Raw genomic sequence first — 57,671 nt, 5'->3', positions numbered from 1 at the left:
AATGGATAGGTCGGTCCATGCTCGTCTCGCTCCTACTTAGAAAGTTCTTTTGCATAACGGGCGCGCGCAGATTCTTGTCGCAAAAATCCGGGAATTTGTCGGTTGAAGGCAACAATTCTGCATGACTCCCAAAGCGGATTGAGATAAGTCAATCATGTCGTGTGATGGAGCGTTGTGTTTTACGAGATCGTTCTGTCACTGTTTGTCTGCGGGAGAGAGCTGATGCAAGTTGGCCACCGAAGGGGAAATCGCCCGAAATCTCTCAGGTACAAGGAACCGCAGGCGGGTAAGGCAACTCTGGAAAGTCGGGGGAAACCCTGCGCCGAAGGTGTAAGTGTAGCTTTATAGCTATGCGAGTCTCTCAGGCTTGAGACAGAGGGGCACGAAGCAACCGCATTTCGCGGAGGCATACGTGCGACTCTGGAGTTGTTATGGGCGATACCGCACACTTGAATACCCTGCCTTTGCAGGATCTGCATGAGGAAGCTGGCGCACGCTTTGGCGGTTTTGCTGGCTGGAATATGCCGATCACTTATCCGCTTGGCGTTATGAAGGAACATCTTCACACGCGTGAGCATGTCGGCCTTTTCGATATTTCTCATATGAAGCTGATTGAAGTTTCGGGCGCAGACGCAATTGCGCTTATTGCGCAAACTTGTCCGCTTGATCCTTCGGTTTTGAAAACCGGCCAGTCGAAATATACGTTCTTCCTCAATGAAAAGGGCGGCGTTCTTGACGATCTTATTGTCACGCGTCTGGGTGAGGACCGGTTCATGGTTGTTGCCAATGCCGGCAATGCGAGCGCTGATATTGAACACCTCAATGAAGCGGCATCTGGCAAGGATGTAACGGTCAATCCGCTGGATCGCGTTTTTCTGGCCATTCAGGGGCCGGAAGCCGAAAGCGTGATTAATGATGCCGGTCTTAAAGGCGCAGAACTCGGTTTTATGAGCGGCTTTGAACCCAATCCTAACTGGTTCATGACCCGTTCGGGCTATACCGGCGAAGACGGTTTTGAAATTGGCTTGCCTGCCGATGAGGCGCGTGCGCTTGCAACCAAGCTTCTGGCTGACGAACGCGTCGAATGGATTGGCCTTGCCGCTCGCGACAGTTTGCGTCTTGAAGCCGGCCTTTGCCTGCATGGTCAGGATATTACCCCAGAAACCGATCCAGTTTCGGCTGGTCTCACATGGGCGATTAGCAAGCCTGTGCGTGACAAGGCTGCCTTCCATGGTGCCAAAGCCGTGCTTGACGCGATTGCCAAGGGTGCAACCGCCAAGCGCGTTGGCCTTAAGCCGGAAGGCCGCCAGCCAGTACGTGGCGGCGCAGAACTTTTTGACGAATCCGGCTTTCAGATCGGTACTGTTACATCGGGTGGCTTCGGCCCATCCGTAGGTTTTCCGGTTGCCATGGGTTATGTCGAGGCAAGCCTCGCAGTGCCTGGTACCCGCATTTTTGCTGATGTCCGCGGTAACAAGGTTCCCGTTGATGTTCATGCACTTCCCTTCACACCGCATCGCTATCGCAAAGGATGATTTCCATGGCCAATATCCTGTTCACCGAAGATCATGAGTGGATCAGCGTCGAAGGTGGCGTTGCCACTGTCGGCATCACGATCCACGCACAGGAGCAGCTGGGCGACCTCGTATTCGTCGATCTGCCGGAAATCGGTCGCACTGTTTCCAAGGGCGAGAGCATCGTCGTTGTTGAATCGGTCAAGGCCGCTTCCGACGTCTATGCACCGGTCGATGGTGAAGTCGTTGAAGTGAACGAAGCCGTTTCAAGTGACCCGGCTCTCGTTAATCAAGCTGCAGAAGGCGATGGCTGGCTGTTCAAACTTAAGCTTTCCGATGAAGGCCAGCTTTCGGGGCTTCTCGACAAGGCCGGTTATGACAAACTCGTAGGATAAAAAAATGACGGTAACTGTTCTACCCTTTGTTGCCCGTCATATCGGGCCACGTGTGGAAGACGAGCGTGCAATGCTTGCAGCGCTCGGCCTTCCTTCCATGGAAACACTGATTACGCAGGCTGTTCCGGCATCCATCCGCCTGAACCGTGCGCTTGATCTGCCGGCAGCTTTGAGCGAACACGCAGCCCTTGCGGAGCTTAATGAAATCATGGGCCGCAATGTGGTGAAGAAAAGCTTCATCGGTGCGGGCTATCATGGTGTGCAGACACCACCTGTCATTCAGCGCAACCTGTTTGAAAATCCAGCCTGGTACACGGCTTACACGCCTTATCAGTCGGAAATCAGCCAGGGCCGTCTGGAGCTTCTGTTTCACTTTCAGACGCTTGTTGCCGAGTTAACCGGTCTTCCGGTTGCCTGCGCTTCGCTCTTGGATGAAGCGACAGCCATTGCTGAAGCTGTGGGCGTTGCCATTCGTCATCATCGCGACAAGCGTGAGCGGGTTCTGCTTGCAGGCGATCTGCATCCGCAGAGCGTGGATGTGATCAACACCCGCGCGGAGCCACTTGGCTGGCAGGTTGAAGCCGGAAGTGTTGTCGATGATAACACCGCTGCGGTCGTCATCCCATGGCCGGATACGCGCGGTGTTTATGGCGACTTCACTGCTGTCATTGCCGATGCCAAGGCCAAGGGCGCTTTGGTCATCGCTGTTGCTGATCCGTTGGCGTTGACCATTCTGGAAGCCCCTGCCAAGTGGGGCGCTGACATGGCTGTCGGCTCCATGCAGCGCTTTGGCGTTCCAATGGGCTTTGGTGGTCCACATGCTGCATATCTCGCAGTATCCGAGCCGCTGACGCGTATCATTCCGGGCCGTATTGTCGGCCAGTCGGTCGATGCGCATGGCCGTGCCGCTTATCGTCTGGCACTCCAGACCCGCGAGCAGCATATCCGCCGCGACAAGGCGACTTCCAACATCTGCACCGCGCAGGCGCTGCTCGCCAATATGGCAGCAGCCTTTGCCATCTGGCACGGCCCGACAGGTCTTCAAGCCATTGCAACGCGCGTTGCTACTCTTGCGTCGCGTTTTGCAACGGGCCTCAAGGCTGCGGGTGTCGAAATTGCAGGCGACAGCCTGTTCGACACGGTTACGATCAAAGTTCCGGGCAAAGCCGCAAACATTGCCGAAGAAGCCGATAAAGGTGGTCGTCTGATCCGCATCATCGATACGGATACGGTTGGTGTGACCTTTGATGAAACCTCGACCGAAGACGATCTTGCAGCACTCGCCATTTTGTTTGGTGCAAAGCCAGTTGGCAACGACGATCTGCTGGTTCCGGGTAAAGGACGCGGTGACGGCTTCCTGACGCAGGACGTGTTCCATTCGCACCGCTCCGAAACCGAGATGATGCGCTTCCTGCGTCGTCTGGCCGATAAGGATCTGGCGCTTGATCGTGCGATGATCCCGCTTGGCTCCTGCACCATGAAGCTCAATGCGGCAGCAGAAATGATGCCGGTGAGCTGGAACACGGTTGCCAATCTGCATCCGTTCGCACCTGCCGCGCAGACGACCGGCTATGCCAAGATGACCTCGGATGTCGAAGCATGGCTTTGCGAAGTCACCGGCTTTGCAGGCGTATCGCTACAACCAAATGCTGGCAGTCAGGGCGAATATGCGGGTCTTCTCGCAATCCGCCACTATCACCAGGCACGCGGCGAAGGTCATCGCAACATCTGCCTTATTCCATCCTCTGCACATGGCACCAATCCTGCCAGCGCATCGATGGCTGGCATGAGCGTTGTGGTCGTCAATTGCCGTCCGGATGGCGATATCGACATTGATGATCTGAAAGCCAAGGCTGAGAAGCATCGCGATAATCTCGCGGCCTTCATGATCACCTATCCGTCGACCTATGGCGTGTTCGAAGAAGGCATCAAGGCTTTCTGCGAGATTGTCCATGACAATGGCGGTCAGGTCTATTTCGACGGTGCAAACCTCAATGCACTCGTTGGCCTTGCGCGTCCTTGCGACATTGGCGCAGACGTCTGCCACATGAACCTGCACAAGACCTTCTGCATTCCACATGGCGGCGGTGGTCCGGGTGTCGGTCCAATTGGTGTGGCCAAGCATCTGGTGCCTTATCTGCCAGGGCATGTTGATCTGGGTTCCAAGCACGCTGTTTCCGCAGCACCGTTTGGCAGTGCATCCATTCTGGTCATTACGTGGATGTATATCCGCATGATGGGCGGTAACGGTCTCAAGAAGGCAACCGAGGCTGCAATCCTCAACGCCAACTACATCGCGCATCGTCTGAAGGACGCTTATCCGATCCTTTATACTGGCGCGCATGATCGTGTGGCGCATGAGTGCATCGTGGATACGCGCGTGCTCAAAGACAGTGCAGGCGTCACCGTGGAAGATGTTGCCAAGCGCCTCATCGACTATGGTTTCCACGCACCGACCATGTCATGGCCGGTTGCCGGAACGCTGATGATTGAACCGACCGAGTCTGAGCCAAAGTCGGAAATCGACCGTCTTTGCGATGCGATGATTGCCATTGCAGGTGAGGCGAAAAAAGTTGCCGATGGTGTCTGGCCGAAGGATGATAATCCACTAGTCAACGCACCGCACACGGCACGCGATACACTGGCGTCAGATTGGACACATCCCTACACGCGTGAGGAAGCCGTGTTCCCGGCAAGTGCGCTGGGTGGCGACTTTGACACGACAGCAAAATATTGGCCGCCGGTCAGTCGCGTTGACAATGTGGGGGGTGACAGAAATCTTATCTGTTCTTGCCCACCCGTTGCGTCTTACGGCTAGTAACACTTTGTTAAGCGAGGGAACGGAGCGGTACTCTATCGCTCCGTTTGAGATAAAATTTCCGGTTCTTCCTGTTGGAATTGTTTATAAGCAAAAGAACAGGAAATGGCTTTTGAGTGCCGGAATGATGATGAGAACTCCGTTCCCATTCAATCATTTTTCAAGAACACTATGCATGATCATAAAAAGCGCTGCGGGAACGTGGCGCTTTTTATTTTTGTTCTAACTTACTGAAATTTAGGCAAAAAAAGAGCCGGACTAAAAAGTCCGGCTAAGTTATGAAGGTGCCATAAAGGCAAACCTCCAGAGGGGAACACTTACCGCGCGCAATGGGAGGAGGCGCAAGCGGTAAGCACCTGTCATATGGACCCGTTGACACTATTCTTCAAGCCCTAAATGACGAAATTTTTGACCATTTCGGAAAATTCTGAAACTTTTTGATTGTTCAACAATTTTTAGGCGATGATTGGTCAATATTAGTGGCCATTTCTGCCACGAGAGTGCTCCAAATCGAAACAATCACCTGTTCCGTCGCCGGTACGTTGCGACTCAGAAATTGCGCCCAAAAGTTCTGGCAAGGATTTTCAGCACTTCATGTCTGCAAGATATATCGTAAGCACATTGGCATCAATGCGAATGAAGAATCCGGATCACACTCAAGTCATGAACAGAGGCCGTGTAGAGATCATCTGGCGCGCTGGCTGCGTTTTTATCGATCATTTCGCATCTGTAAAAGCCATAGTTTTTAGTCTTTTCAAGAGCTTATTCAGGCTCCCTCAAACTAGGCAGAATGTGATCATTCTCTTATTATTAACTCTATAAGCTTTTGAAATGGTTAGAATAATTCTAAAACATTCCTATGTGGGTCAAGTTCATTTTGCTTGCAGTACTGATGGCATGGATATAAAAAGATGACAAATAAAGGAAGGCTTCTGCCGGTTTTAAGAGAGTTAATTGAGGGGCAGGTTGACAACTCTGTCTTTTGGATAAATTTGAATGCTCGTACCATTTCTCATTATGTTCCGTGAAGGCGTGGAAGCAGCGCTGATCGTTGGTATCATCGCAAGCTACCTGCATCAGACAGGGCGCAGCGCATGGATGCCCGTTGTCTGGATCGGTGTCCTGCTGGCAATCGCTTTATCGCTGGCTGTCGGCGCAATTCTCCAGCTTATCAGCGCAGAATTCCCGCAAAAGGCACAGGAGCTTTTTGAGGCTATCATTGGGCTTATTGCTGTTTTCGTGCTGACTTCCATGGTTTTCTGGATGCGCAAGGCTGCCCGTTCCATCAAGGCTGAGCTGCATCATTCTATCGATGCAGCTTTTGAAACGCCGACACATAAGGGCTTCGGTCTTATTCTGATGGTGTTTTTTGCTGTGGCGCGCGAAGGGCTTGAATCTGTCTTCTTTCTGCTTGCTGCATTCCAGCAGAGCGAAGGCGGCGAAGCGCCGCTTGGTGCGCTGTTGGGTGTGGTTCTGGCAGCGTTTGTTGGCTACGGCATTTACCGTGGTGGCCTCAAACTCAATTTGCGGCGCTTTTTCCGCTGGACCGGTGTTTTCATCCTGGTCATTGCAGCGGGCATTCTGGCTAACTCCGTCATGGCGCTTCATGAAGCCGGCATCTGGAACCACTTCCAGACGGTCGTATTCGATATGAGCGAAATCCTGCCACTTGATAGCACCCTTGGCTCGGTTCTGGCCGGTATCTTTGGCTATATCGCGACACCGACGATCAGCGAAGTGGTTGCCTATGTCGGGTTCCTTGTGCCTGCGCTCATAATTTTCCTGATGCCGCCTTCCGCACCTGCGCAAAGTGCTGCCGCCAAGAACGCAGCTTAATCGAAGAGATTTTTTATGACCCAGCCGAAAAGCCCGAAATCTACTGCACCATTCTCGCGCAACCTTGCGCGCGTGGTGCTGGTGCTGGCCATTGTTCTGGTGTTGGCGGCGGGTGCTGCTTTCTATTACGCCTCGCGCGTTTCAGATAAATCGCGCCATGCAGATGGCGATGGCAAAGTGCAGATCGTGGTCAATGCGAAAAGCTGCGATCCAAATGAGTTGACAGTTCCTGCAGGGCGTACGGTTTTTGAAATCGTCAACAAGTCGGACCGCTCGGTTGAGTGGGAAATTCTTGATGGTGTCATGGTGCTCGAAGAGCGGGAGAATATCGCGCCGGGCTTCAAACAAACACTGTCAGCGAAGCTTTCGCCGGGCGAATATCAGATTACTTGTGGCCTTCTTTCCAACCCGCGCGGCAAGCTGATCGTAACGCCATCGGCAAGCAGCGAAGCTGAAAAAGGCAAGTTGCCGTTGACGGCATTCCTCGGTGCACTGGCTGAGTATCAGATTTATCTTGCAACCGAAGTTGTCGAATTCCAGAAGGCCGTTGCAACGCTTTCCGATGCCATTTCTAACGGCAATATCGAAGCTGCACAGGCCGCTTATGCACCAGCACGCGAGGCTTACGCACGTATCGCTCCAGTTTCAGAAGCTTTCTCTGATCTTGATACAGCAATCAATGCGCGCGCTGATTTCTTTGAAAAGCGTGAGCAGGACCCTGCCTTTGGTGGCCTGCATCGTATCGAATATGGACTGTTTGAACAAAAATCGCTGGAAGGTTTGCAGCCCGTTGCCAATAAATTGGTAGAAGACGCGGCTGGCCTGAAGGATCGCATTCGTGCGTTGCGTATTTCGCCTGACCGAATGCTGGCGGGCACGTCATCGGCGCTCAATCGCTTTGCGTCCACCGCTGCGGATGCAGGCGATGATCGTTACGCACATACAGATTTGCAGGTATTTGCAGGTCTTGTTGAAGGCGCAGCCAAGACAGCGGACGTGTTGCGTCCGATCGTCGTCAAAGTCGATCCCAAGGCATTTGAAGGGATTGATGCTCAGGTGTCTGTCGTGAAGGCGCTGCTTAGCGCTCAGAATGGCAAGGCATATAACACGCTTTCCAGTGATGAGAAGGCGAAAATCAAGGACGGCGCGATGGCTCTCGCCGACCAGTTTTCAAAACTCCGCGATCAACTTGGAGTGGATTAATGTCCAAGAAATTTTTCAAGAACGAGAATGTTAAAAAAGACAGCGTAGCATCGCCAGAACGCCGTGCAATTTTACTCGGTGCCGGTGCTACGGGGGTTGCAAGCGTGCTTGCATCGCAAGTGGCTCATGCACGCTCTTCCAACAATTCACTTTCTTCAGAGAGCGTAACCAACGCGCCTGAAAGCGACAAGTTGCAGGAGAGCCAGCCGTTTTATGGTATGCATCAGCCCGGCATTGTGACGCCGCGTCCGGCAACAGGCCTCGTAGCTGCGTTCGATGTTCTGGCGCGTGACCGCGCAGACCTTGAACGCATGTTCAAGCTCTTAACAGAGCGCGCAGCCTTTCTCATGAAGGGGGGCAAGCCACCAGTGCTTGATCCGAAATTCCCGCCTGCTGATTCCGGCATTCTCGGGCCAACGGTTACACCAGATAACCTCACGATCACCGTGGGCTTGGGGAATTCGCTCTTTGATGATCGTTTTGGGCTGAAGCCGTTCAAGCCAAAGCACTTGCAGCGCATGACGGGCTTTCCCAATGACGCCTTGCAAAAAGATCTCTGCCATGGCGATCTGGTAATCCAGTTCTGCTCGAACACCGCAGACACCAACATCCATGCGCTGCGCGATATCATGAAGAACATGCCTGATCTTCTGATGGTTCGCTGGAAACAGGAAGGCTCTGTTCCTGTGCAGCCGCCGCATTCTCCAAAAGCCAAGGAAAGCGCGCGCAATTTCCTCGGTTTCCGCGATGGTTCTGCCAATCCCGATGCCGCTGACAAAACGCTTATGGATCGCATTGTCTGGATACAACCCGATAAAGGTGAGCCGGAATGGGCGGCAAATGGCAGCTATATGGCGGTGCGTATCATTCGCAACTTTGTCGAGCGCTGGGATCGCACTCCGTTGCAGGAGCAACAGACTATTTTCGGGCGCGAAAAAGATAGCGGTGCACCGTTTGATGGTAAAACCGAAGCTGATGTGCCTGATTATTCAAAAGACCCAGAGGGCAAGGTTACGCCGATGGATGCGCATATTCGGCTGGCCAATCCACGCGATGCCAATGCCGAACAACATCTTATTTTGCGCCGTCCGTTCAACTATTCCAATGGTGTTACGAAGTCTGGCCAGCTTGATATGGGGCTGCTGTTCATTGCTTATCAGGCTGATTTGGAAAAGGGCTTTATCACTGTCCAGAAGCGCCTCGATGGCGAGCCTCTGGAAGAGTATATCAAGCCGATCGGCGGCGGTTATTTCTTCACGCTACCCGGCGTGAAAAATCAGGATGACTTTTACGCACGCGCACTCCTGCAGGCGAGTGGGCCGCAGAATGCGCGCGGGTGAAGGTCTTATCACCACGGAGAGGTAAATATGAAATATCGTCTGCCATTGCTCGCGTCGGCTTGTGTCGTCGCTCTGTCTCTCAGCTTTGGTGCTGCAAAGGCCGAAGTTTCCCCACTCGATCTCGTTCAGCCAATCGCTGACTATAAGATTTATGTTCAGGATAATCTTGATGTGCTCGTGAAGGACACAAAGGCTTTCACCGACGCAATCAAGGCTGGCGATCTTGCAAAGGCGAAAGAGCTTTATCCATCCTCGCGCGTTTCCTATGAAAAGATCGAACCGATTGCAGAGCTTTTTGCCGATCTTGATGCGTCAATTGACAGCCGCGCTGATGATCATGAAGATGCGGAAAAGTCGGACGATTTTACCGGTTTCCATCGTCTGGAATATGGCTTGTTCGCGCAAAACTCAACCGAAGGCTTGGCGCCAATCGCGGATAAGCTCTACGCAGATGTTGTTGAGCTTCAGAAGCGCATCAAGGACATGACCTTCCCTCCTGAAAAGGTTGTCGGTGGCGCTGCAGCCTTGATGGAAGAAGTCGCTGCAACCAAGATTTCAGGTGAAGAAGACCGTTATAGCCATACGGACATCTGGGATTTCCAGGCCAATGTTGATGGTTCCCAGAAAATCGTTGAACTGTTCCGTCCGTTGATCGAAAAAGAAAATCCTGAGCTTTTGAAAAAGTCGGACGCAAACTTCAAAACTGTCAACGACATTCTTGCGAAATACAAGAAGGGCGATGGCTACGAATTATACGACAAGCTGACTGAGGAAGACCGCAAAGTTATGGCTGGCGCCATTACCACGCTTGCAGAAGACCTTTCGACCTTGCGCGGGACGCTTGGCCTGAACTAAGGCTTCCGTGCTGCTCGGAAAATGGCGGGCATTGCCCGCCATTTTTAATAAAAAAATCAGATCGTGAAAAAAGTATTGTTTTACAATGCGCCCGGATAGACTCTAACCGGGCGATTGTCTTTGACCGACTCCATAACCACAAAAGTGGACGTGCTTGCCACATTCGGCAGGCTGGAAATCTTTTCGCCCAGCACCTCGCGATAACGCCGGATGTTGGGCGTTCGCACTTTCAACAGATAGTCGAATGAACTTGCAATCATGTGGCATTCTTCAACTTCACGTATTTTGCGCACGGCAACATTGAAGGCGGTAAGTGCGCTCTCGCGTGTGTCCGATAGTTTGACCGTCGTGAAAGCAATATGATCAAGGCCAAGTTTTTCGGGATCAATGGCTGCGCGAAACCCGATAATATAGCCTTCATCGACCAGCCGTTTGACACGTGCCTGACATGGTGTCTTTGACAGGCCGACTTTTTTTGACAACTCGGTCATGGCAATGCGACCATCGTCGCTCAAGACCTCAAGAATGCGCCGATCGAACTGATCCAGATCGTCTACAGAATCTATTTTTCGCATTCATTTTGCCTCTTTTCGTTATAATAATAAGACTGAATTTCCTTCATATGGATCAAATGAAGACAGAATGCAATTTGCGCCGATGATAGTGTGCGATCACATAAAAGCATAGTTAAACTGGGCGAGAGCCTGTTGTTGCGAGCATTGCACCATGACTGATAAACTATCCGCTCATACCACTCCTGTTTTCCAGAGCTTCGCGCCGCCAATCCGCGAGCAGACACCTTTGCGCAAGGTCATCACCGATGCCTATCGCCGGCCTGAGGCTGAATGCGTGTCTGCGCTGGTTCAGCAGGCGGCCCTGCCTGAGGAAACGGTTAAGCAGGTTCGCGAAACAGCGCGCAAGCTTATCGAAGCGCTTCGTGCCAAGCACAAGGGCACAGGCGTTGAGGGGCTGGTGCATGAATATTCACTGTCGAGCCAGGAAGGCGTGGCGCTGATGTGCCTTGCTGAAGCGCTGCTGCGTATTCCGGATATGGCAACGCGTGATGCGCTGATCCGCGACAAGATTTCAAACGGCGATTGGAAGTCGCATGTTGGCGGTGGTCGTTCGCTGTTCGTCAATGCTGCGACATGGGGCCTTGTTGTCACCGGAAAGCTTACCAACACCGTCAATGATAGCGGTCTTTCGGCAGCTCTCACACGCCTGATCGCCCGTTGTGGCGAGCCAGTCATCCGTCGCGGCGTGGATATGGCCATGCGCATGATGGGCGAACAGTTTGTGACTGGTGAAACTATTGATGAGGCACTGAAGCGCGCAAAAACGCTGGAAGAACGCGGGTTCCGTTATTCCTACGACATGCTCGGTGAAGCAGCCACGACTGCTGCCGACGCAGAACGTTATTACAAGGATTACGAGACTGCGATCCACGCGATCGGTCGCGCTTCCGCAGGTCGCGGCATTTATGATGGTCCCGGCATTTCGATCAAGCTTTCAGCACTGCACCCGCGTTATGCGCGCGCGCAGAGCGAACGCGTCATGGATGAGTTACTTCCAAAGGTGAAGGCGCTCGCAGCCCTTTCCAAGAAGTACAATATCGGCCTCAACATCGATGCTGAAGAAGCAGACCGTCTGGAGCTTTCGCTCGATCTTCTGCAGAGCCTGATTGAAGATCCTGATCTGGCTGATTGGGAAGGCATCGGCTTCGTGGTGCAGGCCTATGGCAAGCGCTGCCCGTTTGTGCTTGATTTCATTATCGATCTTGCCCGTCGCAACAATCGTCGCGTCATGGTTCGTCTCGTCAAGGGCGCTTACTGGGATGCCGAAATCAAGCGCGCGCAGGTTGATGGCCTTGAAGATTTCCCGGTTTACACCCGCAAGGTTCATACCGACGTTTCCTACATTGCTTGCGCCCGCAAATTGCTTGGCGCCCGTGATGTGATCTTCCCGCAGTTTGCAACACATAATGCGCAGACGCTTGCCACGATCTATCATCTGGCAGGCCCGGATTTCCAAACCGGCTCTTATGAATTCCAGTGCCTGCATGGCATGGGCGAGCCGCTTTATGACGAAGTTGTCGGTGCATCGAAGCTGGGGCGTCCAGCTCGCATTTATGCGCCGGTTGGTACGCATGAAACGCTGCTGGCCTATCTGGTCCGTCGTTTGCTCGAAAACGGTGCGAACTCTTCCTTCGTCAATCGCATTGGCGACAAGAGCGTGTCGGTTGATGAATTGATTGCCGATCCTGCGGAAGTCGTTCGTTCGATGGCCGTGGTCGGTGCGCATCACGACCAGATTAACCTGCCACAAGACCTTTATGGCATTCGCAAAAACTCGGCAGGTTTCGACCTTTCCAATGAAGAGCAGCTGGCGGAACTGAGCGAAACGCTCAAAGCCAATGCTACGCGCGTCTGGACTGCGGAACCGCAGGTTGCGGGTGCCAAGGTCAAAGGTGAATGCCGTCCGGTTCTTAATCCCGGCGATCATGCGGATGTCGTGGGTACGGTTACGGAAATCGCCGCCGACGATGTTGCGCAAGCAATGAAGGCGGCTGAGAAGGCAGTTGCAAGCTGGTCCAAAGTTTCGCCCGCTGATCGTGCGGCCTGTCTTGATCGCGCGAGCGACATCATGCAGCGTGAAATGCCGGAACTGCTTGGTTTGATTATGCGTGAAGCTGGCAAGTCCATGCCAAACGCGATTGCAGAAGTACGCGAAGCCATCGACTTCCTGCGTTATTATGCCGAACAGACCCGCCGCACACTGGGCGTTGCGCACAAGCCGCTTGGCCCGATTGTCTGTATCAGCCCGTGGAACTTCCCGCTGGCAATCTTTACCGGACAGATTGCGGCAGCCCTTGTTGCCGGCAATCCGGTTCTGGCAAAGCCTGCTGAAGAAACTCCGCTGATCGCAGCGCAGGGCGTTCGCATTCTGCACGAAGCTGGCATTCCAGTTGATGCTTTGCAACTTTTGCCGGGTGATGGTCGCATTGGTGCAGCCCTTGTTGCAGCACAGGAAACCTGTGGCGTGATGTTCACCGGCTCCACCGAAGTTGCTCGTCTCATTCAGGCGCAACTTGCCTCGCGCCTGCTGCCAAATGGCAAGCCGATCCCGCTGATTGCGGAAACAGGCGGCCAGAATGCCATGATCGTGGATTCGTCCGCTCTTGCCGAGCAGGTTGTGTTCGACGTGATCGCTTCAGCTTTCGACAGCGCCGGTCAGCGTTGTTCGGCTCTGCGCGTTCTTTGCCTGCAGGAAGATGTTGCGGACCGCATCCTGACCATGCTCAAGGGCGCGCTCAAAGAACTGTCCATCGGCCGCACTGACAAGCTGAAAGTGGATATTGGCGCTGTTATCACGGCGGAAGCCAAGGACATCATCGAAAAGCACGTTCAGACGATGCGCGATATGGGCCGCAAGGTGGAGCAGCTGCCGCTTGGGCCGGAAACGGACAAGGGCACCTTCGTTGCCCCGACCATCGTCGAGATCGACAGTCTGCGCGATCTGAAGCGTGAAGTGTTTGGCCCGGTTCTTCATGTGGTGCGCTACAAGCGTGATGACATGGATCGTTTGATCGATGACATCAACGCAACCGGCTATGGTCTTACCTTCGGTCTGCATACGCGTCTTGATGAAACTATCGCTCACGTTTCTGATCGCATCCGCGTCGGCAATGTTTATATCAATCGCAACGTTATCGGTGCGATTGTAGGCGTCCAGCCTTTCGGTGGCCGTGGTCTGTCCGGCACGGGCCCGAAGGCTGGCGGTCCTCTCTATCTCGGTCGCCTTGTTGAAACAGCGCCAATCCCGCCGCGCATGGCTTCGGTTCACAGCGATGCAGCACTCAACGATTTCGCAAAGTGGCTTGGCAATCGCGGCATGAACGAACTGGCGCAGGCCGCTCGTGAAACCGGCAGTGCTTCCGCACTGGGTCTGAATATCGAGCTTCCGGGGCCGGTCGGTGAACGTAACCTCTATGCGTTGCATCCACGTGGACGCATTCTTCTGGCTCCGCGGACCGAATCCGGCCTTTATCGTCAGCTGACCGCAGCACTGGCTACAGGCAATGAGGCTGTCATCGATGAGACTTCGGGCCTGCGCAATGTTCTGAAAGACTTGCCTGCAAGTGTCGCTGCGCGTGTTGTCTGGACAAAGGACTGGCAGGCAGATGCACCTTTTGCAGGAGCGCTTGTTGAAGGAGAGGGCGAACGCCTGATCGACATTAACAAAAAGCTGGCAGCATTGCCCGGACCATTGGTTTTGACACAGGCAGCAAACACTGCACAGCTTGCGCAAAATGCAGACTGCTACTGCCTGAACTGGCTGCTTGAAGAGGTTTCGACCTCCATTAACACAACAGCCGCAGGCGGCAATGCGAGCCTGATGGCGATTGGTTGACAGCATATTTTGATCACGCGCAAGAGGCGGCCTTCGGGCCGCCTTTTTGTTTAAAATAACAGTAGATGGCTTGTTAGAATGGAATTATTGGATTGTTTTTATAATTTTCAGAATAAAATTTACAAACGACATTGACACAGTGGTTTAAAAGGCAAAGACTGTGCACAGGCTTGCAAAAAGCTACAGCGTGGAGGCGCTGCATAACAAGTGGAGTTAGAGCGCAGATCTGATGCAATCATATCGAACGCGCTCTAAAGGGAGGAATATGATGCGTTCGGCACTTATGGTTGCGGCGTTTGCCGCTGGCGTTTCTTCATTTGCATTTCCGGCTCTTGCTTCGGGCAATCTTAACCTCATCTGTTCGGCAGATGTGGTCATCTGTGAGCTGATGAAGAACACATTTGAAAAAGACACCGGTATCAAGGTGAATATGGTTCGCCTGTCTTCCGGGGAAACCTATGCCAAGGTGCGTGCTGAGGCGCGCAATCCGAAGACCGATATCTGGTGGGCCGGCACCGGTGATCCGCATTTACAGGCTGCTTCTGAAGGTCTGACGCTTGAATATAAATCGCCAAAGCTCGACGAATTACAGGATTGGGCAAAGAAACAGGCGGAAAGCTCTGGTTTTCGTACCGTTGGCGTTTATGCCGGTGCGCTCGGCTGGGGCTATAATACCGAACTTCTGAGCAAGAAGGGCCTGAAAGAGCCACTTTGCTGGGCCGACCTGCTTGATCCGTCCTATAAGGGCGAAATCCAGATGGCCAATCCGAACTCTTCCGGCACGGCCTATACTGCGCTGGCCACGCTTGTTCAGTTGATGGGCGAGGATAAAGCTTTTGATTATATGGCAAAGCTCAATGCCAATGTTTCGCAATACACCAAGTCGGGTTCAGCGCCCGTAAAGTCGGCTGCGCGTGGTGAAAATGGGATCGGCATTGTGTTCATGCATGATGCGGTTGCGATGACTGCCGAAGGCTTCCCGATCAAGTCCATCGCGCCGTGTGAAGGCACTGGCTATGAAATCGGCTCCATGTCGATCATCAAAGGTGCCAGAAATCTCGACAATGCCAAGAAATGGTATGACTGGGCGCTGAGCGCCGAAGTGCAGTCGAAGATGAAGGATGCAAAATCCTTCCAGCTTCCATCGAACAAGAACGCCGAAGTTCCAAAAGAGTCGCCGCGCTTCGAGGATATCAAGCTCATCGACTATGATTTCAAAACCTATGGTGAGCCAGCCAAGCGTAAGGAAATTCTGGACCGCTGGGACAAGGAAATTGGTGCAAAGGCCAATTAAGGCATAGCCCCACTCTCCGTTATAGCGCTCTCGCCATTATGCTGGCGGGAGGCGGATAATTGCATCCACTTTGCGGCAATGCCCGAAGCAGGAAAGCGGATAAATCATGAAACAGCATAATCGCAGGCTTGATGTGGTTCTGGCGCTGGCTTTGGTCGCGTTCCTCATTCTGCCATGGTATCGCGTCGAACAAGGCTTTTTTTCCTTTAGTTGGGTAGAAGGATTATTCAGCGAAGCTGATCTCGCTCCAGCTATTCTCCAGATTTTTGCATATAATCGGTTGTGGCTCGCTGTTCTTGCAGTGCTGATGCTGGTGTGTGCTTTTGCGCGTTTTGCAGTGCCTGCTGAAAGGCGCACAATGGTTTTGATCGTTGCCAGTCTGCTTGGCGTCGGTTTTCTGGCCATTCAGGGATTGGCAATCGGCTTTACTGGCTGGAACTGGGCCATAAGTGAAAACCTGTTGGGCCAGCTTGCTGAAGGACAACCAGCTTTTGGCGCGGGTGCCGTGCTGACTGGCCTATGCTTTCTTCTGATTTTTTCGTTCAGTCTTGCTGAACGTGGGGTGATGAAAGGGGACGCATTTGTTGTCTCCTCCATCACCTTGCTGGTCGCACTTGTCAGCGTCTTCGTGTTTTATCCGATTTTCAGCATGTTCAGCGCGTCCGTGCAGGATTTTGACGGGTCATTCAATCCGGATGGCTTCATTGCCAATATTCAGGATTCTTCAATTTGGAGCCTTGCCTGTGTGATTGGTGAAGGCCGTTGTGGTGTTGCATGGCGCACGCTCTGGCTGGCATTGATGACCGCGTCCGGGGCAACTCTTCTGGGGCTGGCTTTCGCGCTTGTTGCAACGCGCACGGGCTTTCCGTTCAAGAAAGGGCTGCGTATTCTCACGGTACTGCCGATCATTACGCCACCCTTTGTTATTGGTCTGGCGTTGATCCTGCTTTTCGGTCGCGCTGGCGTGGTGACGGAACAGATTTCCAACCTGTTTGGTGTTGAGCCTGGCCGCTGGCTTTATGGTCTTACAGGGATATGGATCGCGCAGGTGCTATCCTTCACGCCGATCACCTTTCTGGTTCTGATTGGTGTGGTCGAAGGCGTGTCACCTTCCATGGAAGAGGCATCGCAAACCTTGCGTGCTGATCGCTGGCGCACCTTTAACAGAGTGTCGTTGCCATTGATGGCGCCGGGGCTTGCCAATGCGTTTCTGATTTCCTTCATCGAAAGCATGGCCGATTTCGGCAATCCGATGGTTCTGGGTGGCAGCCACGGCGTGCTTTCGACCGAGATATTCTTTGCCGTAGTGGGTGCGCAAAACGATCCATCGCGTGCTGCCGTTCTGGCGATTGTGCTGCTCTGCTTCACGCTGTCTGCCTTCCTCATTCAGCGTCTGTGGCTGTCCGGCAAAAACTTTGCAACCGTTACCGGCAAGGGCGATTCCGGCATGCATGCGGGCTTGCCACATGGGTTGAAGGTCGGTGTCTATGCCCTTGTTATTCCATGGATGGTCTTCACCGTCGTTGTGTACCTGATGATCCTGATTGGCGGGTTCGTGCGCACGTGGGGTCTCGATAATTCGTTGACATTCGATCATTATCGTCGTGCTTTTTCGGTTGCATGGACGGATAGCGGATTTGCATGGACGGGTGTTGCCTGGAACTCGTTCTGGACGACGATGGAAATATCGCTGATCTCGGCACCGCTTACCGCCGCAGTCGGTCTGCTCACTGCCTATCTGATCGTGCGACAACGCTTCTTTGGGCGCAACGTGTTTGAGTTTGCACTGATGCTGAGTTTTGCCATTCCGGGTACGGTCATTGGTGTCAGCTACATCATGGCCTTCAACCTGCCGCCGCTTGAAATGACCGGCACGGCGCTGATCCTGATTGCCTGCTTCGTGTTCCGCAATATGCCGGTTGGCGTGCGCGGTGGTATCGCGGCCATGAGCCAGCTCGACAAAAGCCTTGATGAAGCATCGCTCACGCTGCGTGCAGGCAGTTTCCGCACCATCCGCAAGGTGATCCTGCCGCTTCTGCGTCCGGCGATTACTGCGGCTCTGGTCTATTCCTTCGTGCGTGCGATCACATCAATCAGTGCCGTGATCTTCCTTGTTTCGGCGGAATACAACATGGCGACCTCTTATATCGTCGGTCTCGTCGAAAATGGCGAATTCGGTGTGGCGATCGCTTATTCATCAGCCTTGATCGTCGTGATGGTTGTGGTCATCGCAACCTTCCAGCTTCTTGTCGGCGAGCGCCGGTTGCGGCGTGAAAACCGTGTTGCCACGCTTAAGCTGATCAAAACCGTTCAACAGGAGAAAGCCGTATGACCACGATCCGTCCCGGCTCCGTGACCTTTCAAAACATAACCAAGAAGTTCGGCAACTTTACCGCTTTACCCGATCTGTCGCTGACGGTTGAACCCGGTACGCTTGTCACGCTGCTTGGCCCTTCGGGTTGCGGTAAAACCACGACCCTGCGCCTTCTGGCAGGGCTGGAGCATCCGACATCGGGCCGCATTCTGATCGGTGGCAAGGATGTAACCATGCTACCCGCCAATGAGCGGGATGTGTCCATGGTGTTTCAGTCCTATGCGCTGTTTCCACACATGAGTTCGCTCGATAACGTCGCTTACGGACTTGAATCTTCCGGATTAAAGAAGAAGGAGGCGCGTGAGCGGGCCGAGGAAGGGCTGAAGCTCGTTGGCCTTGCCGGTATGGGGCATCGCCTTCCGGCCGAGCTTTCTGGCGGGCAACAACAGCGTGTAGCCGTGGCCCGCGCGCTGGTGCTGGAGCCGCAGGTGCTGCTGCTTGATGAGCCGCTTTCCAATCTTGATGCGCGTCTGCGCCGCCGCGTGAGAACTGAAATCAGGGAACTCCAGCAACGGCTTGGTTTTACAGCAGTTTATGTCACCCATGATCAGGACGAAGCTTTGGCTGTGTCCGATACAATTATTGTCATGAAAGACGGCGATATAGCGCAGCAAGGCAGTCCGCGGGATCTTTATGAGTCTCCCGCATCTGCCTTCATCGCAGACTTCATGGGCGAGGCCAACGTCGTGCCCTGTGAAGTCGTCAGCGCAGAAAATGGAGAAGCTGTCATTCGTATCGGAAAGCTCAGTCATCGTCTTGCGTCATCACATGCAAGGCTGGGACCAGCACAGCTGGCGGTTCGCCCAAATGCGGTGAGCCTGCAGGCTCAGAGCGGCGGAGATTTCCCGGGACGCGTCGCGCATTCCGCCTATCTCGGTGATCATATCGAATATGAAATCGAGACCGAACACGGCAAGCTTTTCATCGTCGATCCGGCTGTGGAAGAAGCGCTTCCGCCACAAACGGAGGTGGCGATCCATTTCAAGCCGCGCGGCCTTGCCATCATCAATCAGTAGGCGCATGAACCATGCGCCTTTATTCCCTCGGACTGGAAACCAAGCATGACATCAGACATTTCAAAAGAGCTTGAAGCACGGTTTAAGCTTGCGCAGGACATTGCGCGCGAGGCAGGTGCACTGGCACTTGATTACTTCAATCGTCGCGAGACGCTGGTGATTGAAACCAAGCGTGATCCGCAGGATGTGGTGTCCATCGCTGACCGCAATGTCGAGCAGTTGATCAATGAACGTGTATCGGCAGCTTTCAGCGACGATGGCTTTTTGGGCGAGGAGTATGGGCTGCATGTGGGCAGCTCAGGCTATACATGGGTGGTTGATCCCATTGATGGCACCAGCCCTTTTGTCAACGGAATGCCGAACTGGTGCGTTTCCATTGCCGTGCTGAAAGATGGCGAGCCGGTGATCGGTGTTATTCAGGCGCCATGCTTTGACGAGCTTTACGCATCCGCCAAGGGGCAGGGTGCAACGCTTAATGGCAAAAAGCTTGTGCTTGATGAAACGCGTACAATTCGCAACGCGGTGACGGGCATTGGCGCCAATAATTACGTAACGCCGCAGGTTGTTGCGAAAATTGTGGAAGATCTGCTTGAAGCAGGCGGTACATTCATCCGTAATGGCTCTGGTGCACTGATGATTGCCTATGTGGCAGCAGGCCGCTTGGTGGGTTATTACGAGCCATACATGCACGCTTGGGATTGTATGGCGGGTTTTTGCCTCGTCCGCGAAGCAGGCGGCTATGCGCATCCATTCCCAACGGAAGGGGAGCAACTGACCAAGGGTAGCAAGGTTTTTGTTGCAGCACCGGGTGCTGTGAATGATCTTAAAAAGGTTGCACAGCTTTAAAAAAAACAAGCCCCGGAAATCCGGGGCTTATCTTTATGTTGATGGGTTATCGCGCTTATAAATCCAGTCGTGATCAGGGTGGTTTTTAAATCGCCATTTGCGGATGGGACCGGCCATGACGTTGAGATAATACATCTCATAACCATAGGGCGCGCCGCATGGGTGATGCCCCTTTGGCACCAGAACGACATCGCCGTCAGAAACGGCCATGGTTTCATCGAGACTGCCATCTTCGGTGAAGACCCGCTGAATACCATAACCCTGCGATGGGTTGAGGCGATGATAATAGGTTTCTTCCAGATAGGTCATATCCGGGAAGTTATCTTCATCATGTCGATGCGGTGGGTAGGATGACCAGTTGCCCTGTGGTGTGAAGACTTCCGTTACCAGAAGGCTGTCGGCGACATCCCGGCCTTCCATGGCAATGTTGAAGATGTTGCGGGTATTCGCACCGTGTCCACGCGTATCGAATGTCAGCCCTTCCGGTCCGAGTTTTTGCGCCTTGCGGCCCGGTTTGCCGGGTGCGGTGCAAACAGCAAGCACGCAATCGGTTGTTGCTAACGCATCCCAGTCGCTTTCAGCGGGCACATAAAGACAATGCGGAGCGAGTTTTTCAAACACGCTCATCCGCTCGCCCATTTCGCCGAAATCTTCTCCAGATGCTTTGAGCCTTGCCTTGCCTTCGACCAGCACCAGAATGACTTCCCGGTCGCCGGTTTTCTCGCTTGCGGTTTCACCTGCTTTCAGACGATAGAGGCCAAAACCGACATAGCCCCAATGGGCGCTTTCCGGCGTGATGTCGTGTACTTTACCATGCTTGCCATTGGGTTTGCGTAACAGATTGGCCATAGCTCAGTCTCCTTTGTCTAACCCTGCTTCGCGCGCAAATGCTTTGAGCGATTTCAGCCCTAGCGACTGATATTCAAATGGATTGCGCACATCTGGGTCCTGCTCGGCTTCGATCACAAGCCAGCCGTCATATCCATGTTCGGCCGCAATCTTGAGCACTGGAACGAAATCAACGCCGCCTTCAGGATCACCGGGAACCGTGAATACGCCGCGGCGCACACCTTCCAGAAAGGACAGGCTCTGGTCGCGTACCTGTGCCGCAACCGTAGGGCGCACATTCTTGGCATGGATATGCCGGACACGTTTCATATGGTTCTTTGCAACGCGTTCAGGATCAGCGCCGCCAAACAGGCAGTGGCCGGTATCGAGCAGCAATTTGGCATGTGGGCCGGTATGTTTCATCAGAAGGTCAATCTCGTCTTCGCTCTGAACAATCGTGCCCATATGATGGTGATAGACGAGTGCAATACCCTGTGCGCTCGCATATTCGGCCAGTGCTTCTACACCTGCACCAAACTCTGCCCAGCGTGCTTCTTCCAGCACTGGACGTTCTAAGAGCGATTTGCTCTCGTCGCCATGAATGGCGTTCGACGTTTCGCAAACGATGATGACCTTGCAGCCCATGCCGTTCAGAAGATCAAGCGTCGGCTGCATGGCAGCCTTCTCATCCTCAACGGAATTGGTCAGAAGATTGAGTGAATGCCAGCCAGAAACGTAACGCAGATTGCGTGGTTCGAGTACTGCTTTAAGTTCCGCTGCAACCTGCGGAAATTTATGACCTTTTTCGATTCCGTCGAAGCCGATTTTTGAAGCCTCATCAAGGCATTGATCAAGGCTTATATGCGCGCCAAGGCTGCGATCATCATCGTTTGACCAGGCAATCGGGTTGGTGCCATAGAGGATCATCGGTCAGTTTCTTTCTTTGATCTGAGCTTCATAATTTTCACGCGCGGCGCGTACTTCGCCGCGGTCCGAGACTTCCGGCACAGCCACGTCCCACCACCAGCCGCCGGTTTCAGGCGTCGGGTAAGGATCGGTATCGATGACGATAACTGTGGTGCGCGGGCTGTTGCGCGCTTCCGCCAGCGCATCTTCCAGTTCACGGATAGAGCCGACTTTTTGACTCACGGCACCCATCGCAGCCGCATGGGCTGCGAAGTCGATGTTGAATGCATTCACATGGGTTGTGTGGTCGAGCAGATTGTTGAACTCGGCACCGCCGGTCGCCATTTGCAAACGGTTGATGCAGCCATAACCGCGATTATCGGTCAGCACGACAGTGATCTTGATGCCCATCATGACCGCGGTAGCCAGCTCCGAATTGGCCATCATATAGGAACCGTCGCCGACCATCACGATGATGTCGCGATCTGGTTCAGCCATCTTGATGCCAAGTCCGCCAGCAATCTCATAGCCCATGCAGGAGAAGCCATATTCCATGTGATAGGACATCGGGCGACCGGCTTTCCAGAGCTGGTGTAATTCACCCGGCATGGTGCCAGCCGCGCACATGACGACGGTATTTTCTTTTGACTGACGCTGCACTGCGCCGATCACCTGCATGTCTGTGGGAAGCTGGTTGGCATCACCGGGGGTCGCCGTGAAACGGTCCGCTGCTTCAAACCATTTATCTTTTAGACTGCGGTCGAGGGAGGGGCGTTTATAGCCCTTCAAAGAGTGCGACAGTGCCTCCAGCCCGATCTTCGCATCTGCAACAAGCGAGATCGAACCTTGTTTGTGACTGTCATAAGGTTGAACATTGAGCGAGAGCAGCTTTCGGCCCGGATGTTTGAACAATGCCCACGAGCCAGTGGTGAAATCCTGAAAGCGTGTTCCCACCCCAATGACCAGATCGGCGCTTGCTGCAACTGCGTTGGCACTGTCTGCACCAGTAACGCCGACCGGACCGAAATTGAGCGGATGATCCCAAGGCAAAGCCGATTTGCCTGCCTGTGTTTCGATAACCGGAATATTGTGGGTTTCTGCAAAGCTTTTCAGTGCTTCATGGGCACCCGAATAATGCACGCCGCCGCCCGCAACGATAACCGGGGTCTTGGAAGCTTTAATCGTGGCAATTGCGGTTGCCAGCTCGTGTTCATCGGCTGGCGGTCGCCGCCAATGCCAAACCTTTGGCGCGAAGAACTCTTCCGGCCAGTCATAGGCTTCGGCCTGCACATCCTGACAGAGAGACAGCGTGACAGGTCCGCAATCCGCAGGATCGGTCATTGTGCGGAACGCGCGCGGCAGGGCAGTGAGAAGCTGCTCGGGGCGGGTTATGCGATCAAAATAGCGGCTTACGGGGCGGAAACAGTCGTTGACGCTGACCGTTCCATTGTTGAAATCCTCGATCTGCTGCAAGACGGGATCGGGACCGCGATTGGCGAAGACATCGCCGGGAATGAACAAAACCGGCAGACGATTGACATGGGCGAGTGCCGCCGCTGTGACCATATTGGTTGCGCCGGGGCCGATCGAGGAGGTGACAGCGCAAGCGCGTTTGCGACCGAGTTGTTTGGTATAGGCGATGGCCGCGTGCGCCATGGTCTGCTCATTTTGACCGCGCCACGTCACGAGCCTGTCGCGAATGCCATGCAGTGCCTCGCCAAGCGCCGCCACATTGCCATGGCCAAAAATCGCCCAGACACCAGCAATAAAGGGCTCGCCTTCGGGTGTCATCTGATTGGCAATATAGCGCACGAGAGCCTGTGCCGCTGTCAGTCGAACGGTGTTCATCTTTCCTCCCAGCGGAAATCCGCTTTCTCGTATTTCAGATTCAGGCCTCCACCTGTTTCCGAGATGCGTTTATTTCTGTCGCAGCCTATCCCAAAGATCGCAGAAACCGCGATAACGTTTTGCCATTTCGCCAACGGCATCCGTATCGCTTATCTTATCCGCAAGCCATTGCCGCGCGACATCGCCCAGAATGGTTCGACCAACGGCAAAGCCCTTCACCAGATCAAAATTGGCAGCAACTTTCAGGCTTGCTTCGAGTTCTTCCGCAGGCGCATCAAGCCCTAGAACGACAATGCCGCGCGTATAAGGATCATTGCGGGTTATGGCATCGCAGGTGTTTTGCCATGCCTGTTTCGTCGTAAGCGGTTCAAGTTTCCACCAGTCCGGATAGACGCCAATTTCATAAAAGCGTTCTATGACTTTGGCGGTGCTCATGTCATCGACAGGGGCAACCTTGGATGGAATGACTTCCAGCAGGAACTCCAAGCGATTACGCCGAGCGGCAGTGAAAAGCCGCTGCACGGTTTCTTCCTGCTGCATTTTCACAGTGTCACTGTCATCCGGGTGATAAAAGCAAAGCACTTTCACGACGTGCTCAAGCGGCCATTCAACAAGACCGCCGCAATCGGGACCGAGTTCGGGTTCTAGTTCCAGTGGTCGCGAGCCGGGCCATTCAGTTGGGCGTCCGATCCAAAGGCCAGTTCCAGCAGCACGATAAAGCGCGTCGCGCCCAAGCCTGCTGTCACAAAGGATGCCGTAGCCGTTTTGCCCGTCTGAAACCTCTAATGCAGCATTCAGGCACAATTCTTTGAATTGTCCGATTTTTTCATCGCTCGCCCCGGCTTCATGCGCCATCTCTTCAAGCTGAATACGATGATCAAAAGCGAAGACCCTGATATGTGGCCAGTCGCCGTTGCGGTTGGTTGACCAGTGCACCTGTTCGAGCGCCTGATCCTTGCGCAAGGCCTTGTCTCGAATGCCGCTTCGCAAGAAATATTGTAGCTCCTCCCAGCTTGGATAAGCAGGGGTACAGCCATGACGCGATACGGCAAAGGCACCACAGGCATTGGCGAACTTCAGGCTGGTCGGCCAGTCTTCCCCCTTTAGCCAGCCGCGCAAAAGGCCAGACATGAAGCCATCACCCGCACCAAGCACGTTGAAAACTTCAATCGGAAAGCCTTCACCCGATTGTCCCTCGTCGAGATTGTCGGGAATGTTGCCTTCAAAAACCACAGCGCCCATCGGCCCGCGCTTACAAACCAGAGCGGCCTTGGTAACTTCGCGAACGGCTTTGAGCGCCTCAAGCGTATCGGTCGAGCCGCCCGCGATATGAAACTCTTCCTCGGTACCGACGATGAGATCAAACAGGTGCAATGTCGATTGCAGCTTCTTGGTGACGGCAACGGATTCTATGAAGCGGTTCTCACCATCACCATGGCCGGACAGTCCCCAGAGGTTGGGGCGGTAATCAATATCGAGTACCGTGCGGCTTTGATTTTCTCGCGCCAGCTTCAAAGCTTTGAGTACTGCTGCTTCCGTGCGCGGATGCGACAGGTGCGTGCCGGTTGCCAGCACGCATCCGGCCTCGGCAATGAAGTCTGGATCAATATCATCCTCGCAAAGCGCCATATCGGCACAGTTCTCGCGATAAAAGATTAATGGGAAATGTTCCTGATCGCGGATGCCGAGGATGACAAGTGCTGTCAGACGCTGCGGATCGGTAACAATGCCGCGTGTATCCACGCCTTCACGCGCAAGTTCGTTGAGCAGAAAGCGCCCCATATGCTCGTCACCCACGCGGGTTATGAGGGCAGATTTGAGACCCAGCCTTGCAGTGCCTGTTGCGATGTTGGTGGGGGAGCCGCCAACATATTTGTTGAAGGATGACATGTCTTCCAGAAGACCGCCAACCTGTGCGCCATAAAGATCTACCGAAGATCGGCCAATCGTAATCAAATCCAGCCGCTTCATGAAAGCCCTCCCTGGCGCATGTTTGTTTTATAGCTTGGAATGGCTGCTCGTGACTCAAAAGGCGCAGCAACCGTTCTATTTTTTATTAAAATAGATTTATTATTCCATTTCAACTGAAAGATAGAATGGTGATCTGCTTTTACGCGAGATTACGTTTAAGACTGGCGTGACGTGCCGACAGCCACTGAAAGCGTGATGGCGAGACAAAGCGTTGCCGAAAGCGAGCGGAACGCACCAAAATCAACTTCCGAAACAAGCAAAGACTGTGTGGCAAATCTGCTCATGGGGCTGACAATCGTGTCGGTGATCGCAATAACATCAATGCCACGCGCATGTGCACTTTCTGCCATAGCGATTGTTTCAGGGGAATATGGTGAAAACGAAATGGCAATCAGTACATCTCCTTTGCGGATTGCGTGCTGGTTTTCGAGCTTGCCGACAGTGCTGTGCAGCATGGCCGGAACCTGCATTTTTTCAAGCGCATAGGCGAGATAGCTTGCAACCGGAAATGCCCGGCGAACGCCAATAATATGGATGGTCTCAGCACGCGCGAGACGTTTGACTGCATCTTCCAGCGCTTGCGGCTCAATGGTTTTCAGAAGACTTTCAAGCGATGTGCGTCCCGCTTCAGCAAACTCCGCCAAAAGGGCGGGGGGGCTGCCAGCTGCGGTTTCGCGCAGATGTTCAAGACGCGTGGAATAATCGGGCCAGCCACCAGCATAGGATTCGCGAAACAGCTTCTGCATTTCCGAAAAGCCGGAAAAACCCAATATCTGGCAAAAGCGCATGAATGCCGAACTCTGAACGCCTGCGCCTTCTGCCATTTCAGCGACCGTCGAAACAGCAATGCGATCCTGATTGGCTGCCACAAAGTCCGCGCATTGTTTCAGGCGCTTGGGCAGGCGGTCTGCGACTTCGAGCAGTCTTGCCTCGAAGTCCTTGACACTGGAAGGTGCATTTGGTTGCGCAGCAGGGGCTTGTTCGGTGTGCATCGCCATCCTTTCAGACACGGTCTCTTGACATCCTGTATATCACAATCTAGCAAAATAGAATAAATATTCCATTACACTTCATTTCCTGCAATAGTCGGGAAATATGCAAAACGGAATAGGGAAACTGTTTATCGGTCAATCGAGGATGACCGTTTTGGGAGGTTGAAAGCAATGGTAACACGTCTTGCTCTGCTCGGTGCTGGTCGTATCGGCAAAGTACATGCGGCTGCAATTGCATCGGACAGGCGGGCGCAACTTGTCGCTGTTGCAGACGCCAACCCTGATGCAGCCAAAGCAATCGCTGATGCAGCAGGCGCGGAAGTGCGCACCATCGACGAGATTGAAAAATCAGCCGATGTGGATGCAGTGCTGATCTGCACACCCACCAACACTCATGCCGATCTGATTGAGCGTTTCTCCCGTGCTGGCAAAGCCGTGTTTTGCGAAAAGCCGATCGATCTCAACATTGAGCGCGTGCAGGCTTGTCTTGGCGTTATCAAAGAAACCGGCGGTAAGGTTATGCTCGGCTTCAACCGCCGTTTCGATCCGCATTTTGCGGCAGTGCGCAAGGCGATTGACGATGGGCGGATTGGCAAGGTGGAAATGGTCACGATCACCAGCCGCGATCCGGGTGCGCCGCCTGCGGAATATATCAAGGTTTCTGGCGGTATTTTCCGCGATATGACAATTCATGATTTTGACATGGCGCGTTTTCTGCTGAGCGAAGAGATTGAAACTGTATCAGCCTCTGCTTCAGTTCTGGTCGATCCAAAAATCGGTGAGCTTGGTGATTTCGATAGTGCCAGCGTAATCCTGACCACAGCGTCCGGTCGTCAGTGTGTAATTTCCAATTCGCGCCGAGCTTCCTATGGTTATGATCAGCGCATCGAAGTGCATGGGTCGGAAGGTGCAGTTTCTGCAGAAAACCAGCGTCCGGTTTCCATCGAAGTGGCTTCAAAGGATGGTTATACACGCCCGCCGCTGCACGATTTCTTCATGACGCGCTACACGGATGCTTATGCTGCTGAAATCACCTCGTTCATTGATGCAATTGATGGCGGCAAGGCACCCAAACCGTCAGCGGATGACGGTTTGAAAGCCCTGGCGCTTGCAGAAGCAGCCCTTCTTTCGGTGAAAGAAGGGCGCGCTGTGAAAGTTGCGGAAGTTCTGGTCTAAGCACGCATTTTCATTTGCCTTTTTTCGAAATCGGTTGCGATATGCGAACATGGCTTATGAAATAGACACGCTGCCGCTCGACGCGCTTTTTGTGCCTGTGGCCAATGCCACAGCCGCACTTACAAGGCTTGACGAGCGGCTTTCCCGTTCTCCGATCCGCGATGGTATGCTGGAGCGTATGCATTTCCAGGATGCGGTTGCTTCCATGTGGCTTGAAGGTGAATTGGTCCATCTGGAAGACCTTGTTCTCCATGATGCACTTATGGATAGCCGCACGCCAAGTCATGCGCTGACAATCGCTCATTCCGTGTTGCGTTTGCGCAGGCAGATTGCAAGCCGCTCGGCGAGCTGGGCTTTAAGTGCTGCCGGTATCCAGCAATTGCTGGGCCGCAGTATCGACGTGCGCACGGAAATGACCAAAGACTATGACGAACCGATGCCGGGCGATAGCGACCCTCTGTTTGACGATATTGATGCTCTGCTGGCTCGCACGGATGCTCTGCTCAAAGGGGTTGTTCAGGAAAAGCCAACGCGGCAATCGCCAGAGATCGATCCACTTCTTTATGATGATGACTGGAATGAAGAAGCGCGCTTGCAGGAATGGCGCGATGTCTTTGATAAAACTGCCGGTTTGCCACCGCTTTTGCGTGCAGCATTGGTGCATGATGCGTGGTTTTCTCTGGAGGTGGTACAGCGTTCATCATGGGTTGGCCGCTTGCTCACAGCGGCTTTTCTGCGCCAGTCAGCTATTGCCACAGGGCATTTGCCAGCGCTGAGTATCGGCTTGCGTCTTAAAAGACCAGACGAGCGTCGTGCGCAAAGCCGGCTTGTCAGGTTGAAAACTTTCTTGGCGTCCATAGAGGAAGGCGCAGAGGTGAGTATGAAAGAGCATGACCGGCTAATGCTTGCTCGTGAGCAGATGCAGCGCAAGCTCAAGGGCCGTCGTTCCAACTCGCGGCTCCCCCAGCTCGTTGATATGATAATACGAAGTCCGCTTGTCTCAACGCAGATGGTTGAGAAAGAGCTTGAAGTGACTTCACAGGGGGCGCTCAAGCTGATCGTCGATCTTAATTTGCGGGAAATTACAGGCCGCGGACGTTTTCGTGCCTGGGGTCTTTTGTAGCCTATCTTTTCATGCATTTGCTGCGCAGATGGGCCGCGAAAAGCTGAAACTCATTGCGCCGTGCGGCATTTGCCCGCCATACCAAAGCAAGTGAACGGAAATTATGTTGTCCTTCAAAAGGCACGATGCTGATTTCGCTGCCACGCGTCACACCAGCTTTGATGGCCACCTCTGGCAAAAGCGTGACGCCCATCCCGAATTCAACAAGCTGTACCAGCGTCATGATACTTGTTGCATGAACATCACTGCCAGCCTGTGTGGGTTGCGAGCCAATGGCTGCCATCACGTGCTCGCGTAAGCAGTGGCCTGTTTCAAGCAGGAGAAAAGGCTGATCCTGAAGATCATTTGCGTCGATGCGATCACGGTTAGCAAGCGCATGATCTCTTCGCACTGCAAGAAAAAACGGATCTTTGCCGATTTCCGCAACTTCGAAGTCGTCAAGATCATAGGGATGAGCAACCAGTGCCACATCAAGCGTGCCAGACCGCAGGCTGTCGAGCAAAGTGCGTGTCAGTCCTTCGCGAACGCTTAATTGCAGTTCAGGAAATGCCTGAGCGGTCGCAGGAAGAACTTTTGGTAGCAAAAATGGCGCGATAGACGGAATCACTCCCAATCGAAGACGCGTCGTCAACGGGCGTTCAGCCTGCTTTGCGTATTCGGGCAGCTCTTCAATCGACGCCACAATTTCCTGCGCGCGGTTCAGAAAATCTTCCCCCGCAGGTAGCAATTGCATGCGTCGACCTGTGCGGTCGATGAGAGTGACCCCGATTTCAGCCTCCAAAGCCTGAATGGCAGCACTGAGCGTGGATTGGGTAACGCCAACCGCCTCGGCAGCGCGTGAAAACGATCCTGCTTTCACAAGCGCAATGAAGTAATGGAGTTGGCGCACACTGATGTTGAGCATTTTCTGACACTTGCTTTCATCGTTTTAAACGATGGATTTGATCGTTTTAATCGCTTTGACCGAATGGGTTGGAATGCCTATATATAGGAAGCAAGCAGATAGTTCTGAAATTTCTGAATTTTCTGCATAACAACGAATTTACAGGCAGGTATGAGATGCTCGGTATCGGTGACAAGCTTCCTTCTTTCAAAGTAACTGGCGTAAAGCCTGGCTTCAACTTCCACGAAGAAAATGGCGTTTCGGCTTTTGAAGACATCACCGAAACAAGCTTTGAAGGCAAGTGGAAGGTTATCTTCTTTTATCCTAAGGACTTCACTTTCGTCTGCCCAACGGAAATCGCAGAATTTGCTCGTCTGGCTTCGGATTTTGAAGATCGTGATGCGGTTGTACTCGGCGGTTCGACCGACAACGAATTTGTGAAGCTCGCATGGCGCCGCGATCACAAGGATCTCGACAAGCTGCCAATCTGGTCGTTCGCGGACACCAACGGTTCACTGGTCGATGGCCTCGGCGTTCGTTCACCCGATGGCGTTGCTTACCGCTACACCTTCGTTGTTGATCCCGACAACACGATCCAGCACGTTTACGCAACCAACCTCAATGTTGGTCGCGCTCCGAAGGACACGCTGCGCGTTCTCGACGCTCTGCAGACCGATGAGCTTTGCCCATGCAACCGCGAAGTCGGTGGCGAAACGCTTAAGGCTGCTTAATCTGCCTTCAATTGCATGAGACAAGGCGGGTTAAGGCCCGCCTTTTGTTTATCAAGAGCTGACAAATTAAAGAGGGTTCCATGTCCATTGATGATCTGAAGTCAAAAATCCCGGATTTTGCCAAGGATGTTCGTCTCAATCTTTCCTCTATGGCAAGCGATGAAACGCTGACTCCACAGCAGAAATATGGCCTGTTCATCGCCTGTGGTATTGCTTCGCGCAACGCTGATGTGCGCAAGGCGTTGGTTGCTGAAGCCACTGGGAAAATTGATGCCACAGTTGTTCAGGCTGCAAAATCGGCCGCGACGATCATGGGCATGAACAATGTCTATTATCGTTTCGTGCACCTTGCCACCAATAAAGATTATCGCACCATGCCAGCCAAGCTGCGCATGAATGTGATTGGTAATCCGGGTGTGGATAAGGTTGATTTCGAACTGTGGTCGCTGGCTGTTTCGGCAATCAATGGTTGTGGCATGTGCATTGATGCGCATGAAGACGTTTTGCGCAAAGCAAACGTGACGGCCGAGGTCATTCACACTGCAGCGCGTTTCGCGTCGATCATTCAGTCGGTTGCCATTGCTCTGGAAGCCGCCGACACCGAATAGGTTTGAGTTCTCCAAAAAAAGCCCGCGCGGAGCGATCCACGCGGGCTTTTTTGTTGCGGTTCAATACAGCTTAGTTGTCGCGCTTGAACGAGATAAATGCGAAGCCAATCAGCGAGACGACGGCAGCAGCAGTCATGTAGTAGCCGACATAGGCAAAGCTATAATGGGTCGCGAGCCACGTTGCGATATAGGGGGCAACCGATGCGCCAAGAATGCCTGCCAGGTTGAAGGTCAGCGAAGCGCCGGTATAGCGAACCGAAGTCGGGAATGGTTCAGCAAGAGCCGCACCAATCGGACCATAGGTCAGCCCCATCAGCCCAAAACCGATTACGAGGAAGAGAAGAACGCCAGCTGTTCCGCTTAAGAACAATGGAGCCATGAGGAAGCCGTACAGACCAATGAGGAGTGTGACGATGATCATCACAGGTCGCATGCCGTATTTATCGGAAAGCAACGCTGCAACCGGAATGGTGAGGCCGAAGAAGATCACACCGACCATTTGCAAGATCAAAAACTCTTCACGGCTATAACCGAGTGCACGCGTGCCCCAACCAAGCGAAAACACGGTCATGAGGTAGAACAGAACGAAAGTTGCAACAGCGCCGATCGTTCCGAGGAACAGGCTTGCCTTATGCTTTTTGAAAAGTGTTGCGACGGGAACTTCAACGCGTTCAGCCTTGTCGATCGCCTTCTGGAATTCCGGCGTTTCAGCAATCTTCAGACGGATGAAGAGGCCAACACCAACCAGCAAAGCGCTCGCGATGAAGGGAATACGCCAGCCGAACGACATGAACTGTTCTTCAGTCAGGAACTCGGCAAGGATCAGGAAGATGCCTGTTGCGAGAATGAAGCCGACAGGCGCACCGAGCTGTGGGAACATACCGTACCATGTACGCTTGCCTTCCGGCGCATTTTCGGTTGCGAGCAGGACTGCGCCGCCCCATTCGCCACCAAGGCCAAGGCCCTGACCCAGACGGCAGAGAGCAAGCAGGAGAGCCGCCCATACGCCGATGGATTCATAAGTAGGCAGGAAACCGATGGCGACTGTAGAAATACCCATTGTCATCAGGGCTGCGACGAGCGTTGCCTTGCGGCCCACTTTGTCACCAAAGTGACCGAAAAGAGCGCCACCAATAGGTCGTGCAAAAAAGGCAATCGCAAAGGTTGCGAGCGACTGCAGCAGCGCGGAGTTGCCGTCACTGGCCGGGAAGAAAAGGTGCGGGAAAACGATAACCGCAGCCGTTGCATAAATATAAAAATCAAAGAATTCGATTGTTGTGCCGATCATGCTCGCGGCTAGAACGCGGCGCGCAGAATTTTTCTTCGGAACAACTGCCTGAGCTACAGTCATTGTTTCTATCCATATTTGTGGGCCGATAAATGTGTGGGGGGAGGCCCGAGATGTGCCTTCTTAGTGCCACAAAATACGAAACCGCAAGCTTAAAAGGGCTATCACGTAATTTTCTGATTTCGAATGTGGTGTTTTCGAAACAAAATGAACGCATGAGGTAATTTCAGGGAAAATGTCTACGGCCTTTCAATTGCCTTAAGCCAGCCTTAAGCTGAAACTCAGAACATGGAATCACTATGACTGTGCAAGCGTTCAGACGCAGCAATATTGGTATGCGTTTTCGCAAACATTCTGTTTTGCGTATACCTTCCCGTATGCTGATTGCTCTGTTCTCGTTGTTGTTTCTGGTTTCAACCCAGCTTTGTTATGCCATGGCGCATGATCGACCGCAGACGATAACTTTCACTGACTGTCACACGACTGTGCCGGTTGCAAAGCATGATGGTGGGCATTCAATGCCGATGGATCATGGCAAGAAGGCATCTGCCACCTGCGTAATGATGAGCTGTGGCGGCATCATACAGTTTAACTCCAGTGTCGCTTTGTTCACGCCCGATCACGAATTCGGCCTGCCGCCACGCGTCGCAGCATTGAACAGCAGCGATCCCTTCGGCGTTCTTCGACCTCCAATATCCAGCCAGATCTGATCTTTTGAAATGCTGTCGGTTTTTCGGCAGCAATGAGCGCATCGTGAAGTTTTCGATGCGCATTGATAGAGATTTATCTGGAGAATGATTATGAATAATATGACTCGCCGTCGTCTTTTGACGCTTGGAGTAAGTGCTGCTGCCTTATCCATCGTCCGGCCTTTTGAGACGTTTGCGCAAGGCACCCATCAGCATCACATGCAGCACGGTGCAGCCAGCACACAGGCAACAGTGCAGACTTTGCCTATTCCGACTTTAATTGAACCCGATGCAGCCGGTGTGGTGAAGCTGACTGTCCAGAAGGGCCGCCATGCTTTCACGCAAGGCAGCGATGCAGCATCTGCCGGAATAAATGGCACCTATCTTGGGCCGGTCGTTCGCCTTAAAAACGGTGAAGCTGTCACGCTTTCAGTCGAGAACGGTATGGATGAAGGCACAACGCTTCATTGGCATGGTCTTTTCGTTCCATCAGCTCTTGATGGTGGGCCGCATAATGTCATTGCCGCAGGCACTCGCTGGGAGCCGAAAATTACGGTCAACCAGCCCGCTTCGTTCAATTGGTTTCATCCGCATCTGCATGGTGACACTGCGCGACAGGCACATATGGGCATTGCCGGGTTGATGATCGTCAGCGATGGCAAGGATGGTGAGCGCGGTTTGCCTGAAACCTATGGCGTTGATGACATACCGCTCGTTTTGCAGGACCGCAGGGTTATCGATGGCGATAAGGTTTACCAGCCCGACATTATGGACCTGATGCATGGCTTTCGCGGCGACAAGCTCATTGTCAATGGCGTTATTGCGCCGCAAGCGCGCGTTCCCGCCTCAGTCGTTCGATTGCGTATTCTGAACGGTGCCAATGCGCGCAATTTTCATATCCGTCTTAGCGATGACCAACCGTTACAAGTCATCGCGTCGGACGGAGGCTATATAACGGCGCCCGATCCGGTCAAGCGCCTGACAATCAGTCCGGGCGAGCGTTATGAGGTGCTGGTCGATTTTTCCAAATCGAAAGATATAATCGATCTGCTGACAGTCAGTGATGACAGTGGTGGCGACGACCAGCCTTTGATGCAGTTCATCATCGATGACAAAATCGAAGGTGCAATCAAAACCTTACCGGCAAAGCTTGATGGGCCGGAACAGCCGGATGAACAGCTTTCTGTTCGCAGACGGGCATATTTCTTCGATGAGCGTATGGCCGAGAACATGAAGCTTATGATGGGCGGCATGTCGAGCGATCCCCATTTTGGTCACAACATGGCACCCCCCAATATGGCAACTATGAGTGATCATGATATGCATAGCGGGCGAAGCAATGCTGATGCCGGGCCTGCGTTGCAGGCTTTAACATCTGGCGTTCAGATGGCGATTGCGAAGAAGCCTTTCGACATGAACCGTATCGATGCGGAGGTTAAGCTTGGATCGTGGGAGATATGGGAGTTAACGACGAAAGAAATGGCGCATCCATTTCATATTCATGGAGCATCGTTCCGCATCCTTACATTGAATGATGAGGCGCCGCCACAGCATCAATCCGGGTGGAAAGACACGACGCTGATTAACGGCAAGGCAGAAGTTCTTGTGCATTTTGATCGTGACGCGACGCGCGATCACCCGTTTATGTTCCATTGCCATGTGCTGGAGCATGAAGACGTCGGCATGATGGCCCAGTTTGTTACGGTTTAAGTAACGAACTCACTAAATCCAGTGCGCGATATGGAACGGCGGCGGATCGACAACTGGTCTTTCGCCGCCGACCATATCAGCAACCAACCGCCCCTCGCACCCACCTCGCGAAGCCGCTTGGGCTGCATAAGTTTCGAACGGGAGCGATTCTTTTGTTGAAATGCCGTTCTGTAGCAGCTTTATTCGCTGTTTAGCCGCGATATCACCCTCACCGTAAGACGAGACGCTTCGCATTTTGAACGTGTTTAAAGAGAGAGTTTGATTCTCAGCAATTATCCGTGGCTTTTCGCACATAGGTGGGGAGCCTGCGCATCGAACAACATAGACACCGTTGAGCTCGCATAGATGCGGAGTATCAGGAGAAACTTTTTCAATTGTTGCTTCTAATTTACAACAAGTGGAACTTCGAATCGAAGATTATCTAATAGAATCAATAATTTAAATAGGAATCGTACAGAAAAACTGGAGCGGGCGAAGGGATTCGAACCCTCGACCCCAACCTTGGCAAGGTTGTGCTCTACCCCTGAGCTACACCCGCTCGCGCCAGTCTTCTCTGAGAGAAGTCGTTTCCGTTAGGCAGGCGCTATATGGACTAATGATTTGCGGATTGCAACAGGGAATTTTACGTTTCGACGAAGTTATTCACAAAGCTTCAAAAGCGATTGTCCTAAGTGGGTGGCAGTTCCCAGCAGACCGTTGGCTGCGTCACTTCTGGCATGTGGGGCTGGCTATGCGCGTTGACTTCACCAGTTCCAGCCTTGCGAGCGATCAAAGTGTGGATTTGGAGGACTGGCCGACAGCCTGCTGTTAATGCGCGTGGCACATCGTTCTTATCGAATCGTGTCTGCGCGTGCTGGCTTGCCGCATGTTGATCTGTTGGAAATTGTGATCCAGCATATGGAAAACGGTTCTGAGGAAATCAGGCGGTTGGCCATAAAATTCAGAGACATCACTGGAGCCGTTGTAGCAAAAATGCCCAGCTGTTTTGCTTGGTATAATGCGTGAAAACAAACAGATAGAGCATTTTCAATTGCTCAGTCAAAATAGGAAGCGCTTTAGCCAGTAGTTGCCAATTCTCATGTTCTAATCCGCTGAAAGCCCGTCAGGGGACACGCCGTTTTTGCATTGACTGATTTTGTATCCAGGATATTGTGTCCAAAAGTTGGGAGGCTTTTCTTTGGCAGTTTTTGAGTGGCGCAGTCAGACCCGTTTGCTGGACGAAGTGGCTGAAGCACTTCGCGAGCGAATCTATGCGGGCGTTTATGCACCGGGTACGATTCTTCGTCAGGAGCATATGGCTGCTGAATTTGGCATCAGCCGTACACCGCTGCGCGAAGCTTTGCGTGTTCTTGAGCGCGATGGCCTGGTCATTCATTTGCCGGGACGGGGTGTACGTGTGGCTTCTGCCGATCTCACACGCCTCATTGATGCTTATGCCGTGCGTGAAGTGCTTGATGGTGTTACTGCCCGTTTTGCGGCTGAACGGGCGACGGATGCGGATATTGCGGCCCTGCGCGCGCTTGTTGCGGGGCAGGGCGCTGTCGTCGATCCATGGGACCCGAAAGCTTACACGCAGTCCAACGTTGATTTCCATATGGCGATTATGAATGCAGCGGGCAATGACTCACTCATTCCCTTTGTTCCACTTCTTCGAATGACATCCCAGGTGTTTGCGCCGTCTTTTTCACTCTCGGCTGACAGGGCACGTGAGGCGATCCGCGAACATGGCGCAATTGTTGAAGCCATTGCCGCGCGCAATGGCGAAGAAGCCGAAAAGCTGGCGCGGGCACATATTCGCGCAACCACGGCGAGACTGGAGGCTGAAAGACCTCTGCGGGAGAATGAAAATGAAACATGAAAACACAACCAGCGGAGCAGGTCTTCTGCGCTATGGCAATTTCATTGCAGGTCAATGGCAGGACGCTGTTGGTGGCGAGCTTATTACCCTTAAAAACCCTTCTGACGGCAGCGATCTGGCGCTGATTGCACGTGGTACAAAAGCTGATATTGATCTGGCTGTCGCTTCTGCACGTTCAGCACTTTCGGGTGATTGGGGTAAGCTTACGGCAACGGAACGCGGCCGGGTTCTGCATCGCATTTCTGAGGAAGTGCTAAAAAACATCGACCTCCTGACTGATCTGGAATCAAAAGACGTTGGCAAGCCGGTGACGCAGGCACGCGCCGACGTGGTGGCACTGGCGCGCTATCTGGAATTTTACGGCGCTTCCGCCGACAAGGTGCATGGTGACACACTGCCTTATCAAAATGGCTTTACGGTTCTGAGCATCTATGAGCCACATGGTGTGACTGGTCACATCATTCCTTGGAATTATCCGATGCAGATTCTTGGCCGCAGCCTTGGTGCAGCGCTGGCCATGGGCAATGCGGCAGTGGTGAAGCCAGCCGAAGAGGCTTGTCTGACCATTCTTGAGTTTGCGAAAATTGCTGAAAAAGCCGGTCTGCCAACAGGCGCATTGAATATTGTAACCGGGCTTGGTGCGGAAGCGGGCGCGGCTCTGTCCGAACATCCCGACATCAACCACATCTCCTTTACCGGATCTGTCCGAACTGGTGAGGCTGTACAGGCGGCTGCTGCGAAAAACACGGTGCCCGTAACGTTGGAACTTGGCGGCAAGTCGCCACAGATCGTCTTTGCCGATGCGGACCTCGATCGCGCAGTGCCGTTTCTCGTCAATGCCGGCATTCAGAATGCGGGTCAGACCTGTTCTGCTTCATCACGTATTCTTGTCGAACGCAGCATTTACGAAGACGTCATTGCCCGAATGAGTGAACGCTATCGTGCTTTGACAGTTGGACCGGCCAGCACTGATCCCTCTGTTGGCCCAGTTGTGTCGCAGCGTCAGAAGGCAATTGTCGAGAGCTATCTTGCGCTTGCAAAGCAGGATGGTCTGTCCATTGCTGCTCAGGGTGAGATGGTCGCAGATGCGCCGGAAGGTGGAGCCTATGTGCTTCCGACATTGATCCGGGATGTGCCCGCTGATCACCGTTTGGCACAGGAAGAAATTTTCGGTCCGGTGCAGGTTATTCTACCTTTTGATACCGAAGAAGAAGCCATCGCGATTGCCAATGGCACGCACTATGGGCTTGTTTGCGGTATTTGGAGCAATGATGGCAGTCGTCAGTTCCGCCTTGCACACGCTATACATTCCGGTCAGGTGTTCATCAACAATTACGGAGCTGGCGGTGGCATTGAACTGCCATTTGGTGGTGTGAAAAAGTCCGGTCATGGCCGCGAAAAGGGCTTTGAGGCACTTTACGGCTTTGCCTCGCTGAAAACGATCTCCGTGTATCACGGATAAATATCGCAGTTTCAGGAACAATGGGAACCGGTTTCCCGTCTGAAAACGCGCAGGAAATTGCATTTTGGAGAATGACAGTGTCGCTTGAAGGTAAGGTCGCGCTCATTACAGGAGCAGGTTCGGGATTTGGCGAAGGCATGGCGAAGCGCTTTGTTGCAGGCGGCGCGAAGGTCGTTATCGTCGACCGAGATAAAGTGGGAGCCGAACGTGTAGCGGGAGAAATCGGTGATGCAGCACTCGCTGTCGCCGCCGATATTTCGAGCGAAGCGGATGTGGATGCAGCTGTCGAGGCTGCAATTTCAAAATTCGGCAAAGTTGATATTCTGATCAACAATGCCGGTATCGGACATAAGCCGCAAAGTGCTGAACTGGTTGAGCCCGATGAGTTTGATCGCATTCTGGGCGTCAATGTGCGTGGCGTTTACCTTATGACGCGCAGGCTGATTCCGCATTTCAAGGCTAATGGGGAGGGGGTCATCCTCAATGTTGCATCGACAGGCGCGGGGCGTCCGCGGCCGAATCTCGCCTGGTATAATGCCACCAAAGGCTGGGTTGTTTCTGTAACCAAAGCACTTGCAATCGAATTTGCACCGGCAAAAATTCGTGTTGTCGCGCTCAATCCCGTTGCGGGTGAAACACCGCTTCTGACCACATTTATGGGCGAAGACAGCGAAGAAATCCGCAAAAAATTTCGCGATTCCATTCCGATGGGCCGGCTTTTGAAACCTGATGATTTGGCTGAAGCTGCGGCTTTCCTTTGCTCGCCTCAAGCCTCTATGATTACAGGGGTTGCGCTCGACGTGGATGGCGGGCGTTCGATTTAATAATTATAGGAAAAGGGGAGTCATGGGTAAGCTGCTGAAAGCCGGGCTGATAACAGCCACGATGCTGGCATCGATCAACGGTGCTTTTGCAAAAGACACACTGGTGGTTGGCGAAGTGCTGGAGCCGCCGGGCCTTGATCCGACGGCGAATGCTGCAGCTGGTATCAGACAGGTTACCTATGCCAATCTTTATGAAGGTTTGGTGCGTATTGTTGAAGATGGCACCGTCAAACCGCTTCTCGCGGAAAACTGGACGGTGTCCGACGACAAGAAAACCTATACATTCAAGCTGCGCGAAGGCGTGAAGTTTCACGATGGCACGCCGTTTGATTGCGCGGTGGTAAAGTTCTCCTATGAGCGTGCAGTCGCCCCAGATTCCACCAATGCGCAGAAGGGCCTTTTTGAGCCGATCGCAAGCACACAATGTCCTGATTCTGCGACGGCTGTTGTCACCCTCAAACGCCCAAGTTCGAACTTTTTGTTCAATATGGGGTGGGGCGATGCGGTAATGATTGCGCCTAATTCTGCGCCTGACAACAAGACCAAGCCGGTTGGCACGGGTCCGTTCAAGTTCAAGCGCTGGGTACAGGGCGATCGCGTAGAGCTTGAACGCAATCCCGATTATTGGGGCGAGCCTGCAAAGCTCTCAGCCGTCACTTTCCGTTTCATCAGCGATCCATCGGCTGCCGCAGCGGCCATTCTTGCTGGTGACATTGATCTGTTCCCGATGTTTCAGGCACCGGAGCTGATCAGCCGTTTTGAGAGTGATGACAAGCTGCATGTTGAAGTTGGTGATACGGCAGGCAAGGTTCTGCTTTCGCTTAACAATGCTAAAGCACCTTTCGACAATGTAAAAGTTCGTCAGGCACTGGCCCACGCTATCGACAGCAAGGGCCTGATTGAAGGCACTTACGCCGGGTTTGGTACGCCAATCGGATCACATTACGCGCCGGTCGATCCGGGCTATGTCGATTTGTCGGAAACCTATCCTTATGATCCGGCGAAAGCAAAACAGTTGCTGGAAGAGGCCGGTATTCCGGCTGGCACGTCAATCACCATCACGCTCCCACCACCGGCCTATGCGCGTCGTGGCGGCGAGATCATTGCCGCGATGCTGGCAGAAGTCGGTATTCAGGCCAATCTGGTGCCAATGGAATTTGCGCAGTGGCTTGATCAGGTGTTCAAGCGTTCGGATTTTGATGCGACGATCATCGCGCATACCGAACCGCGCGACCTCGATATCTATGCGCGTGATAAGTACTACTTCAACTATAACAGCCCGGAATATAAGGCGCTCTACAAAGCCTATGCCGAAGCTGGCAGTGATGAAGAACAACTCGAACTCGTCAAGAAGCTACAGGAAAAGCTTGCCGCCGATGAGCCGAATATCTTCCTTTATGCGCTGCCAAAAATTGGTGTGTGGAACAAGAACGTGAAGGGTGTGTGGAAGAATATGCCGATCCCGGCGAACGATCTCACACAGGCATACTGGGAAAACTAAAATGGTTTCGCCCCGATGCGTAATGCAAAGGGGCGAATACTGACACGAAGAATGGCTATGCGCTCCATAAAAACAAGGGGAAGGCGCTTGGCAGATTGGAATGTGGAAAGTGGGAAATCCTGCTTTCCAAGGAGGTCGCATTGCTGGCTTATATATCCGGGCGGTTCGTATCGCTCTTACTTACGACGCTTGCGGCTTCCGTCATCGTCTTTTTGCTAATGCAGGTTTTGCCGGGAGATCCCGCAGCCGTGATCCTCGGGATCAATGCGCAGCCGGAAACACTGGCTGCATTGCATCAGCAGCTGGGCCTCGATCAGCCGCTCTGGTGGCGCTATCTTTCGTGGATCGGTGGCTTTCTGAAAGGTGATTTCGGCACAAGTTACACCTATTCAGTGCCGATCAGTGAATTGCTCGGCCCGCGCATCATGGTCACGCTGCCGCTGGCTTTGCTTTCCATGTTGCTTTCGGTGGCAGTTGCCATTCCGGTGGGCGTTTATGCAGCATCAAAACGCGGCAAGACTGGCGATGTCCTTTCCATGGGCGTGGCACAGGTTGGCGTTGCTATTCCAAATTTTTGGCTCGGACTGCTTCTCATCCTTTTGTTTGCTTTGCAGCTTGGATGGTTCCCGGCTTCGGGTTTCGCTGGCTGGGAAGATGGGGTCTTGAACGGCCTTCGGTCGTTGTTTTTGCCTGCTCTGGCTCTTGCTTTGCCGCTTGCCGCCATCCTTGCCCGTGTCACACGCTCGGCGGTGATTGAAACATTGGGCGAAGATTTTGTACGCACCGCGCGCGCCAAGGGGCTGACACGTAAGGCGGCACTCTGGCGGCATGCGGTACCCAATGCACTGATCCCCGTTGTCACCATCATCGGCCTGCAATTTTCATTCCTGCTGGCGGGAACCATCATCATCGAGAATGTTTTTAATCTCCCTGGCCTGGGGCGTCTGGTGTTTCAGGCGATTGCACAACGCGATCTTGTGACCGTGCAATCACTGGTAACGCTGCTCGCCGCATCTGTGATTACCGTCAATTTCATTGTTGATCTGGTCTATGGCTTCATTGATCCCCGCCTTTCGACAGGAGGCAACCGATGAGTGATGTTCAGGTGTCCGCCAAACCAAACCGCTTTCGGACATTGTTTTTAAGCCGTAGCCTTATGATTGGCGCGTTGATTACAGTTATTCTGGTGGCAATGGCTGTCGCGTCCTATTTTTGGACGCCCTATTCGCCAACCGCCATGAATTTCCGCGAAAAATTGCAAGGGCCAAGCCTTACGCATCTGTTTGGCACAGATAATTTTGGCCGTGATGTCTTTTCGATGATCATGGTTGGTGCGCGCAATTCCATCGCTGTGTCACTTATTGCCGTGTTGGTTGGCGCGGGTATTGGCATTCCGCTTGGAGCGTTTGCTGCGGCGCGCGGCGGAATGATCGATGGTTTTGTGATGCGCATGACCGATCTGGCCTTTGCATTTCCGGCATTGCTGACCGCCGTCATCATCACGGCCATTTTTGGCCCCGGTGCGGTTAATGCAATGATTGCCATTGGTATTTTTAATATTCCGGTCTTTGCCCGTGTCACACGTGGTGCATCACTCGGCCTATGGAAACGCGAATATGTGCAGGCAGCGCGCTGCGCAGGGCGCGGCGATATATCGATCACGCTTTTGCATGTACTGCCCAATATCAACCATGTGTTGATTGTGCAGGCAACAATCCAGTTCGCACTCGCAATCGTTGCCGAAGCCGGCCTGTCTTATGTTGGACTTGGAACGCAGCCACCAATGCCAAGCTGGGGCAAGATGCTCAATGATGCGCAGACATTTATCTATGACGCGCCGTGGCTCGCAATTTTCCCCGGCCTTGCGATCACCTTCGCAGTTCTGGGTCTGAATATGCTGGGTGATGGTTTGCGTGACGTGCTTGACCCACGCGTGAGGAGGCAGAGATGACCACACCTTTGCTTGAAATGGACAACATGTCCGTCGAATTGCCATTTGGCGTGCGCACGGCTGACATCGTGTCGGACATCACGCTTACGCTTAATCGCGGCGAACGGCTTGGAATTGTCGGAGAATCCGGCAGCGGCAAGTCCATCACAGCCCTTGCCGCCATGGGCCTGCTGCCTGACCGAATGCGGGTGCGTGGCACATTGCGTTTCAATGGTCAGGATCTGGCGAATATGCCGGAAGCGCAGCTTTGTAAAATGCGCGGACGGCGCATGGCGATGATCTTTCAGGAGCCGATGACCGCGCTCAATCCGGTTAAATCCATCGGCGCACAAATTGCAGAAGGACGTCGACTGCATTTGGGTGAAAGCCGAGCTGACGCGGAGCGCAAAGCGCGCCAGCTTCTCGACCGCGTTGGTTTGCCTGCACCGCGCTTTAATCTTGATCTTTATCCGCATCAGCTTTCAGGTGGCCAGCGCCAACGCGTGATGATTGCCATGGCGATTGCCTGCGAGCCTGATCTGCTGATCGCCGACGAACCAACAACAGCGCTCGATGTGACTGTTCAGGCGCAAATCCTTGATCTGATGGATGATCTGATCAATGAAACTGGAACGGCCCTGATGCTGATCACCCATGATCTTGGCGTGGTTTCAGAAATGACCGACCGCATTGCCGTCATGTATGCAGGACGCATTGTCGAAACTGGCCAAACGGACGCTGTATTTCATCGCATGGCGCATCCTTATGCGCGGGGCCTTTTCGCAGCTTCTCCTCATGGGGCTAATCTTGTGAGAGATCATTCACAGCCGCGACAGCGCCTTGCCGCAATTCCGGGCGTTGTGCCAGACCCGCTGGCACGGCCGCCTTATTGCAGCTTCGCGGATCGATGTGCTTTTGTCGAAGGTGACTGTCGTCAAATCATTCCACCGCTTGATCTTATTGGTGAAAGCGAAGGAATAAGCCATCGTGCCGCCTGTCTTCATCCATGCGAAGGCGAGGTGATCGCATGAACAAAATGATTTTGCAGGTTCGCGATGTCGTGCGCGAATATCAGCTGCCGCGCCCATCCTTTCTTTCGAAACCCGGATCACTGCGTGTTCTGCATGGTGTGAATGTCGAGATTGAAGCCGGACAAAGCCTTGGTATCGTTGGTGAAAGTGGATCGGGAAAGTCCACGCTCGCACGTGCCGTCATGGGATTGGAACGTCCGCAGTCGGGCCAGATTCTGATCAATGGTCAGGATATTTACGCCCTTGATCGTTCCAGCCTGCGCGAAGCGAGAAAAGGGTTTCAGGCAATTTTTCAAGACCCTTATGGCTCTCTTGACCCGCGCCATACGGTCAGGCGCATTATTTCAGAGCCGATTGTGTCTCTGGAGCGCGGCACAAGTAGCAAAGAGCGTGATGAGCGCGTGGCGGAAGTGCTGGAAGCCGTTGGCCTGCCGAAAGCTTCCGCCGAAAAATATCCGCATGAGTTTTCTGGCGGACAACGCCAGCGTATCGCAATCGCTCGCGCATTGATCACCAAACCCGCGCTCATCGTTGCTGACGAACCCGTTTCGGCGCTTGATGTTTCTATTCAGGCGCAGGTTCTTAATCTGATGATGGATTTGCAGGAAAAATTTGGCCTCAGCTATCTGTTTATCAGCCATGATCTTGGCGTTGTGCGCGCAATCACCGACCGCGTGGCCGTGATTTATCACGGCAATATTGTCGAACAGGGACCGACGAACGAAGTCTTCGACAACCCGCAGCATGATTATACGCGCGCGCTTGTCGATGCTGTGCCCAAGCCGTTTGCAGGACGCCGCAAACGCGCACGGCGCGTTGATTCTACACTCAGATTGCCGGAATGAAATAAGGGAACACCATGTCTGAACTTGCCGATTTGTCAGCCGTCGAACTCGTCTCCGCTTATAACGCCAAATCCCTTTCACCCGTTGAGGTTACGCAAGCCGTTATTGAGCGTATCGAAGCTTATGAGCCAAAGCTGAATGCGCTTTGGGCTTATGATCCTGATGCAGCACTTGCATCGGCAAAAGCTTCAGAAGAGCGTTGGGCGAAGGCGACACCTGCCGGTCCGATTGACGGTGTGCCGCTGACGATCAAGGAAAACATTGCCACGCAAGGCACAGCCGTGCCGCTTGGTTGTGCGGCATTGCCGCTTAAGCCTGCTGCGGTTGATGCCCCGCCCGCAGCACGCACCCGCGAGTCCGGTGGTGTGCTTTTGGCAAAAACAACCATGCCTGATCTTGGCATGCTCTCGTCGGGTCTTTCGAGCTTTCATAAACTTGCACGCAATCCATGGGATCTGACTACCAATCCGGGTGGTTCAAGTGCCGGTGCAGGCAGTGCAGGGGCGGCAGGTTACGGCCCATTGCACATCGGGACCGACATTGGCGGCTCCATTCGTTTGCCAGCAGGCTGGTGCGGACTGGTTGGCCTAAAACCGTCTTTTGGACGTATTCCGATTGATCCGGCATTTCTTGGCCGCGTTGCAGGGCCAATGACGCGAACTGTTGCTGATAATGCGCTTTACATGTCGGTGCTTTCGAGACCCGATCGCCGCGATGCCATGAGCCTTCCTTATCAGGATATTGACTGGATGGACCTCAATATCGATGTGAAGGGCCTAAAGATTGGACTTTGGCTTGATGCCGGTTTTGGCGAAACAACCGGTGAGGAAACCCGTTTGGCCGTTGAGGCCGCAGCCAAAGCTTTTGCGGATGCAGGAGCGATTATCGAGCCGGTTGAGCCTTTCCTCAATCGCACCATGATTGACGGTCTTGATCGCTTCTGGCGTGCCCGCTCATGGGCAGATGTTTCGAAAATGACGCCGGAAAATCGCGCTAAAATCCTGCCTTATATTTATCAATGGACGGAAACTGCGAAATCGCTGACCGGCGAAGAAGTCTATACGGGCTTTGCGCAGATTGATGCTATGCGCTACGCAGCATTGGCCGCATCCCAAAACTTCGATTTTATTCTTTCGCCAACCTCGCCGATGCCGACCTATCCGGCGGAATGGGCTTCTCCTGTCAATGATCCGCAGCGTCCGTTCGAGCATATCGCATTTACCGTTGCGATGAATATGTCGGAGCAGCCAGCAATTTCAATCAATTGCGGCTATACGTCGAAGGGATTGCCGATCGGATTGCAGATTTTCGGACAGCGCTTTGATGATCTGGGCGTGCTTCGGCTTGCAAAAGCTTATGAGGATATGCGACCAGGGCAAAAGCCATGGCCCATCATTGCAGGATAGAAAATGGCCGCGTCATGCGGCCTTTTTCTTATTTTGGTCTGATTGGCGAACGTTCTTTATAACGATCCACTGCGGTGAGCTTCTGGATCAGCGGATCGGCATCGCGCCACGCGTAAATCTCCGTGCGCAAATATTCGAGTTCGGCCTCGAGTTCATCTTCCCCGATTTCTGTCCACCAGGATTTCGGACGTCCATCGCTACCATCTGACCAGCGATAGCGGCGCTCTTTCAGCTTGTCTTTCATTTCAAAAGGGCTGTTTTCGGCATAAATTCGCAGCCGCGATTTCTGGCTTGATTTGAGCAATTCGGCAAAAGGAGTGGTCTTTCCCGATTTTTCCTTCAAAACGGCAAGCAGCGCCTGACAATCATCTTCGGCCCGGTGACCATTATGGAAATATCCGCTCTGGCCGATCAGATAGCCGAGCTTGGTTCCTTCAAACCCGCGTGCCGTCCAATCGATTTCCTTGACCGAACAGGCCCAGGGCTTGTTCTCGAAAACCGGCGAAAAACGCTCCAGAAAAGGCCGGTCAAAGCCCGCATTGTGCGCGATGATAATGTCAGCTTGAGAGATCAGCGCTTCCAGCTTTGCGCGCGGAATAATCTGTCCTGCAACCATTTCATCCGTAATGCCAGTGATGCGGGTTATTTCTGCCGGAATGGGCTTCGATGGCTCCTGCAAGGCGCTAAAAGTTGCGCAGACATCACCAATTGATCCATCATCTGCATAGCGGAAGGCCACTGCACCAATTTCGATAATTTCTTCCTGCGCGGCACTCAGCCCTGTTGTTTCCGTATCGACCACAACGCCAAGCCTTGGAAAAGCGAGCTTATCAGCATCTGGCACGATCGGCGGTGGATCAAGGCGCTGTAATATGCGGTAACGCCCGCTGTCTTTAAGAAGTTTGACCATTTCCGCTTCATCAGGACCCGTCATTTTTCCGGTTCTGGCGCGGGCAGGGCGCCGTGCTGTCCGTTTTTCCTCATCCACAACGGGAGGAGTAAAGAGGTCGAACTGATGGCGCATTTCATTTCTCCGCAATAAGGCAGCATCCTTATGCCCTTTGGGATGGACAAGGCGTGAAGCAATAAAATGGCATTTTGTTAACTCTGTACCAAGCCCGCAATATAATTAGTAACAGGTAATACCGGTGACTTGGCTCCACTGGGCACCTGTTGGCGAGAGGGCCGCACAAATGTCGGACGAGATTCAAAGCGTCAATTTCAATCCCGATGAATAGATGCTGAGAAATCGCTACGCCGCAGACATGATCACTTACTGTATCTGTGGATAAAAAATTCCATAAAAGACACCCCGATGATCATGTGCCCGTTCGATATGATTGTTTATCATCAATTATTAGTTTTCACTTATAAAATATAATCTGAAACTTAAATTCAGATCTACTTATAATCAACAAAAGTTAACTTGACTTTCTAAATTGTATATCGTTCGAAGTAACATTGAATTTGAATTTTTAACTGTTTTTTAACCTGCAGGATTACACGTGAAGTTCGTCCCACCTTTGCTGATCATGCTATTTGCAACGACGATATGCGGCGTATGGATGCTGGATATGAAGCGCAGGCATATGCTGTTTTTCGGATTGAGCTTTGCAACTTTCACATGTGGGTTACTGGTCCAGATATTGCAGGTTTTTCCGCGCCTTGAGGTTGCGGCCCTTGTGGCAACGGCGTTTTATCTTGCTGCCTGTCTTATGTTTTGCGAAGCGGTCATGCTGCGGCTTGGGAAGCAGTTTTCACCATTTGCAGGTAGCTTCATCTGCGCAATAACGCTGATTAGTATCGGTTATATGACGCATGCGGGCATGCCATACGGGGACATGGCAACAGCTGCCAACTTTGGCTTGGGCTCTTTGCTGACCATTCTTTGTTTCAAGTCTCGGGAATGGCGCAAAGGCGATTGGGTTGAGCGTATTTTTCACGATGCGCTGATTGTTTTCGCAGCCCATTTCTTTTTGCGCAGTGTTTTCACAATTGGAATGCTCAATGACGTCTTAAGCCCTGAGCAGCTTGTTGAGTCGCGGTATTGGGGGATCGCCACGATCGGACTTTCCTTCGCAGGGGTATTGTTAGGTCTTCTGATTTTGGTGGTCGCAACCTCTGATGTCATCAACGAATTGCAGCATGAGCGGGATGCAGATCCCATGACCGGTATCCTCAACCGCCGCGGACTCGAACGATATGCAAACAAGTGGCTAGCCACGGAGGATTACCAAAATCATGCCATTATCATGGCTGACATTGATCATTTCAAGGCAATTAACGATGACTTCGGTCATGCCGCCGGTGATCAATTGCTGATAGAGTTTTCAAACCTGCTACGCAGCATCGCAGATGGCAGCAGTATCGTTGCTCGCATTGGCGGGGAGGAGTTTCTATTGCTTGTAAAAGGTACACCGGAGCAATGTGAAATGTTCGGCAATAGGCTTTGCAACAAAATTGCGCGCTATCCTTTTTCGGTTTTGCCTCCTGGGCGCCGGGCGACCAGCAGTTTCGGTATTGCAATGCTGCGCCAACGTGAGACGTTATGGGCAGCCGCCGAGCGCGCCGATATAGCTTTGATGCGCGTAAAAAAGCGAGGCCGTAATCGGGTGGGTGTTGAAGGACACGAGTTCCCGAGTGCCGTCCATGCTGATTATCTTCTCACGGCTTGATATAATTGTTGAGCAAAATTTCGTTATATCTCCTGCTAAAATTCGGAGCGTAAATAATTTAGTTACCATAATTCTTCATGCTGGGCATGGCTTTCCAGTCAGCGCTTCGAAGCAAGCCTATTCGCTTTTTCGTCGAATTCTTGTTGCAAAGGGCTGGCTCGAAATTTTATTTTATTCGGGTTTAGTACAATGGCGCTGGTTACAGATACATTTGATTCAAGATTTCAGTTTAATATAAATATCTGGAAACCCTTTACTGCACAGCAGCGCAGCAAACTGGCGCGTTTTGTTACATTTACCTGTGCCGGGCTGATTGCAGGCAGCTGCATGATAGGGGCATTCGGCGTTATGGAAGCGGTTTTGCCTGCTTTTGTACCTTTCGCCCCGGTTATGCGACGTTTACCCGAAGCCATGCCACGACAGCTTGGAGTGGTTAATCACAAAATCGGTATAGATCATGTGATCCGTCAACGTTTTATCGAAGCCTATACTGCCAATATGCCTTATTCCAATCTCGATTGGCATCGTAACAAGCTGGATCACGATGCCAATATTATTGCTGATATCGGCGCCGAAGGTATCGTTGAAGAAAAGCCGGCAGCAGTGGCGCCCATAATCGAACCTCGCGCTGAGCGCGTGCCGTTTACTCCGGCAGCCGAAGCAAGCCCGGCGGTGACAGTTGTCCCTCAAACTGCTCCTGATCGGGTTCCACTGCAGGCTTCTGCTAAAGCAGCGCCTGAATTGTTTGTGCCTGAAGATGTACCGCTGCCGTCGCGTAAGCCAGTTGTTGCACAGCCGCGCAAGCAAGAGGCTGCAAAACTGGCCTACGCACCGGCGACTGAAAAGACCGAAGAGCCAAAGCACGAGGGCCTTCTCAGACGATTGTTTCGATCACCGACTGCTAAGCATGCAGCGATTTATGATATTTCTGCCGCAACCGTCTATTTGCCGAACGGTGAAAAACTGGAGGCGCATTCAGGCATTGGCCCGATGCGCGATAATCCGCGTTCTGTCACACAGAAAAACCGTGGTGCAACACCACCGCATACTTACAATTTGCGGATGCGCGAAAGCTTGTTTCATGGTGTGGCAGCAATTCGCCTGACGCCGGTTGATGGCCGCAATCCACATAATCGCGATGGTCTTCTTGCGCATACCTATATGCTGGGACGAAATGGCGATTCCAACGGCTGCGTTGTGTTCAAGAACTACGAGCGTTTTCTGCGCGCCTTTAAGCGCGGCGAGTTTGATCAATTGATCGTTGTTGAACATATGAATCCGACGCCGTCGCGCGTGGCTTCAGTTTTATGACGGCAGCGATCTGATCCCAAGCACAGGGCAGGGCGGATGCCTGACCCTGTGCTTGGGTTTCATTACCGTTGGGCGACAGGACGTATCAGCGGCGTAACGCGGCGGATCGTAACACGTCGATTTTCCTGTTCCGCAGATTGCGTGCGGATTTTCAGAAAGCGTTCCCCATAGCCTTGCGTTACCAGGTTTTCAGCCGGGATGTCATAGACTTCGGTTAACAGGCTCGCAACCGATTCTGATCGCTTGTCAGAGAGAATAAGGTTGGACAAATCCGAACCGACCGCGTCTGTGTGACCTTCAATGAAGAAGGTTTCTCCGGGATCTTTCTGAAGCACTTTATGCATTGCATCCGCAACTTTGCGCAGGGTTTTGGCCTGAGACAGCGATATCTCCGCACTGCCTGTTGCAAAGTGAATTGTATCAAGATCGATACGACGCACCTTATCGCGTAGACGCGCTGAGTGTCTGACTTCGTCAATTGTATAGACGCGTTCGATGCGCTCCACAGGCGGCCTTGCGAGGAAATTATAGAAGTCCCGATCGGGATCGTCGGCAACATCGATGATATAATCACGAACCGGCACAGTCAGACGCATCGGCGGCAGATCGTAGCCCACATCGACAATTGCCGCGCGCGGCCCATCATCATAGTCAGGCGCATACATCATCAGATATTCATTGCCATCATCATCTATACGGGATCGCTGAATAATATCGCCATAGCGATTATAAACAGTCACGATTTCATAACCGTCAGGGCGCACGATTGTTTCGCGCAAGCGTCCACCGGGGAGTTCGTCATAATAGGAACGTTTGGCATCGCGACGCAGGCGAGGGCGGTCATCCCCACGTACAAAGATACGATCTCCAGTTTCCAGAATGACGCGATTGTCTACCTGCTCTATAACTTTAACATTCGTCACGTTGTTATTGACGTTGTTTACATTATTGACAGTCGTATTATTCACTACGGTATTATTCACAACCGTATTGTTGATAATATTCGTTGTGTCCGGCACGGCAAAGACGGGGGCTTGTTCTTTACGAACGCCTTCTTCTCTGAGATTTGCTTCCATCCTTTTGGGCAATTCAGCCTTCAGAGCGTCAGGAATTGCAACCTGCGCGGCGGCATCATCTGTGGGTGGGACAATGTTTTCTTCTGCTGCACGCTGCTGTTCGCGCTGTTTGCGGCGCTCCTCGCGTGATTGACGCCCACCGCGATTGTCAGCGTCTTTGTAGCTGTCAAGGATCGCCGCACCATTTTCGATCGGAAGAACCACAGTGTCGTCGGTCTTTGCGGGATCTTTGGCTATTTCCTGATTGTCCGCATTGGTGCGCGGATCAACGATTGCCTCTGTGGGGGCGGCTGGTTGGTCCTGCTGCTGCGCACGTGGCTGTTCGACTGGTTGCTCGGTCGGAGTTTTCACTGGCACTTCCGCCGGTGCTCGCTGCTCTGGTGCTGCCTGATTGTTCTCATCGGGCGCTGCTGACTGTGCGGGCGGTTCGGGATTCGTCTCTGGTTCACGAACAGGCGCGTCCGGCTCATGAGTATCAACAGGTGCGGGCGGTGTTTCAACAGAACGCTGCTTCTCCGCCTCCTGTTTTGCTGCTTCTTCAGCAGCCTTTTGGCGGGCCTGCTCCTCGATAGCCTTCTGCTGTTCTTCATTGGCCAGCTGTTCCGCAGCTTGACGCTTTGCTTCTTCCACGGCCTTTTCTTGTTCGCGCGCTTGCTTTTTGGCTTCTTCCTGTGCGGCCTCTTGCGCTTCATCGGCGCGGCGCCGCATTTCCTCTTCTGCGGCACGCTGCTGTTCTTCAGCTTGCTGACGCGCCTGCTCGGCCTGCTTGCGCAATTCCTCTTCGTTCAAGCGCTGCTGTTCAGCTGCCCGCTGTTGCTCTGCGGCTTCGCGCTGAGCCTGCTCGGAGGCACGCTGCTGCTCCTGCGCCTGACGGTCGGCTTCTTCCTGAGCGGCTCTTTGCTGTTCCTCTGCCTGACGGCGGCTTTCTTCCTCCGCCGCACGTTGCTGCTCTTCGGCTGCACGGCGCGCCTCTTCTTGAGCGCGTCTGAGCTCTTCTTCCTGCTGTTGTTGCAGGCCCTGATCGTCTGATGGCTGGTCGCTGCTATCTTGCGCAAGCAATATCGGTGCATTAGGCGTTTCCGCGCGCGCAGGCTGCGTAATCATAGATACTGTGAGTGCCGGTAAGACGACCGTTGCAAGAAGCATCAAGCGCTTCGAACGAATAGACATGTCGCAGCTCCTTAGAGCATTTCCAGCAAAAGCGTGAGCCGATTTCACATTAGGAAATGCGTAGAATTCAATAAAATAGAGCGGCAGCTTCGGAAGCTTCTGCTTGTCCCGAGACCGCTCTATCAAAGGCGGATATTGCGGACATCACCTTTGGGTGATGTCCCTTGATGGCTACCATCGATATTTGCTAATTTAGAGCAAAGTACGACAGCTTCACACAATCGTTAGCTGTTAAATAGTGAACTCAGCCTGAATGGCGATATTGCGGATTTAATTGCTTTATCAAATAAAATGAATGGCTTTCACAGAATGCTGCCGCAATCGCTTTAGTTGATGAGTCCTGAGCCTAAACGGCCCGACTGTTATACCAGTGTCATCTATTTTTCTTATCAGCGTCTCCACACGCTTTACACAGTGGAGATTCTTGATATGCGCAGACTGCTTCTCTCTCTTGCCTCCGCAACCATGCTGACGACAGCGGCTGGCGCTGCAACCGTCTACCCGATTGACCGGGCGACAATCCTTGTTAATTCGCCTTTCGATTTCAAGGTTGAGTTCGATAAGGTCGTGAAGCCCGAGGACGTGAAAGTTACCGTCAATGGTCAGGACTACGAAGCTGTATTCGGCAGCAAAGCCGACTTTACCGCTGAAGAAAAGGGGGCTGAAGATAAGGTTCTGGGTTCTGCGCTTATTCTTCGTGGCCTGACGATCGGCAAGGCTGGCGATTATAAGGTTGAAGTTTCCGCCGGTGATGAAACCAGGTCTGTCAACTGGGATGTTTACTCGACCGGCAAGGAAGCCAAGGCGAAGAATATTATCTTCCTGCTTGCTGACGGTCTCTCGGTTGCTCACCGTACCGGTGCCCGTATTATGTCGAAGGGCATGACTGAGGGGAAGGCCAATGGCCGCCTCAACATGGATGATATTCCGCCAGTCGCTTTCATTGGCACATCGTCCACCCATTCGATTGCAACTGACAGTGCCAACACCATGTCGGCTTATATGACGGGGCATAAGTCACGCGTGAATGCACTTGGCGTTTATGCTGACCGCACGCCTGATACCCAGGACGATCCAAAGGTCGAAACCATTGCAGAGGCTCTGCGGCGCGAAACCAAAAAGTCGATTGGCATTGTTTCAACAGCCGAACTTGAGGACGCCACGCCTGCAGCATTGGTTGCACACACACGCAAGCGTTCCGACAAGGCTGATATTGTCGGCATGATGTATAATGTGAAGCCGGACGTGCTTTTGGGTGGTGGGTCGGCTTATTTCCTCGCCAAGGATGTTCCGGGTTCCAAGCGCAAGGACGACAAGGACTATATCCAGTTGTTCAAGGATGCCGGTTACGCGCTGGTCACAAGCAAGGATGAGCTTGCTGCATCGGGTACGTCCAATCAGGATAAGTTGCTCGGTCTTTTCCATACTGGCAACCTCGATGTGACGCTTGATCGTGAATTCCTCAAGAAGGGCACGGTTGACAAATTCCCGAACCAGCCGGGTCTTGTGGAAATGACCAAGACTGCTCTCGAAAAGCTCTCCAAAAATCCGGAAGGATTCTTCCTGATGGTTGAAGCTGCGTCGGTGGATAAGATGAGTCATCCGCTGGATTGGGACCGCGCACTGGTCGAAACCATTGAGTTCGACAAGGCTGTTGGGGTTGCCCGTGAATTTGCTGAAAAGAATCCGGATACGCTGATCATTGTCACCGGCGATCATACCCATGGCGTTGCGATCATCGGTACGGTCGATGATGAAAAGCCGGGGGATGAAATGCGCGAAAAGGTCGGCACTTATGATGCCGCCGGATTCCCGAATTACGAAGACACCAATGGCGACGGTTACCCGGATCGTATCGACGTGTCGCGTCGTCTGTTCCTTTCGGCCAACAATGGCCCGGATCATTATGAAACCTTCCGTCCAAAAATGGATGGCGCTTTCGTGCCTGCTGTTAAGAACGAGAAGGGCGAATATGTAGCCAATGAAGCCTATAAGGACGTTCCGGGCGCAGTCTTTGTTCAGGGCAACATCCCGAAAGAAGATGATAGCGGCGTTCACGCGGTCGACGATGTCGTTCTGCAGGCAACGGGTCCAGGTTCTGAGGAGCTGCGTGGCTACATGGAACAGAGCGATGTTTACCGCGTGCTCGCTGACACTTTCGCGCTTGGCAAAACAAAGTCCGAGTAATCACGTTGAAATGAGGGCAGGCGGGCAAACCGCCTGTCCATTTAGTCCGGGAGTACAAGATGCGCGCAGGACAGCATTTCAATCGCAGGCAATTCACGCTTGGCGCATTGGCAACCGTGCCCTTGATGTGCATTGCTAACAAGGCCAATGGCGCGGAGCAGCTTGGCTTCGATAATCTTTATAAAAGCTTTGGCGTTCTGGGCCTGGAATTCTCCGATCAGGTCAAAAGCGCTTCCGGCAAAGAAGTGGCAATCAGCGGGTTCATGGCGCCGCCACTCAAGGCGGAGGCCAATTTCTTCGTTCTGACCGAAATTCCGATGTCGATCTGCCCGTTTTGCTCGTCGGATTCCGACTGGCCGGATAATATCATCGTCGTCTATCTGGCGTCCAAACAGACATTTGTGCAGTTCAATGCGCCGATCTTGACATCGGGCACACTGGAATATGGCTCCTGGACCGATCCAGAAACGGGCTTTGTCAGTCAAATTCGCCTGCGTAACGCTTCCTTCAAAACGGTCTGATGATGAACCTTATCAAGCATTTGGGGTTGTCACTCGATATTGCCAATCTGGAAGTGCGCTTTCCGGGGCTTGAGCTACCGGTTCTTGCCATTGAAAAGTTCAATCTGGTCGCTGGTGGTCATCTGGCGATCACAGGAGCATCTGGCTCGGGCAAAAGCACGCTGGTCAATGCCATAACTGGCCTTGAGCCGATCAAGACTGGAAAAGTCGTCTGGGGTGGAACGGAAATCAGCAGCTTGTCTGCCTTCAAGCGCGATGCCTTTCGCGCCCGGAATATCGGGCTTGTGATGCAGGATTTCCATCTGTTTCCAGGCCTGTCAGCGCTGGCCAACGTGCTTTTGCCACTCAAACTGACTGGCAGGGTGAAGGCTGAAGATCGCGCACGGGCTCTTCAATTGCTTGAAACGGTCGGTATTGCACGACCTGCCCAGCATATCGAAACCTTGTCGCGCGGTGAAATGCAGCGCGTGGCGATTGCGCGCGCGCTTCTTTCAAAGCCCGGTGTGATCGTGGCTGATGAGCCAACAGCAAGTTTGGATCAGAAAACCGGTGCCGATGTTGCAGAGCTTCTGGTGCGGCTTGCGAGCGAGGAGAAGGCGACATTGGTTGTTGTCACGCATGATCCGCAGTTGATGCAATATTTGCAGCGCCGCATTCGTCTTGAAGGTGGAAGGATTGCAAGGGACAGTGCGGAGACAGCATTATCATGATTGCATTCATTCTTGCCGATCTACGCCGTTTCTGGAGTGGTGCCGTTGCGATCATAGTTCTTTTGGCGTTGTCGGTTGCTTTAAGCTCTGTTGTCACTTTGCAGGAGAGGGCGGTGCGGCTTGGCACGGCGCGTGCATCGGACAAGTTTGACCTTGTGATCGGTGCTGCCGGAAGTGACACGCAGCTCACATTGTCATCCGTCTTTTTGCAACCATCACCTTTGCCGCTGATGTCTGGTGCGATGCTGGGTAAGCTTGCCGATGATGATCGCGTGGCTTTTGCGGCACCCATTGGCTTTGGTGACAGCGCAATGGGTTTTCCGATTGTCGGCACAACAACCGCACTCATCTCGGCCTTGTCGCCGAAACTTGCCGAAGGCGCGCTATTCTCGCGTTTGGGCGAAGCGGTTATCGGTTCGGCGGTCGATCTGCCAGTCGGAGCCAAGGTCAATCCTATCCACGGCACGGTCGAAACCGGCGGACACGCACATACCGAATTGAGCTATCATGTAGCAGGAAAAATGGCACCGACAGGCACGGCATGGGATCGGTCCATTCTGGTGCCCATTCGCACAGTGTGGCAGCTGCATGGTATGGAGACTCATGACGAGCACGCTCATGCTGACCATGATCACGAGATTAATACCGATGCCGCCCTTGACGAGAGTTTCGATGCCGATAGCCCAGGTATCCCTGCTATTCTCGTCAAGCCGAAGACCATTGCGGATGCTTACCGGCTGCGTCAAGAATATCGCTCTGATCGGACATTGGCGATCTTTCCGGCAGAGGTCCTCACGCGGCTTTATTCAACATTGGGGGATGCCCGCAGTCTGCTGCTTGGTATAGCCATCAGCACACAGGTCATTGTGGTTTTCGCCTTGTTGCTGGTTGCTGTGATGCATATTGGTGCGCGTAAACGTCAGATAGGGGCATTACGGGCGCTTGGTGCGCCGGTCCGCTCTATCATGGCAATTGTCTGGGGTGAGTTGTTTTTCCTGCTGCTTCTAGGGATATTTCTTGGGCTGGCAATTGGGTATGCAGTCGCACAAGCCATCACATCATGGCTTACGGCAACAACGGCGGTCAGAATGCCTGTGGAGTTTGCGATGAGCGATGTCTGGCTTGTTCTCGGCTTTATCGCTGTTGCAGCGGCAGCTTCAATGGTTCCGGCGCTGATGACGCTCCGCATGCGGATTGCCACTGCACTGCGATCATAAAGGCTTTGTGTAAGCTATGTTATCATTTGCAAGTCGCACTTCAAACAAGAACCCACCCCTGGAAAAGCTACTCCAACTGCATCATGCCGGCGGTGAGGGTATCTGATTAAGCTGCTTCCTGCAAAAGTGTAGCAAAAGCCTCGGCGGGTGTCTTAAATCCAAGACACTTGCGCGGTGTTGCATTGAGATTATGGGCGAGGGCGGTCAACTGTGCCTGGCTGACTTGTGTCAGGTCCGTGTTGCTGGGCAAATACCGTCGAATGCGCTTGTTGATGTTCTCAATTGCGCCTTTCTGCCAGGGTGAGTTTGGGTCGCAAAACCAGCTTTTTGCCCCCATTCCATCCTCCAAAGCCCGATACGCCATAAACTCGGAACCACGATCAAAGGTAAAACTTCGACGTGCGTGATAAGGCAGTGCAGCAAAGGCCTGAATGATTTTATTCATGATAGGCTTTGAATGCCGACTGTTGTTTTTAATGATGACGCAATAACGACTTTTGCGTTCAACAAGGGTCATGACATTGGCTTCTCCAAGGTCACGATCAAAGATAATCAAATCACCTTCCCAATTTCCAAATTGCAGACGATTACCAATAAAATCAGGGCGTTGATGAATACGAAACGCTTCTGGAATGCGGGAACTGCGCGATCGTCTGGTGCCACGTGGGCAGCGCTTTGTTCGCATCTCGGCCAAGTGTTCATACAGTTTCAGCGCGTATTCTTCCTTTGAATAAATGAAGCGATAGATCGTTTCTGCGCATAGACGTATCGCGCTCAGGCCATGACTAACCAGTCGGCCACAGATCTGTTCCGGCGACCAATGTGCTTCCAATTGTTCTATGACGAACTTGCGCAGCTCTGGATAACGTCTGAGCTTTCGCAACCGTGTTCTGCGGTCTTTGCTGATATTGTCGGCAACAACGCTATGATAGCCATTATAGTCTGGTATCTCAGTGTCCCGAAAGCTGTTGCGTTTGATCTCGCGATAGATCGTCGAGCGATGGCGACCCATCAGCCGCGCAATGTCGCCGAGAGGGACTTTAAGCTGTTTAAGTTCGAAAAGACGGCGGCGTTCATGCAAGTTGATCTGTGAATAGCAATTTGACATCCAATTTCCTCCATGGCTAACCACATGAATTCATTGGCATGTTGCAGTTTAAAATAGAATGTACCCCGTTATAAGATTTGTTTTAGCAAGTTAAAGTTGCGACGTTCCCAGCAAAATAGAGATGCGACAGGTGCTGACGTTCAGCCCCCATTCCGAGAGGCTGGTCGGGGTTGCAAACGAGGAAT

At 53.0% G+C, this 57,671-nt stretch carries 44 protein-coding genes, 1 tRNA gene and 1 riboswitch; of the genes, 33 read left to right on the top strand and 12 right to left on the bottom strand.

What is annotated here, in order from left to right:
- Positions 1 to 199: 199 nt before the first annotated feature.
- Positions 200 to 289, top strand: a riboswitch (glycine riboswitch).
- Positions 290 to 431: 142 nt separating this feature from the next.
- The 7 genes from gcvT to efeO (ABE527_RS09905) all read left to right on the top strand — a co-directional run bounded on the left by gcvT (position 432) and on the right by efeO (ABE527_RS09905) (position 9,961).
- Complete coding sequence (gene gcvT / locus ABE527_RS09935) at positions 432 to 1,535, top strand: glycine cleavage system aminomethyltransferase GcvT (protein ID WP_499696816.1); 1,104 nt, start codon at positions 432 to 434, stop codon at positions 1,533 to 1,535.
- 5 nt (positions 1,536 to 1,540) lie between these two features.
- On the top strand, positions 1,541 to 1,909 hold the full coding sequence (gene gcvH / locus ABE527_RS09930) for a glycine cleavage system protein GcvH (protein WP_265984333.1): 369 nt from the start codon (positions 1,541 to 1,543) through the stop codon (positions 1,907 to 1,909).
- A gap of 4 nt (positions 1,910 to 1,913) precedes the next feature.
- The gene (gene gcvP, locus ABE527_RS09925) at positions 1,914 to 4,727 is read left to right on the top strand and encodes an aminomethyl-transferring glycine dehydrogenase (RefSeq protein ID WP_499696815.1); all 2,814 of its coding nucleotides are present in this window, start codon (positions 1,914 to 1,916) and stop codon (positions 4,725 to 4,727) included.
- A 996-nt stretch (positions 4,728 to 5,723) separates the two neighbouring features.
- A complete protein-coding gene (efeU, locus tag ABE527_RS09920) occupies positions 5,724 to 6,563 on the top strand; it encodes an iron uptake transporter permease EfeU (RefSeq protein WP_265984330.1) in 840 nt (279 codons plus the stop codon).
- Positions 6,564 to 6,578: 15 nt separating this feature from the next.
- Entirely contained in the window at positions 6,579 to 7,766 is a 1,188-nt protein-coding gene (gene efeO, locus ABE527_RS09915) for an iron uptake system protein EfeO (RefSeq protein WP_499696814.1), read from the top strand.
- Positions 7,766 to 9,106, top strand: a complete 1,341-nt coding sequence (gene efeB, locus ABE527_RS09910) for an iron uptake transporter deferrochelatase/peroxidase subunit (protein WP_499696813.1) — start codon at positions 7,766 to 7,768, stop codon at positions 9,104 to 9,106. Before efeO (ABE527_RS09915) ends, efeB begins: the two co-directional genes overlap by 1 nt.
- A gap of 27 nt (positions 9,107 to 9,133) precedes the next feature.
- Positions 9,134 to 9,961, top strand: coding sequence for an iron uptake system protein EfeO (efeO, locus tag ABE527_RS09905; RefSeq protein ID WP_265984326.1), 828 nt, complete (start codon positions 9,134 to 9,136; stop codon positions 9,959 to 9,961).
- Positions 9,962 to 10,041: 80 nt separating this feature from the next.
- Here the strand turns inward: efeO (ABE527_RS09905) and ABE527_RS09900 are convergent, their stop codons facing one another.
- Positions 10,042 to 10,536: an Lrp/AsnC family transcriptional regulator gene (locus ABE527_RS09900; RefSeq protein WP_265984313.1), complete on the bottom strand. Its 495-nt coding sequence runs from the start codon at positions 10,534 to 10,536 to the stop codon at positions 10,042 to 10,044.
- Between the two features lie 151 nt (positions 10,537 to 10,687).
- Here ABE527_RS09900 and putA point away from each other — a divergent pair, with 151 nt between their 5' ends.
- From putA to ABE527_RS09875, 5 genes are all read left to right on the top strand, one after another.
- Positions 10,688 to 14,371, top strand: a complete 3,684-nt coding sequence (putA, locus tag ABE527_RS09895) for a trifunctional transcriptional regulator/proline dehydrogenase/L-glutamate gamma-semialdehyde dehydrogenase (RefSeq protein WP_499696812.1) — start codon at positions 10,688 to 10,690, stop codon at positions 14,369 to 14,371.
- A gap of 268 nt (positions 14,372 to 14,639) precedes the next feature.
- Positions 14,640 to 15,665 carry an ABC transporter substrate-binding protein gene (locus ABE527_RS09890; protein WP_265984311.1) on the top strand — a complete coding sequence of 342 codons (1,026 nt, stop codon included), beginning with the start codon at positions 14,640 to 14,642 and terminating at the stop codon, positions 15,663 to 15,665.
- Between the two features lie 106 nt (positions 15,666 to 15,771).
- The gene (locus tag ABE527_RS09885; RefSeq protein ID WP_499696811.1) at positions 15,772 to 17,997 is read left to right on the top strand and encodes an ABC transporter permease; all 2,226 of its coding nucleotides are present in this window, start codon (positions 15,772 to 15,774) and stop codon (positions 17,995 to 17,997) included.
- The gene (locus tag ABE527_RS09880) at positions 17,994 to 19,055 is read left to right on the top strand and encodes an ABC transporter ATP-binding protein (protein ID WP_265984309.1); all 1,062 of its coding nucleotides are present in this window, start codon (positions 17,994 to 17,996) and stop codon (positions 19,053 to 19,055) included. Before ABE527_RS09885 ends, ABE527_RS09880 begins: the two co-directional genes overlap by 4 nt.
- Positions 19,056 to 19,100: 45 nt before the next feature.
- Positions 19,101 to 19,901 carry an inositol monophosphatase family protein gene (locus ABE527_RS09875; RefSeq protein WP_499696810.1) on the top strand — a complete coding sequence of 267 codons (801 nt, stop codon included), beginning with the start codon at positions 19,101 to 19,103 and terminating at the stop codon, positions 19,899 to 19,901.
- A 33-nt stretch (positions 19,902 to 19,934) separates the two neighbouring features.
- Here the strand turns inward: ABE527_RS09875 and iolB are convergent, their stop codons facing one another.
- The 5 genes from iolB to ABE527_RS09850 all read right to left on the bottom strand — a co-directional run bounded on the left by iolB (position 19,935) and on the right by ABE527_RS09850 (position 26,446).
- Positions 19,935 to 20,750 (bottom strand): 5-deoxy-glucuronate isomerase, encoded by an 816-nt coding sequence (gene iolB / locus ABE527_RS09870; protein ID WP_499696809.1) that lies wholly within the window; start codon positions 20,748 to 20,750, stop codon positions 19,935 to 19,937.
- Between the two features lie 3 nt (positions 20,751 to 20,753).
- Complete coding sequence (gene iolE, locus ABE527_RS09865; protein ID WP_499696808.1) at positions 20,754 to 21,656, bottom strand: myo-inosose-2 dehydratase; 903 nt, start codon at positions 21,654 to 21,656, stop codon at positions 20,754 to 20,756.
- Between the two features lie 3 nt (positions 21,657 to 21,659).
- A complete protein-coding gene (gene iolD / locus ABE527_RS09860; RefSeq protein WP_499696807.1) occupies positions 21,660 to 23,483 on the bottom strand; it encodes a 3D-(3,5/4)-trihydroxycyclohexane-1,2-dione acylhydrolase (decyclizing) in 1,824 nt (607 codons plus the stop codon).
- 69 nt (positions 23,484 to 23,552) lie between these two features.
- Entirely contained in the window at positions 23,553 to 25,454 is a 1,902-nt protein-coding gene (locus ABE527_RS09855) for a bifunctional 5-dehydro-2-deoxygluconokinase/5-dehydro-2-deoxyphosphogluconate aldolase (RefSeq protein ID WP_499696806.1), read from the bottom strand.
- 155 nt (positions 25,455 to 25,609) lie between these two features.
- On the bottom strand, positions 25,610 to 26,446 hold the full coding sequence (locus ABE527_RS09850; RefSeq protein WP_265984302.1) for a MurR/RpiR family transcriptional regulator: 837 nt from the start codon (positions 26,444 to 26,446) through the stop codon (positions 25,610 to 25,612).
- A 171-nt stretch (positions 26,447 to 26,617) separates the two neighbouring features.
- Here ABE527_RS09850 and iolG point away from each other — a divergent pair, with 171 nt between their 5' ends.
- Together iolG and ABE527_RS09840 are read left to right on the top strand one after the other, a co-directional pair.
- Positions 26,618 to 27,622, top strand: a complete 1,005-nt coding sequence (iolG, locus tag ABE527_RS09845) for an inositol 2-dehydrogenase (RefSeq protein WP_499696805.1) — start codon at positions 26,618 to 26,620, stop codon at positions 27,620 to 27,622.
- 49 nt (positions 27,623 to 27,671) lie between these two features.
- On the top strand, positions 27,672 to 28,745 hold the full coding sequence (locus tag ABE527_RS09840) for an RHE_PE00001 family protein (RefSeq protein WP_265984298.1): 1,074 nt from the start codon (positions 27,672 to 27,674) through the stop codon (positions 28,743 to 28,745).
- A gap of 1 nt (position 28,746) precedes the next feature.
- Here ABE527_RS09840 and ABE527_RS09835 read toward each other — a convergent pair whose 3' ends face one another.
- Positions 28,747 to 29,649: a hydrogen peroxide-inducible genes activator gene (locus tag ABE527_RS09835; protein ID WP_265984297.1), complete on the bottom strand. Its 903-nt coding sequence runs from the start codon at positions 29,647 to 29,649 to the stop codon at positions 28,747 to 28,749.
- Positions 29,650 to 29,804: 155 nt separating this feature from the next.
- On the opposite strand from ABE527_RS09835, the gene ABE527_RS09830 reads away from it, so the two are divergent.
- Together ABE527_RS09830 and ahpD are read left to right on the top strand one after the other, a co-directional pair.
- Positions 29,805 to 30,359 carry a peroxiredoxin gene (locus ABE527_RS09830; RefSeq protein ID WP_265984295.1) on the top strand — a complete coding sequence of 185 codons (555 nt, stop codon included), beginning with the start codon at positions 29,805 to 29,807 and terminating at the stop codon, positions 30,357 to 30,359.
- Positions 30,360 to 30,439: 80 nt separating this feature from the next.
- Positions 30,440 to 30,967 (top strand): alkylhydroperoxidase, AhpD family, encoded by a 528-nt coding sequence (gene ahpD, locus ABE527_RS09825; protein ID WP_265984294.1) that lies wholly within the window; start codon positions 30,440 to 30,442, stop codon positions 30,965 to 30,967.
- Between the two features lie 70 nt (positions 30,968 to 31,037).
- Here ahpD and ABE527_RS09820 read toward each other — a convergent pair whose 3' ends face one another.
- Complete coding sequence (locus ABE527_RS09820; RefSeq protein WP_265984292.1) at positions 31,038 to 32,318, bottom strand: MFS transporter; 1,281 nt, start codon at positions 32,316 to 32,318, stop codon at positions 31,038 to 31,040.
- A gap of 236 nt (positions 32,319 to 32,554) precedes the next feature.
- Here ABE527_RS09820 and ABE527_RS09815 point away from each other — a divergent pair, with 236 nt between their 5' ends.
- Both ABE527_RS09815 and cueO read left to right on the top strand, forming a co-directional pair.
- Positions 32,555 to 32,965 (top strand): hypothetical protein, encoded by a 411-nt coding sequence (locus ABE527_RS09815; RefSeq protein WP_499696804.1) that lies wholly within the window; start codon positions 32,555 to 32,557, stop codon positions 32,963 to 32,965.
- Positions 32,966 to 33,055: 90 nt separating this feature from the next.
- Positions 33,056 to 34,654, top strand: a complete 1,599-nt coding sequence (gene cueO / locus ABE527_RS09810) for a multicopper oxidase CueO (RefSeq protein WP_499696803.1) — start codon at positions 33,056 to 33,058, stop codon at positions 34,652 to 34,654.
- A 463-nt stretch (positions 34,655 to 35,117) separates the two neighbouring features.
- Here the strand turns inward: cueO and ABE527_RS09805 are convergent.
- Positions 35,118 to 35,192 (bottom strand) — tRNA-Gly (locus tag ABE527_RS09805).
- Between the two features lie 639 nt (positions 35,193 to 35,831).
- On the opposite strand from ABE527_RS09805, the gene ABE527_RS09800 reads away from it, so the two are divergent.
- The 9 genes from ABE527_RS09800 (at position 35,832) to ABE527_RS09760 (ending at position 45,511) form a co-directional block, all read left to right on the top strand.
- Entirely contained in the window at positions 35,832 to 36,512 is a 681-nt protein-coding gene (locus ABE527_RS09800) for a GntR family transcriptional regulator (protein WP_499696802.1), read from the top strand.
- Positions 36,502 to 37,974, top strand: a complete 1,473-nt coding sequence (locus ABE527_RS09795; protein WP_499696801.1) for an aldehyde dehydrogenase family protein — start codon at positions 36,502 to 36,504, stop codon at positions 37,972 to 37,974. The genes ABE527_RS09800 and ABE527_RS09795 overlap by 11 nt, the downstream gene beginning before the upstream one ends.
- A gap of 77 nt (positions 37,975 to 38,051) precedes the next feature.
- Positions 38,052 to 38,798 carry a glucose 1-dehydrogenase gene (locus tag ABE527_RS09790; RefSeq protein ID WP_499696800.1) on the top strand — a complete coding sequence of 249 codons (747 nt, stop codon included), beginning with the start codon at positions 38,052 to 38,054 and terminating at the stop codon, positions 38,796 to 38,798.
- A gap of 22 nt (positions 38,799 to 38,820) precedes the next feature.
- A complete protein-coding gene (locus tag ABE527_RS09785; RefSeq protein WP_499696799.1) occupies positions 38,821 to 40,299 on the top strand; it encodes an ABC transporter substrate-binding protein in 1,479 nt (492 codons plus the stop codon).
- 140 nt (positions 40,300 to 40,439) lie between these two features.
- On the top strand, positions 40,440 to 41,393 hold the full coding sequence (locus tag ABE527_RS09780; protein ID WP_499696798.1) for an ABC transporter permease: 954 nt from the start codon (positions 40,440 to 40,442) through the stop codon (positions 41,391 to 41,393).
- Positions 41,390 to 42,250: an ABC transporter permease gene (locus ABE527_RS09775; protein ID WP_499696797.1), complete on the top strand. Its 861-nt coding sequence runs from the start codon at positions 41,390 to 41,392 to the stop codon at positions 42,248 to 42,250. Before ABE527_RS09780 ends, ABE527_RS09775 begins: the two co-directional genes overlap by 4 nt.
- On the top strand, positions 42,247 to 43,260 hold the full coding sequence (locus ABE527_RS09770) for an ABC transporter ATP-binding protein (RefSeq protein ID WP_499696796.1): 1,014 nt from the start codon (positions 42,247 to 42,249) through the stop codon (positions 43,258 to 43,260). The genes ABE527_RS09775 and ABE527_RS09770 overlap by 4 nt, the downstream gene beginning before the upstream one ends.
- Positions 43,257 to 44,105, top strand: coding sequence for an ATP-binding cassette domain-containing protein (locus tag ABE527_RS09765; RefSeq protein WP_499696795.1), 849 nt, complete (start codon positions 43,257 to 43,259; stop codon positions 44,103 to 44,105). Before ABE527_RS09770 ends, ABE527_RS09765 begins: the two co-directional genes overlap by 4 nt.
- A 14-nt stretch (positions 44,106 to 44,119) precedes the next feature.
- Entirely contained in the window at positions 44,120 to 45,511 is a 1,392-nt protein-coding gene (locus tag ABE527_RS09760) for an amidase (protein ID WP_499696794.1), read from the top strand.
- Positions 45,512 to 45,539: 28 nt separating this feature from the next.
- Here the strand turns inward: ABE527_RS09760 and ABE527_RS09755 are convergent, their stop codons facing one another.
- The gene (locus ABE527_RS09755) at positions 45,540 to 46,535 is read right to left on the bottom strand and encodes a 3'-5' exonuclease (protein ID WP_499696793.1); all 996 of its coding nucleotides are present in this window, start codon (positions 46,533 to 46,535) and stop codon (positions 45,540 to 45,542) included.
- A gap of 481 nt (positions 46,536 to 47,016) precedes the next feature.
- Here ABE527_RS09755 and ABE527_RS09750 point away from each other — a divergent pair, with 481 nt between their 5' ends.
- Complete coding sequence (locus ABE527_RS09750) at positions 47,017 to 48,186, top strand: GGDEF domain-containing protein (RefSeq protein WP_499696792.1); 1,170 nt, start codon at positions 47,017 to 47,019, stop codon at positions 48,184 to 48,186.
- A gap of 189 nt (positions 48,187 to 48,375) precedes the next feature.
- A complete protein-coding gene (locus ABE527_RS09745; protein ID WP_265984271.1) occupies positions 48,376 to 49,497 on the top strand; it encodes a DUF2778 domain-containing protein in 1,122 nt (373 codons plus the stop codon).
- A 62-nt stretch (positions 49,498 to 49,559) separates the two neighbouring features.
- On the opposite strand, the gene ABE527_RS09740 is transcribed toward ABE527_RS09745, so the two are convergent.
- Positions 49,560 to 51,743, bottom strand: coding sequence for an OmpA family protein (locus ABE527_RS09740; protein WP_499696791.1), 2,184 nt, complete (start codon positions 51,741 to 51,743; stop codon positions 49,560 to 49,562).
- 429 nt (positions 51,744 to 52,172) lie between these two features.
- Between ABE527_RS09740 and ABE527_RS09735 the strand changes: the two genes are divergently transcribed.
- The 4 genes from ABE527_RS09735 to ABE527_RS09720 are packed head-to-tail and all read left to right on the top strand — an operon-like array spanning position 52,173 to position 56,378.
- Positions 52,173 to 53,930 carry an alkaline phosphatase gene (locus ABE527_RS09735; protein WP_499696790.1) on the top strand — a complete coding sequence of 586 codons (1,758 nt, stop codon included), beginning with the start codon at positions 52,173 to 52,175 and terminating at the stop codon, positions 53,928 to 53,930.
- A gap of 59 nt (positions 53,931 to 53,989) precedes the next feature.
- On the top strand, positions 53,990 to 54,451 hold the full coding sequence (locus tag ABE527_RS09730) for a hypothetical protein (RefSeq protein WP_265984268.1): 462 nt from the start codon (positions 53,990 to 53,992) through the stop codon (positions 54,449 to 54,451).
- Entirely contained in the window at positions 54,451 to 55,161 is a 711-nt protein-coding gene (locus ABE527_RS09725; RefSeq protein WP_499696789.1) for an ABC transporter ATP-binding protein, read from the top strand. The genes ABE527_RS09730 and ABE527_RS09725 overlap by 1 nt, the downstream gene beginning before the upstream one ends.
- Complete coding sequence (locus tag ABE527_RS09720; RefSeq protein WP_499696788.1) at positions 55,158 to 56,378, top strand: ABC transporter permease; 1,221 nt, start codon at positions 55,158 to 55,160, stop codon at positions 56,376 to 56,378. The genes ABE527_RS09725 and ABE527_RS09720 overlap by 4 nt, the downstream gene beginning before the upstream one ends.
- Before the next feature lie 106 nt (positions 56,379 to 56,484).
- Here ABE527_RS09720 and ABE527_RS09715 read toward each other — a convergent pair whose 3' ends face one another.
- Complete coding sequence (locus tag ABE527_RS09715; protein WP_499695722.1) at positions 56,485 to 57,486, bottom strand: IS30 family transposase; 1,002 nt, start codon at positions 57,484 to 57,486, stop codon at positions 56,485 to 56,487.
- Positions 57,487 to 57,671: the final 185 nt, after the last annotated feature.

The organism is Brucella sp. TWI432 (genome assembly GCF_039674445.1).
Taxonomy (GTDB): domain Bacteria; phylum Pseudomonadota; class Alphaproteobacteria; order Rhizobiales; family Rhizobiaceae; genus Brucella; species Brucella chromiisoli.
This window is presented reverse-complemented; position numbering and strand designations above follow the sequence as displayed.

Bases quoted from the DNA above. Each gene is read 5' to 3' on its own strand.
- ABE527_RS09900 (WP_265984313.1), bottom strand. From the start codon at position 10,536: ATGCGAAAAATAGATTCTGTAGACGATCTGGATCAGTTCGATCGGCGC.
- efeO (WP_265984326.1), top strand. From the start codon at position 9,134: ATGAAATATCGTCTGCCATTGCTCGCGTCGGCTTGTGTCGTCGCTCTG.
- iolE (WP_499696808.1), bottom strand. From the start codon at position 21,656: ATGATCCTCTATGGCACCAACCCGATTGCCTGGTCAAACGATGATGAT.
- ABE527_RS09875 (WP_499696810.1), top strand. From the start codon at position 19,101: ATGACATCAGACATTTCAAAAGAGCTTGAAGCACGGTTTAAGCTTGCG.
- ABE527_RS09795 (WP_499696801.1), top strand. From the start codon at position 36,502: ATGAAACATGAAAACACAACCAGCGGAGCAGGTCTTCTGCGCTATGGC.
- efeB (WP_499696813.1), top strand. From the start codon at position 7,766: ATGTCCAAGAAATTTTTCAAGAACGAGAATGTTAAAAAAGACAGCGTA.
- ABE527_RS09760 (WP_499696794.1), top strand. From the start codon at position 44,120: ATGTCTGAACTTGCCGATTTGTCAGCCGTCGAACTCGTCTCCGCTTAT.
- ABE527_RS09815 (WP_499696804.1), top strand. From the start codon at position 32,555: ATGACTGTGCAAGCGTTCAGACGCAGCAATATTGGTATGCGTTTTCGC.
- ABE527_RS09890 (WP_265984311.1), top strand. From the start codon at position 14,640: ATGCGTTCGGCACTTATGGTTGCGGCGTTTGCCGCTGGCGTTTCTTCA.
- gcvP (WP_499696815.1), top strand. From the start codon at position 1,914: ATGACGGTAACTGTTCTACCCTTTGTTGCCCGTCATATCGGGCCACGT.
- ABE527_RS09755 (WP_499696793.1), bottom strand. From the start codon at position 46,535: ATGCGCCATCAGTTCGACCTCTTTACTCCTCCCGTTGTGGATGAGGAA.
- ABE527_RS09775 (WP_499696797.1), top strand. From the start codon at position 41,390: ATGAGTGATGTTCAGGTGTCCGCCAAACCAAACCGCTTTCGGACATTG.
- ABE527_RS09715 (WP_499695722.1), bottom strand. From the start codon at position 57,486: ATGTCAAATTGCTATTCACAGATCAACTTGCATGAACGCCGCCGTCTT.
- ABE527_RS09880 (WP_265984309.1), top strand. From the start codon at position 17,994: ATGACCACGATCCGTCCCGGCTCCGTGACCTTTCAAAACATAACCAAG.
- ABE527_RS09730 (WP_265984268.1), top strand. From the start codon at position 53,990: ATGCGCGCAGGACAGCATTTCAATCGCAGGCAATTCACGCTTGGCGCA.
- ABE527_RS09885 (WP_499696811.1), top strand. From the start codon at position 15,772: ATGAAACAGCATAATCGCAGGCTTGATGTGGTTCTGGCGCTGGCTTTG.
- ABE527_RS09740 (WP_499696791.1), bottom strand. From the start codon at position 51,743: ATGTCTATTCGTTCGAAGCGCTTGATGCTTCTTGCAACGGTCGTCTTA.
- iolD (WP_499696807.1), bottom strand. From the start codon at position 23,483: ATGAACACCGTTCGACTGACAGCGGCACAGGCTCTCGTGCGCTATATT.
- gcvH (WP_265984333.1), top strand. From the start codon at position 1,541: ATGGCCAATATCCTGTTCACCGAAGATCATGAGTGGATCAGCGTCGAA.
- ahpD (WP_265984294.1), top strand. From the start codon at position 30,440: ATGTCCATTGATGATCTGAAGTCAAAAATCCCGGATTTTGCCAAGGAT.
- ABE527_RS09850 (WP_265984302.1), bottom strand. From the start codon at position 26,446: ATGCACACCGAACAAGCCCCTGCTGCGCAACCAAATGCACCTTCCAGT.
- gcvT (WP_499696816.1), top strand. From the start codon at position 432: ATGGGCGATACCGCACACTTGAATACCCTGCCTTTGCAGGATCTGCAT.
- ABE527_RS09785 (WP_499696799.1), top strand. From the start codon at position 38,821: ATGGGTAAGCTGCTGAAAGCCGGGCTGATAACAGCCACGATGCTGGCA.
- iolB (WP_499696809.1), bottom strand. From the start codon at position 20,750: ATGGCCAATCTGTTACGCAAACCCAATGGCAAGCATGGTAAAGTACAC.
- iolG (WP_499696805.1), top strand. From the start codon at position 26,618: ATGGTAACACGTCTTGCTCTGCTCGGTGCTGGTCGTATCGGCAAAGTA.
- efeU (WP_265984330.1), top strand. From the start codon at position 5,724: ATGCTCGTACCATTTCTCATTATGTTCCGTGAAGGCGTGGAAGCAGCG.
- ABE527_RS09770 (WP_499696796.1), top strand. From the start codon at position 42,247: ATGACCACACCTTTGCTTGAAATGGACAACATGTCCGTCGAATTGCCA.
- ABE527_RS09820 (WP_265984292.1), bottom strand. From the start codon at position 32,318: ATGACTGTAGCTCAGGCAGTTGTTCCGAAGAAAAATTCTGCGCGCCGC.
- ABE527_RS09855 (WP_499696806.1), bottom strand. From the start codon at position 25,454: ATGAAGCGGCTGGATTTGATTACGATTGGCCGATCTTCGGTAGATCTT.
- cueO (WP_499696803.1), top strand. From the start codon at position 33,056: ATGAATAATATGACTCGCCGTCGTCTTTTGACGCTTGGAGTAAGTGCT.
- ABE527_RS09725 (WP_499696789.1), top strand. From the start codon at position 54,451: ATGATGAACCTTATCAAGCATTTGGGGTTGTCACTCGATATTGCCAAT.
- ABE527_RS09830 (WP_265984295.1), top strand. From the start codon at position 29,805: ATGCTCGGTATCGGTGACAAGCTTCCTTCTTTCAAAGTAACTGGCGTA.
- ABE527_RS09735 (WP_499696790.1), top strand. From the start codon at position 52,173: ATGCGCAGACTGCTTCTCTCTCTTGCCTCCGCAACCATGCTGACGACA.
- ABE527_RS09720 (WP_499696788.1), top strand. From the start codon at position 55,158: ATGATTGCATTCATTCTTGCCGATCTACGCCGTTTCTGGAGTGGTGCC.
- ABE527_RS09765 (WP_499696795.1), top strand. From the start codon at position 43,257: ATGAACAAAATGATTTTGCAGGTTCGCGATGTCGTGCGCGAATATCAG.
- putA (WP_499696812.1), top strand. From the start codon at position 10,688: ATGACTGATAAACTATCCGCTCATACCACTCCTGTTTTCCAGAGCTTC.
- ABE527_RS09835 (WP_265984297.1), bottom strand. From the start codon at position 29,649: ATGCTCAACATCAGTGTGCGCCAACTCCATTACTTCATTGCGCTTGTG.
- ABE527_RS09745 (WP_265984271.1), top strand. From the start codon at position 48,376: ATGGCGCTGGTTACAGATACATTTGATTCAAGATTTCAGTTTAATATA.
- ABE527_RS09840 (WP_265984298.1), top strand. From the start codon at position 27,672: ATGGCTTATGAAATAGACACGCTGCCGCTCGACGCGCTTTTTGTGCCT.
- efeO (WP_499696814.1), top strand. From the start codon at position 6,579: ATGACCCAGCCGAAAAGCCCGAAATCTACTGCACCATTCTCGCGCAAC.